36 protein-coding genes, 1 tRNA gene, 1 other RNA gene and 2 pseudogenes are annotated in these 42,946 nt (G+C 49.7%); 18 read left to right on the top strand and 22 right to left on the bottom strand.

The features are described from left to right. Positions 1-209: 209 nt before the first annotated feature. From tnpB to ACI0FR_RS01695, 3 genes are all read right to left on the bottom strand, one after another. On the bottom strand, positions 210-563 hold the full coding sequence (tnpB, locus tag ACI0FR_RS01705) for an IS66 family insertion sequence element accessory protein TnpB (RefSeq protein ID WP_184224906.1): 354 nt from the start codon (positions 561-563) through the stop codon (positions 210-212). Then, positions 560-991: an IS66-like element accessory protein TnpA gene (gene tnpA, locus ACI0FR_RS01700; RefSeq protein WP_184224905.1), complete on the bottom strand. Its 432-nt coding sequence runs from the start codon at positions 989-991 to the stop codon at positions 560-562. Before tnpA ends, tnpB begins: the two co-directional genes overlap by 4 nt. A 549-nt stretch (positions 992-1,540) precedes the next feature. Next, complete coding sequence (locus ACI0FR_RS01695; protein ID WP_184224529.1) at positions 1,541-2,626, bottom strand: tyrosine-type recombinase/integrase; 1,086 nt, start codon at positions 2,624-2,626, stop codon at positions 1,541-1,543. Positions 2,627-2,768: 142 nt separating this feature from the next. On the opposite strand from ACI0FR_RS01695, the gene ACI0FR_RS01690 reads away from it, so the two are divergent. Further along, a complete protein-coding gene (locus ACI0FR_RS01690) occupies positions 2,769-5,411 on the top strand; it encodes a DNA polymerase (RefSeq protein WP_404906700.1) in 2,643 nt (880 codons plus the stop codon). Between the two features lie 176 nt (positions 5,412-5,587). Here ACI0FR_RS01690 and ACI0FR_RS01685 read toward each other — a convergent pair whose 3' ends face one another. Together ACI0FR_RS01685 and ACI0FR_RS01680 are read right to left on the bottom strand one after the other, a co-directional pair. Next, positions 5,588-5,857, bottom strand: a complete 270-nt coding sequence (locus ACI0FR_RS01685; protein WP_184224533.1) for a hypothetical protein — start codon at positions 5,855-5,857, stop codon at positions 5,588-5,590. 105 nt (positions 5,858-5,962) lie between these two features. Further along, entirely contained in the window at positions 5,963-7,720 is a 1,758-nt protein-coding gene (locus tag ACI0FR_RS01680) for a recombinase family protein (RefSeq protein ID WP_404906702.1), read from the bottom strand. 29 nt (positions 7,721-7,749) lie between these two features. On the opposite strand from ACI0FR_RS01680, the pseudogene ACI0FR_RS01675 reads away from it, so the two are divergent. Then, a pseudogene (locus tag ACI0FR_RS01675) lies at positions 7,750-9,195 on the top strand (YifB family Mg chelatase-like AAA ATPase); the annotation flags it as partial. 7 nt (positions 9,196-9,202) lie between these two features. Here the strand turns inward: ACI0FR_RS01675 and ACI0FR_RS01670 are convergent. Next, on the bottom strand, positions 9,203-9,721 hold the full coding sequence (locus ACI0FR_RS01670; RefSeq protein ID WP_374830404.1) for a transglutaminase-like cysteine peptidase: 519 nt from the start codon (positions 9,719-9,721) through the stop codon (positions 9,203-9,205). Positions 9,722-10,241: 520 nt separating this feature from the next. Here ACI0FR_RS01670 and ACI0FR_RS01665 point away from each other — a divergent pair. Together ACI0FR_RS01665 and ACI0FR_RS01660 are read left to right on the top strand one after the other, a co-directional pair. Next, the gene (locus tag ACI0FR_RS01665) at positions 10,242-11,345 is read left to right on the top strand and encodes a branched-chain amino acid ABC transporter substrate-binding protein (protein WP_404906705.1); all 1,104 of its coding nucleotides are present in this window, start codon (positions 10,242-10,244) and stop codon (positions 11,343-11,345) included. Between the two features lie 292 nt (positions 11,346-11,637). After that, a complete protein-coding gene (locus ACI0FR_RS01660) occupies positions 11,638-11,838 on the top strand; it encodes a hypothetical protein (RefSeq protein ID WP_374828967.1) in 201 nt (66 codons plus the stop codon). Positions 11,839-12,038: 200 nt separating this feature from the next. Here the strand turns inward: ACI0FR_RS01660 and ACI0FR_RS01655 are convergent, their stop codons facing one another. Together ACI0FR_RS01655 and ACI0FR_RS01650 are read right to left on the bottom strand one after the other, a co-directional pair. After that, positions 12,039-13,088 (bottom strand): aldo/keto reductase, encoded by a 1,050-nt coding sequence (locus tag ACI0FR_RS01655; protein WP_404906706.1) that lies wholly within the window; start codon positions 13,086-13,088, stop codon positions 12,039-12,041. A gap of 131 nt (positions 13,089-13,219) precedes the next feature. Further along, the gene (locus ACI0FR_RS01650) at positions 13,220-14,317 is read right to left on the bottom strand and encodes a saccharopine dehydrogenase family protein (protein WP_404906707.1); all 1,098 of its coding nucleotides are present in this window, start codon (positions 14,315-14,317) and stop codon (positions 13,220-13,222) included. A gap of 122 nt (positions 14,318-14,439) precedes the next feature. On the opposite strand from ACI0FR_RS01650, the gene ACI0FR_RS01645 reads away from it, so the two are divergent. Continuing rightward, positions 14,440-14,868, top strand: coding sequence for an Lrp/AsnC family transcriptional regulator (locus ACI0FR_RS01645; protein ID WP_374828964.1), 429 nt, complete (start codon positions 14,440-14,442; stop codon positions 14,866-14,868). A 118-nt stretch (positions 14,869-14,986) separates the two neighbouring features. Here ACI0FR_RS01645 and ACI0FR_RS01640 read toward each other — a convergent pair. Together ACI0FR_RS01640 and ACI0FR_RS01635 are read right to left on the bottom strand one after the other, a co-directional pair. Further along, positions 14,987-15,062: transfer RNA gene (locus tag ACI0FR_RS01640), tRNA-Ala, on the bottom strand. 220 nt (positions 15,063-15,282) lie between these two features. Beyond that, positions 15,283-15,657 carry a TIGR02300 family protein gene (locus ACI0FR_RS01635; protein WP_374828957.1) on the bottom strand — a complete coding sequence of 125 codons (375 nt, stop codon included), beginning with the start codon at positions 15,655-15,657 and terminating at the stop codon, positions 15,283-15,285. A gap of 331 nt (positions 15,658-15,988) precedes the next feature. Between ACI0FR_RS01635 and aroA the strand changes: the two genes are divergently transcribed. The 3 genes from aroA to rpsA all read left to right on the top strand — a co-directional run bounded on the left by aroA (position 15,989) and on the right by rpsA (position 19,867). Next, positions 15,989-17,329 (top strand): 3-phosphoshikimate 1-carboxyvinyltransferase, encoded by a 1,341-nt coding sequence (aroA, locus tag ACI0FR_RS01630; protein WP_404906708.1) that lies wholly within the window; start codon positions 15,989-15,991, stop codon positions 17,327-17,329. After that, positions 17,322-17,963 carry a (d)CMP kinase gene (gene cmk, locus ACI0FR_RS01625; RefSeq protein WP_374828955.1) on the top strand — a complete coding sequence of 214 codons (642 nt, stop codon included), beginning with the start codon at positions 17,322-17,324 and terminating at the stop codon, positions 17,961-17,963. The genes aroA and cmk overlap by 8 nt, the downstream gene beginning before the upstream one ends. Before the next feature lie 203 nt (positions 17,964-18,166). Beyond that, the gene (gene rpsA / locus ACI0FR_RS01620; protein ID WP_374828954.1) at positions 18,167-19,867 is read left to right on the top strand and encodes a 30S ribosomal protein S1; all 1,701 of its coding nucleotides are present in this window, start codon (positions 18,167-18,169) and stop codon (positions 19,865-19,867) included. Positions 19,868-20,011: 144 nt separating this feature from the next. Here rpsA and ACI0FR_RS01615 read toward each other — a convergent pair whose 3' ends face one another. Further along, entirely contained in the window at positions 20,012-21,031 is a 1,020-nt protein-coding gene (locus ACI0FR_RS01615) for a YeiH family protein (protein ID WP_404906709.1), read from the bottom strand. A gap of 109 nt (positions 21,032-21,140) precedes the next feature. On the opposite strand from ACI0FR_RS01615, the gene ACI0FR_RS01610 reads away from it, so the two are divergent. Beyond that, a complete protein-coding gene (locus ACI0FR_RS01610; protein ID WP_404906710.1) occupies positions 21,141-22,022 on the top strand; it encodes a LysR family transcriptional regulator in 882 nt (293 codons plus the stop codon). Here the strand turns inward: ACI0FR_RS01610 and ACI0FR_RS01605 are convergent, their stop codons facing one another. The 5 genes from ACI0FR_RS01605 to ffs form a co-directional block, all read right to left on the bottom strand. Then, on the bottom strand, positions 22,023-23,291 hold the full coding sequence (locus ACI0FR_RS01605) for a lytic murein transglycosylase (protein ID WP_374828951.1): 1,269 nt from the start codon (positions 23,289-23,291) through the stop codon (positions 22,023-22,025). A 17-nt stretch (positions 23,292-23,308) separates the two neighbouring features. After that, positions 23,309-23,914, bottom strand: coding sequence for a recombination mediator RecR (recR, locus tag ACI0FR_RS01600; RefSeq protein WP_374828950.1), 606 nt, complete (start codon positions 23,912-23,914; stop codon positions 23,309-23,311). Positions 23,915-23,983: 69 nt separating this feature from the next. Beyond that, positions 23,984-24,307, bottom strand: coding sequence for a YbaB/EbfC family nucleoid-associated protein (locus ACI0FR_RS01595; protein WP_374828949.1), 324 nt, complete (start codon positions 24,305-24,307; stop codon positions 23,984-23,986). Positions 24,308-24,371: 64 nt separating this feature from the next. Then, positions 24,372-26,186 (bottom strand): DNA polymerase III subunit gamma/tau, encoded by a 1,815-nt coding sequence (locus ACI0FR_RS01590; protein ID WP_374828948.1) that lies wholly within the window; start codon positions 26,184-26,186, stop codon positions 24,372-24,374. A gap of 135 nt (positions 26,187-26,321) precedes the next feature. Next, positions 26,322-26,418, bottom strand: an RNA gene (gene ffs / locus ACI0FR_RS01585) — signal recognition particle sRNA small type. A gap of 70 nt (positions 26,419-26,488) precedes the next feature. Between ffs and ACI0FR_RS01580 the strand changes: the two genes are divergently transcribed. Next, a complete protein-coding gene (locus ACI0FR_RS01580) occupies positions 26,489-26,893 on the top strand; it encodes an HIT domain-containing protein (RefSeq protein ID WP_374828947.1) in 405 nt (134 codons plus the stop codon). A 28-nt stretch (positions 26,894-26,921) separates the two neighbouring features. Continuing rightward, on the top strand, positions 26,922-27,869 hold the full coding sequence (gene nudC, locus ACI0FR_RS01575; protein ID WP_404906711.1) for an NAD(+) diphosphatase: 948 nt from the start codon (positions 26,922-26,924) through the stop codon (positions 27,867-27,869). Between the two features lie 37 nt (positions 27,870-27,906). Here nudC and ACI0FR_RS01570 read toward each other — a convergent pair whose 3' ends face one another. Then, positions 27,907-28,785 (bottom strand): prephenate dehydratase, encoded by an 879-nt coding sequence (locus tag ACI0FR_RS01570; RefSeq protein WP_404906712.1) that lies wholly within the window; start codon positions 28,783-28,785, stop codon positions 27,907-27,909. A gap of 69 nt (positions 28,786-28,854) precedes the next feature. Continuing rightward, positions 28,855-29,613 (bottom strand): 3-deoxy-manno-octulosonate cytidylyltransferase, encoded by a 759-nt coding sequence (locus ACI0FR_RS01565; RefSeq protein ID WP_404906713.1) that lies wholly within the window; start codon positions 29,611-29,613, stop codon positions 28,855-28,857. A 228-nt stretch (positions 29,614-29,841) separates the two neighbouring features. Between ACI0FR_RS01565 and ACI0FR_RS01560 the strand changes: the two genes are divergently transcribed. The 6 genes from ACI0FR_RS01560 (at position 29,842) to ACI0FR_RS01535 (ending at position 37,525) form a co-directional block, all read left to right on the top strand. Then, positions 29,842-30,546 carry a c-type cytochrome gene (locus tag ACI0FR_RS01560; protein WP_374828943.1) on the top strand — a complete coding sequence of 235 codons (705 nt, stop codon included), beginning with the start codon at positions 29,842-29,844 and terminating at the stop codon, positions 30,544-30,546. 146 nt (positions 30,547-30,692) lie between these two features. Continuing rightward, positions 30,693-32,534, top strand: coding sequence for an extracellular solute-binding protein (locus tag ACI0FR_RS01555; RefSeq protein ID WP_404906714.1), 1,842 nt, complete (start codon positions 30,693-30,695; stop codon positions 32,532-32,534). 158 nt (positions 32,535-32,692) lie between these two features. Further along, the gene (locus ACI0FR_RS01550) at positions 32,693-33,790 is read left to right on the top strand and encodes a microcin C ABC transporter permease YejB (protein ID WP_374828941.1); all 1,098 of its coding nucleotides are present in this window, start codon (positions 32,693-32,695) and stop codon (positions 33,788-33,790) included. After that, positions 33,790-34,929, top strand: a complete 1,140-nt coding sequence (locus tag ACI0FR_RS01545; RefSeq protein WP_374828940.1) for an ABC transporter permease — start codon at positions 33,790-33,792, stop codon at positions 34,927-34,929. Before ACI0FR_RS01550 ends, ACI0FR_RS01545 begins: the two co-directional genes overlap by 1 nt. Further along, positions 34,926-36,560 carry an ABC transporter ATP-binding protein gene (locus ACI0FR_RS01540; RefSeq protein WP_404906716.1) on the top strand — a complete coding sequence of 545 codons (1,635 nt, stop codon included), beginning with the start codon at positions 34,926-34,928 and terminating at the stop codon, positions 36,558-36,560. The genes ACI0FR_RS01545 and ACI0FR_RS01540 overlap by 4 nt, the downstream gene beginning before the upstream one ends. After that, positions 36,557-37,525 carry a 2-hydroxyacid dehydrogenase gene (locus ACI0FR_RS01535; protein ID WP_404906717.1) on the top strand — a complete coding sequence of 323 codons (969 nt, stop codon included), beginning with the start codon at positions 36,557-36,559 and terminating at the stop codon, positions 37,523-37,525. Before ACI0FR_RS01540 ends, ACI0FR_RS01535 begins: the two co-directional genes overlap by 4 nt. Before the next feature lie 7 nt (positions 37,526-37,532). Here ACI0FR_RS01535 and ACI0FR_RS01530 read toward each other — a convergent pair whose 3' ends face one another. From ACI0FR_RS01530 to dnaA, 4 genes and pseudogenes are all read right to left on the bottom strand, one after another. Continuing rightward, on the bottom strand, positions 37,533-38,294 hold the full coding sequence (locus ACI0FR_RS01530) for a molybdopterin-synthase adenylyltransferase MoeB (protein ID WP_374830402.1): 762 nt from the start codon (positions 38,292-38,294) through the stop codon (positions 37,533-37,535). Positions 38,295-38,301: 7 nt separating this feature from the next. Continuing rightward, positions 38,302-39,468, bottom strand: coding sequence for a DNA replication/repair protein RecF (recF, locus tag ACI0FR_RS01525; RefSeq protein ID WP_374828937.1), 1,167 nt, complete (start codon positions 39,466-39,468; stop codon positions 38,302-38,304). Between the two features lie 8 nt (positions 39,469-39,476). Next, the gene (gene dnaN / locus ACI0FR_RS01520) at positions 39,477-40,595 is read right to left on the bottom strand and encodes a DNA polymerase III subunit beta (RefSeq protein WP_445482837.1); all 1,119 of its coding nucleotides are present in this window, start codon (positions 40,593-40,595) and stop codon (positions 39,477-39,479) included. 206 nt (positions 40,596-40,801) lie between these two features. Next, positions 40,802-42,265, bottom strand: a pseudogene (dnaA, locus tag ACI0FR_RS01515) (chromosomal replication initiator protein DnaA); the annotation flags it as partial. 51 nt (positions 42,266-42,316) lie between these two features. Between dnaA and ACI0FR_RS01510 the strand changes: the two are divergent. After that, a complete protein-coding gene (locus ACI0FR_RS01510) occupies positions 42,317-42,694 on the top strand; it encodes a hypothetical protein (protein WP_374828936.1) in 378 nt (125 codons plus the stop codon). Positions 42,695-42,946 lie beyond the last annotated feature (252 nt).

Raw genomic sequence — 42,946 nt, 5'->3', positions numbered from 1 at the left:
CGTTTGCCATACAAAGCATGGTTCAACTCGGCGATCAGATACTCTTGCCGCTTGGTGATTTGCGTAAGCGTTGCCACCTTTTCCATCAACATCAAAACCGCCGCGCGTTGCTCGGCAGGAATGGCAGAAAGGTCGATGGCAGGCGTATTTGACATGTGCCAAAACTATCATAAATCTCCGGTAAAAACATGCATAAACAAGCAGTTGATTCATTCTGCCGCAACTGGCGGGCGTATTTCCAACGCTTTGACTTTGCGCCAGTCGAGCCCAGCAAACAGCGCCTCAAACTGGGCATGGTTCAACGCTATTACCCCGTTCTTGATGGCAGGCCAGATAAAGGTTGTAGCCTCTAACCGCTTGTAAGCCATCACCAAGCCAGTACCGTCCCAATATAAAAGCTTCAATCTGTCCGCCCGACGCGAGCGGAAGACAAAGACCGTGCCCGTGAACGGATCCTTGCGCAGCACTGATGACACAATTGCAGTCAGGCCATCATGCCCTTTCCTGAAATCCACGGGCTGCGTCGAGACCAGAACCCGCACGCGGTTCGAAGGAATTATCATGAGCGCGTCCCGATCGCCCACACAATCTCGGCAATGCGCGCAGCCCCCGTACCGCCATCAAGCCGGATTATTATATTGCCTGTCACTATCTCCACCGGTACCGCCTTCGTAGCGTCACCTTTATTCGATTGTTCTGAAATGGCGGGCACAGCAGCATCGTGGCCGATATCCGACAGCACTACAGGTGCAAAACACAAATCGTCATCTTCAACCGCTGGCAAAACCAACTTGCCGTCACGCGCCCGGCTCCGCCATTCAGAAAGATGGTTCGCCCGAAGTCCGTAGCGCGCTGCAACTGCGTTCACTGTTGCACCGGGCTTCAAACTTTCAGCCACAATCCGCGCCTTTATATTATCAGGCCAGCGCCGCTGACCATTCCCGCGGATATCTATGCCATAGCCCTTGAGAAACTCCACCGTAGTTGCCATCGCGAAACTCCCGCCAAATCTACACAAACGGAAATCGCAGATATAAAAGGCAGACAGAAGGTGAGATCCAGAAAACGCTTACCGTTCGAATAATATTTCATCGTATGATCTGCTGTTCGGCTGCTTCCCATCTGAACGGCTCTACCGACTACGATGTCGTTACCGCAGAGGTACATTTTCAGAAATTCGCCCTCGACTACCAGTACGTCAGCCACTCTTGTCGAGAATCCATAATTCTGCGCGGTAACAACAAGAGGTATATACTCAAGCGCTGCAGCCTCTGTGCTGATATACCCAAGGACGCAGCGGCGACGCCAGGGCGGCTTTAAGGGCGTCAGCCTTCCTTTTGGCTTGTTTAGCAGCCGATTCCAACTTTCCACTGTACTGCACCCTCTCACTAGGCTCAGTAGGCATCAAAAAGAGTTTCACCTCTCCAACGAGAGGGTGCAGTTCAGTTAAATGAAAGGGAAGCCGTACCACTATAGCCAATCCCAAGCTTTCCAGCGAGATTCCCGGCATTTCACGCGCTAGGCAATAAGCTTGAGATGCTTACGCTCTAGCTTCACCAGACTGGTTAACAGCATTAACGGCGTTAACAACATCGCGTGCCTTGCGCGTAATAACAGCCTGTTCAAGATGGGCATATCTCATCGTTGTTCGAATATCAGAGTGACCAAGCACGACTTTGACTTCTTGGATCGACAATCCATTTTGAATAAGACGTGTAGCATGTGTATGGCGAAGCGTGTGAATAGTGCAATCGTCAAGGCCAGCACGACGGAACGCTTTGCGGATGGCAACAGCCGAATACCCTCTCTTCTCTCCCGCCTTGTTAACGAAAACGAATAACGCATTACTCTCCCGCAGACGACGGCAGAGGATCGTTTCCACGCGATCAGTCATGTAGATCACGCTTTCATTTTGAACTTTGGACCTCCACAGGCGTATTTCACCCCTGTTTATATCAATGTCCTTCCAGGCGAGATTAGCGATTTCGCTGTAACGTGCGCCAGTATCGATAAGCATGACGACAAGATCATAATTGTCTTGCATCCATTTCTGTCTACCCTGCCGACAAGACGGATCAGCAGATAGGCCCTTTGCGACACGTGTAGGGGAAAGTTCATAAAGCAGGCGACACTCTTCCTCGATACTCAGATATCGTATTTTAGAATTCGGTATTCTAATGCTGGGCACAGTAATTGACGGACTTTGATATCCGTCCTTCCGAGCAAGATGGATCGCTCCTATCAGACAGTTGATACCGTGCTTGATAGTCTGTGATGCGCATCCTTGGGATAACCGCTTTTGGCGAAAACTTTCAAGGGTATCGGAGCTGACCTTTATCAAAGGAATCGTACCACTTATTAATGACAAAATTACCCTGATCTGACTTTCCAGATTCCGATGGTTTGGTGTTCCGAGCTTTGAATTCGCAAAACGACGAAGAGCTGTTTCCAACGTAATCGACGCCTTCTTACCAAGCAGTAGTTCGGCGTGAGCGTCAGCCCGAATTTTTACAGCAACTTGTAGAGCTACCTTTCGGTCAGACGTCTTTGTTGACCGGACGATCGTTTGATGATCAATTTGAAACTGGGCATACCAGAACTTCGAATTACCACGTTTTACCAGCAACACAATCTCCCTTTTTGAATATCGAGATATCCTACCTATGCAAGGGAATGTTCAACGGCATAATGAGATCGAGTACTAGCAAGCCTAAGGGATCATGTACGATCCCCATACATCGATACGCTAAAACCTGGAAAGGGCGTAGATGCCTAAGCCCAAGCTTGAAAACAAATTTACTTTTAAGATCGAGCCTGACGATGAAGGTGGCAGAACTAAAACAGTATCTATTCAGAGCCACAATATCTCTGAACCGCCTGTTGACGGAAAAAAGCGAACGAAAAAGAAAGAGCCAAGTGCCCATCTTCTCGTAGGATTTGACACAGAGTATCAGTCCTTAAGCGCTAACGAGCAGGATAGCACCATTGAAGCAGGTGCAAAAAACGAACTTCTTTCCTACCAATTCTCAATCAAGCTTATTACCAAAGACGGACAGCCTCACCCACCTGAAACAGATGGAATTATCATCCCCGATGCAGATAAACGATTAACTCTTGCTGAGTTTATAGGTTTTGCGGTTGGATCGCTGATTGAGAAGTTTCCCGATGTGAAACTGCCGAATTCTATCTACCTTCTAGGACATTTCATCCGAGCGGATTTTCCGGCATTTAGCGACTTCAAAGACAACGCGCGACTGACTTCTAACGTCAGAAGCACATTCGTCAGCATTGACAGTGCTATTCCAGTGACGTTTGGCGAAGCGGATAAACCAATTGCCGAGTTTTCTGTCATCGTCCGCGACACTATCTTGCTAGCTCCGAGCAACGCCAAATCGCTTGCAGGTATCGGGGACCTCCTCGGTTTCCCCAAAATTCAGCTCGCTCAGACAGCGGAGGAAGAGCGAGAAATTAAGGAAAACATGGCCCATTTCAGAAGGGAACGGTGGAACGAGTTTCGTGAGTACGCGATCCGCGACGCCCAAGTGTGTGTCCGTTTTGCCGAACGGATAATTCAGCAGAGTACAACGCTCTTCGAATCTTTCAAAATGCCAGCGACGTTGACGTCTTTTGGAACCAAACTGCTGCTTCTCGGGTGGCAAAAAGATGGGGCGGATAGCAATCAAATTTTGGGTCGGGAGAGCATCAAGAATAAATTTTTTAGTAAGAAAGACGGCTATTTCAAAACCAAAACTGTAACGCCATTGAAAGAGGAAGCTTATTTCAACGAGGCTTTCATTACAGAGACCTACCATGGAGGCAGAAACGAGCAGTTCATATTCGGTATTGCAGATGAAAGTCAGTGGAGGGACCACGATCTAAGTTCTGCCTATACAACAGCGATGTCACTAATAGGCATGCCAGACTGGGACAATGTCACCAATCTAACAACACTAGATGATGTTGAACCGCTAGACCTAAGTTTCTTTACCGTGGACTTTGAGTTTCCTGAATCTGTTCGTTTCCCAACTCTACCAGTTCGCACTGCAAATGGAATAATTTTCCCGCGTAAAGGCAACTCGAAATGTGCGGCCCCTGAACTCTATGTTGCCAAGAAACTCGGTGCGCAATTAACCTTCCGCAAAGGCGTCCATGTTCCCTCGGATCCAGAGCAGCCAATTTTCAGGGATTTCATCAAGGAATGCATAGAAAAACGTACAGCGCATGAGAAGGGAACTTTTGACAACCTGTTTTGGAAAGAGGTCGGCAACAGCACCTATGGAAAAACGGCTCAAGGTCTTCGCGATAAGCGAGTATACAACCTTCAAGACGATGGAATGCAAACGCTTCCGCCGAGTAAGATAACCCAGCCGTATTTCGCATCTTTTATCACATCATACACGCGAGCAGTCCTTGGCGAGATTCTCAACGGTTTTCCTGAAGATGTACATGTCTTCAGTGTTACGACAGACGGCTTTCTCTCAAATTCGAGCGACCAAGGTATCGAATTGGCAACAAGCGGAGAGATGTTCGAATCATTTCGACATGCCCGTAGTCACCTCGACAATGCCAGTCCTTTGGAGATTAAGCACATAGTTCGCCAACCTGTCGGCTGGCGAACGCGAGGCGCGGCAACGCTAAAACCGGGTGAAGGTAACAACGGAATTGTCTTGCAAAAAGGAGGTATCAAAACAAATCCGCTCAATGATCTGTTTGAAGAGAATCGAGAGACGTTAAGTCTGTTCTTAAACCGCAGACCCGATCAAAAATTTCAATACAAATCGAGTGTCGGTATCAAAGATATGGTGCGCGGCGAAACAGATTTCGTATTTCGGTCAGTGACCAAACGGCTTTCAATGGAATTTGACTGGAAAAGGAAGCCTGTAAACGCACGCGATACCGTCTTTGTTTTTGAAGGTGATGAGTATACCCATCTTACATTCGAAACAGTGCCCGTGGATGACATTAAGGAGTTTAATCTTGTGCGAGAGAATTGGGAAAACTACGATAAGAAAGATCCACACGTTTTGAAATCACTAGAGGACTTCAACTCTTTTGTAACATACAGGACATCAAAAGATTCCCTCGGAGAAAGATCTAAAAAATATCTGTCGAAAACCAATGGAGATTTAAAGAGGCTGCGGGAAAGCTTGACGCGAGCTTATCAGCAGCACCAAGCAGGTTTCGACATAATCCGAAGTAATAGAAAAATGAAACACAAGGATTTCCTTAATGCCTTGGAGACTTGCGATATACCGTGCAAAATTAGCGATATTGACAACGGCAAAAAGAAAACTTTTGAACCACACTGCACCCCAGCGACACCTAGGGTCGTTGAAGCCTTGAAGAAATTGAAGGCAGAATTTTACCCTGAGCTTGAAATTGAGTTATTTTTCCCGGGGGAAGTCCTGTAAAAAACTCAAAAATCGCAGGAAAGTAGTATTCTATGGGGATAGAGGTTTCGCACGGATTTTTGAATTTTTCCCACGCCTTCCCCCGTATCGTTGACGATAATGGAAATCCGTAAATGTTACGCCCCCACCTCCCATATGTAACATTTACGGATTTTGAGAATTATCGGGAATAGGGGCTATCCTCGAAGCCCATTACGACGTTCTTTAGCTAGACGTCGCCGACAATTATACCAATATGTGAGGGCTCCTTTTTCTGTCAGCGTTGCCCCTTCGATAAATGCTTTCACAATCACGTCTTGCTCCATTCCTTCAAGCTTTTCGTAGATGGCAAGCGCGGTATCAATCTTGGACTTTCCAGCAACAATCAGTCTTTTTCCTTCCGAAATTGCGGCCTCAATGATCGCTTTGTCAGCGGGAATGGCAGCGACGTTTTTCGGTTTCGACATATCGTTTCTCCTTATTGTGAGAAACGAGAATCAGGTCAACTCCATGCCAAGACAACATCTTCTTCCGAATAGGCAGCGAAGCGAACTACTGCCGCTGAATGGTCGTCAGGTTTTCCATTCACTCAGACTTTCGTGAGCTGGTTCAGTTTCAGTAATAAGTCCATGCTTATCAACTGCTAACAGTTCTATAACTTTCAAGGGGTCTCTACGGCTTACGGTCACTCTTCGCATAATGCCGTCCAACAGCACGACGGAAAATGACATATATGTACCCGCCTCATCTGAGGATGTTCCTGTTTCGAAGAAATCAAACAGCGCTTCGGACGACCCAAATTGGGATAACACCATTTTTTCGGCATCTTTTCGCACCCCGTCGGGAGCAAGCGTAAGAGACTTAATCATCATTTGAAGTCTATTAGCAACGATACGACGTTTCCGCTCCAGGTCGACATCGTCAGCATCTTGAAGTTCTTTGATCAATATTTTTATCTGCTGGTCATCAACGGGAGGGAGGGAAGCGTCTTCCTTTAATTTGCCTTCTACAGCTTCCTTCTGATTTTCAAGATCCAAAATTTCAGATGAAATTTCCTCAATTTTCGATTGAACGAAAGCCTTCGCACTATTGCTTGTTTGGAGCATTTCAAAAGTTGTGTTTAGTAATTCCCTCTTGCCCCGTATATTCTCATTCATGGAAACCAGTTTTTGCTCCAATGTGTAACGCTCCGATTGTTCGTCAGCACGTTTTAAAGTTTCAACAAGATCTAGCTCATGAACAAATAAAAGAAATACGTTTTCAAAATGGTCGTAGCGCCAACTGGATGCGGAACATTCGAAATGACGTTCAGCATTGGTGCATCTTAGAAATTGTCTCCCTTTTGGTGGAGGTCCTTTGTGTACAAAGCGCATGGGTGTGCCACAGTAAGCACATTTGGCAATTCCCGAAAATAAATTCCTATACAGAGGACCTTTTCGGCCTGCCCCTTCAACCTGTCGTTTCCGGCGCGCATGTTTAATGCGCAAAAACAGTTCTTCATCAATTAACCGAGGAAAATAATCGTGGACTATATCACCGTCCGGCTCGGCAGTTCCATTTACAAACTTATGGGGTTGGAACTCTCCCAAGACCGATCTGTTGTTAATTATTCTAGTGATATATGACGCATGCCAACCCTTTGAATTTTCGCTAAAGGGTGGAATAGAGTCGTTGTTGAGAATGCGACCAATAGAATAAGAACCATAACCTGAATCTGCCAGATCAAATATACGTTTAACTACATCATCCCTTCCCGGAATAACCTCAAATGTATTTGAATCTGTATTTAACTTTAACCAAGCGGGGCATACTTTCGTAAGTTTACGCTCATTGATATTTTTTCTTTTGTTTGCCCAAGCTTTGCCAATTCGAAAGCTTTTGGCTACAGATTCTTCATGGGCACGACTAAGTACAACCATTGGATATAGTAGGTCTTTGAAATCAGCATTTTCGGCTCCATAGACGTTCTCATCAATAAGTGTAACAATTTTTATCCCAGATTTAAGTATTCTTATGAATAGCGGGATAGATTCAAATATATTTTCTCGACTGAGTCGATCTAATGATTCAATTAATAAGTAAGAATTAACCGGAATAGAATTGTTTTCGATAAGGGTAATAAATTGCCCAAGCATTCCATCTTTAACATTCTTTCCCTTGAATGCGGAAACACCTATATCTTCAAAATTTTCAACCAAATGAAGATTATTGCGAATAGCATATTCCCTAGATTTTTCTTTTTGCCGCTCTAAACTGTGTCCTTTAAGCTGCATATCCGTAGACATGCGAACATATGAATACGCCAGAGGCTGTGTGATATTGTTTTCCATTCTATGATAATAACATAAAATTAATTGACCTCAACATTTCTATTGTCGGCTTGCCCGATAAAGCTGTGGCAGAAAGCCGTGAGCGTGTGCAGGCAGCGCTTCATGCCTGCGGCCTGTCACTGCCTGCCAAACGCGTCACCATCAATCTGGCACCCGCTGACCTGCCCAAAGAAGGCTCGCATTACGATCTGCCGATCGCGATGGGCTTGATGGCTGCCATAGGCGCCATTCCTAATGATGTTTTGCAGGAATATGTGGTGCTTGGTGAATTGTCGCTTGATGGTTCCATTACCGCGGTTGCGGGTGTGCTACCCGCCGCAATCGGTGCCAACCGGCAAAATAAAGGGCTGATCTGCCCCTATGCTTGTGGAGCCGAAGCCGCATGGGCGGGAGCCGATATTGATATTCTGGCACCACGCAGTCTGATTGCGCTCGCCAATCATTTTAAAGGTACGCAAGTTCTATCCCGCCCTGAACCTGCCAAACACTTGCCCCTCACCTCCTCGCTTGATCTGGCCGATATCAAGGGACAAGAAACCGCCAAACGCGCACTGGAAGTGGCGGCTGCCGGCAGTCATAATTTGCTGATGGTGGGGCCTCCCGGTTCCGGCAAATCCATGCTGGCACAAAGATTGCCAACGATCCTGCCGCCACTTTCGCCGCGCGAGTTGCTTGACGTTTCGATGATATCTTCCATTGCAGGAGAGCTGACGGGCGGGCGTCTTTCCGATCATCGCCCGTTTCGTGCACCCCATCACTCTGCCTCGATGGCGGCCATGGTAGGCGGCGGACATCGCGCCAAACCGGGGGAAGTATCGCTTGCTCATAATGGCGTGTTGTTTTTGGACGAGTTGCCGGAATATAGCCCGCAAGTGCTCGATTCGCTACGCCAGCCATTGGAATCGGGCGAAGTGAGTATCGCCCGTGTGCAGCATCGCACCCAATATCCGGCGCGCTTTCAGCTGATTGCCGCTATGAACCCCTGCCGTTGTGGCATGGCAGGCGAACCGGGGCACACCTGCGCCAGAGGCCCGCGCTGCCAGAGTGATTATCAGGCGCGTGTTTCCGGCCCTTTGATTGACCGTATTGATTTACGTGTGGATGTTGCTGCCGTATCGGCGCTTGATCTGATCCAGCCCGCAAAAGGCGAAAGCAGCGCCGTGATTGCTGAACGGGTGGCCAAAGCGCGCAACATTCAACAACAGCGCTATCTCGAATTAGGTCTTGATAGCTTCATGACCAATGCCAGCTGCCCGACTGCTCTGGTGGAAAGAATTGCCGTGCCTGATCAAGCAGGCTTGCAGCTTTTGCATAGCGCCAGCAAAGCCATGCAATTTTCGGCGCGCGCCTATCATCGTATCTTGAAAGTTGCGCGCACCCTTGCGGATTTGGAAGCACAAGACAATATCAGTGCCAAACATCTGGCCGAGGCGATTTCTTATCGCATGGGCGCGGAGCGCTTATTATCTGCTTGAGAGCGTATTAGCGGCGAACCGAACCAACAACCAGATTGCTTGGTGTTTCAATCGAAACCCACTGGCCGGTATTTTTATCTGACTGACGCTTCAAATAGGTGTAATTTGTTGCCTGCCAGTTTAAAATTTCATCAGTCAAATTATCAAGAATAAAATCACCGCGATCTGTACGCAGCGTCAAAACCGCATGGCCTTCGCCATCTGGTTTGCGCACAACGGTGATCAACATATGTGAAAGCGAAATGCCAGCCTGTGACAACTCACGCTGCTTGAGCAGAACATAATCTTCACAATCGCCAACGGTGGTTGGATAAGCCCAATATTCTTCCTGACCGTAAATTTCCATGTCTGTCATCGGCTGGATACGATCATTGACGGAGAGGTTCACCTGTACGATCTTATTCCAGACCTGTTGGTTGAGCTTCAAAGGTGCCATGCTTTTATTGCGGATATTGCATTCGGCACTTTCACGTTTGCAGAATTCATAATGGCCGATTGGCTGTGATGTCAGACCGCCGGTGATCATAAATTCACCCGAAGCAGCGGCAGTTGATGCAAAGAGGCCGAAGGCGGCAACTGCACTTAAAACACCAACTGAAACTTTTTTAAACACGGGAAACATACTCAACGCCTTTGCCGCGGGTCCAAACATTAACAAAACGTTAATGTTAGAAGAGCGTAAGAGTCAATTCGAAGAGGCTTTACCGCGCCGAACTTCTTAAAAATTGGTTAACAGCCACAAGCTCCTTTTTTAAGCACTCAAACCGTTTTCCAGAATAAAACCAGCTGAAAATACAAAACATGGGCGACGATCTAAATAATTTTATTGCGTAACACCCCCTACAAACAGACTATTGCATTCAAATTAGAGAAGTGCTTTGTAATTAGATTAAGGGAACAGGTGTTCCTGCCGTTATACTCAGGCTTTTATAAAAGCTGCTATGACAGCATTTGGTAATTGCGGGGGAAAGCATCCGGTCGATGTTCGGACGGTTGACGGGTGCGTAAGAAAATCTACGGGATTAATCCCGATTAAGGAGAATGGAATGAAATTCAAGCTTTTGTCAGGTGTAGCATTTGCCGCCAGTCTGGGTTTAGCCAGCGCAGCTTATGCAGACATCACCATTGGTCTGATTGCACCACTGACAGGCCCTGTGGCTGCATTTGGTGATCAGGTTAAAAAAGGTGCCGAAACTGCCGTTGAAGAAATCAACAAAAACGGTGGTGTCCTTGGTGAAAAGCTCGTTTTGAAGATTGTTGATGATGCCGGTGAGCCAAAGCAGGGCGTTTCGGCTGCCAACCAGATCATCGCCGACGGGATCAAGTTTGTTGTGGGGCCGGTCACCACCGGCGTTACCATGCCTGTTTCTGATGCTCTGTCTGAAAACGGCGTTGTCATGGTCACGCCAACAGCAACCGGCCCTGACCTGACCAATCGCGGTCTCGATTACATTTTGCGTACCTGTGGCCGTGATGACCAGCAAGCCGACGTGATGGCTGACTATGTTCTGGCCAATCTGAAAGACAAAAAAGTTGCTATCGTTCACGATAAGGCAGCTTACGGTAAAGGCCTTGCAGATGCATTTAAAGCAGCCATCAACAAAGGCGGCATGACGGAAGTTCACTATGATTCTGTGACACCGGGCGAAAAAGATTATAGCGCCCTCGTCACCAAGCTGAAAGCAGCAGGTGCTGAGCTCGTTTATATCGGCGGCTATCACACTGAAAGCGGCCTGCTTTCCCGTCAGCTGAAAGATGCCGGTGTGAATGTCACCATCCTTGGCGGTGAAGGTCTTTCCAACACTGAATATTGGGCAATTGGCGGTAGCTATGCCGATAACACCATCTTCACCAATGCCGCAGATGCAATGAAGAATGAAGATTCCAAAGCTGCTGCTGCTGCACTGGGTGCCAAAAACATCCCGGCAGAAGCCTTCACCATGAATGCCTATGCGGCCGTGGAAGTTCTCGCAGCTGGCATTACCAAAGCAGGATCGGCAGACGATGCTGATACGGTCAATAAAGCAATCAAAAGCGGCGAGCCAATTGCAACAGCGATCGGCAAGCTCAGCTATGGTGAAACCGGTGATCTATCATCACCAAGTTTCTCACTTTACAAATGGGTGGATGGCAAGATCGCCGATCTTTGACAAGATATGATCCTGTCAATTGTGCCAAATTTTAAAACATAGGCGCAAAATTGCTCATATAAAAAATAATAAAAGGCGCTGTATGAAACCAGCGCCTTTTATTTTTTATCAAAGCATTGAAACTGTTTGACAAAAATTTCGAACACCTCAAAACTCAAACCATAAAGACTTTTATTCATATTCAATCAGACTGTTCTCAGCTCTTCTTTATTAATTTGATTTAACCAAACCTTAACCATCCTGCCATAATTTTGAAGACAAGATTTTAAGCGGACATATGAGGGCGAGCATCATGCAACGCTATAGATTTGATGACAAAAACATTTTGATTCAAGCTTTGGTCGAACTTCTCAATCAAGGCATCCAGCCAGATGAACTGGATACGGTATTAAGCCGTATCGGCCCTGTCGATCTTGATCTCATGCATGAATGCTTGTGCGATATTTACGCCTACAACAATATCAGCATGGAAGAAATCGATATGGCTGCCTGATCAGGCGCTGAATATTTATTTTGCGTTCTTGCCAGTTCTAGCAGTTTAAACCCTGTCATTTATCTGTAATGATAATGCTCTATAGATAATGACAAATCAGAGATTATTTCGCTCATGACCACGGAAGTACTGGCATTCGAGTGAAATAAGCAGCGGAAGGTCGGGGCAACCCCGACCTTTTTCGTATTTTAAAGCCTGTTTTAAAGCGGGCGCGGATGGTCACGATAAACACGTGCAATATCACTCAAAACTTCATCGCTTAATTGCAGTTCACCAGCTTCAATATTGCTCTTTAACTGCGCCATTGATGTAGCGCCAATAATGACCGATGTCATAAACGGGCGGCTCAAGGCAAAGGCTAATGCCATTTGCGCAATATCCAGCCCGTGCTTATCCGCTACAGCACAATATTCCCGCACGGCTTTGGAGGCATATTCATTATTGCGCCAGAAACCGTCCACCGCCACGGTACCGCGCGCACCTTCAGGCATCGCACCATTTAGATATTTACCGGTCAGCACACCAGCTGCCAGCGGCGAATAGGCCAGCAAGCCCACTTTCTCATGACGGGCAACTTCGGCCAGATCATAATCAAAATGCCGCTGCAACAGACCGTATTCGTTTTGAATGCTGACCATAGGGGCAAAACCGGCTTCACGCGCCAAACGCTGCCATTGCATCACACCCCATGCGGTTTCATTCGAAAGGCCGGTGTGGCGTATTTTGCCCTCTTTGACCATATCATTCAGGCCATCAAGCACATCGGCCATACGCTCCAGCACGCTTTCAGTTGAGTGCGCCGGATCATCCGAATAGGCCTCATATTTCCACGCTGCGCCAAAATGGAAATTGGGACGGCTTGGCCAATGAATTTGATAAAGATCAATATAATCCGTTTGCAAACGGCGCAGACTTGCCTCTACCGCTTCACGGATATTCCGGCGGTTTGGTGCCGCACCGTCGCGGATCCATTTTTGTCTGCCACCACCGGAAATTTTGGAGGCTAAAATAACTTTGTCACGCGCACCGGATTTTTTAAACCAAGTACCGATATAATTTTCTGTTTTACCAAAGCTTTCCGCCGACATCGGCACGGCATAGCCTTCGGCTGTATCAATAAAATTAATGCCTTGCGAGAGTGCATAATCTAGCTGAGCATGCGCATCTGCTTCACTATTCTGAACACCCCATGTCATGGTGCCCAGACAAATTTCGGTAACTTGCAGGTCTGTGCGACCCAGTTTCTTCATTTTCAACGTTACATTCCCTGGAAGGTTCAATTCTCCCCCAAGATGTAACCTGCAAAATTATCAGGCGCTACACCGAATATCATTTTTTGCAGCAGGCAGCGTTTGGAATTGCCGCTGCCTGCCAATTTCATCTAGCAACCATGATGGTGCTCGGCTTGCGCATAGGCTTTGCCAAAACGATTTTCGAGAAATTTGCCCAGAGCAATTTCTTCTTGTTTGACAAACCCTTTTTGCGGCAAATGCCCGTCGGCCAACATATCCAGCACTGCGCAAATAGCGGAAGCCGTCGTAATCTGGATACCGCTACGCACCACATCGCCAATAGCGCGGGCATAAACCTTGTTGGCGTAGGTTTCCTGCACCAGACGGCCATTTTTGCGACCGCTAACTGTCACAAAAATCACCACCACATCCTGCAAGGTCGATGGCAACGCATTTTCAAAAATATCTTTAAGCACATCACGGCTATCCCGCAGGCCCAGATCATTGAGCAGTGCCTTCATGATCGCAGCATGACCAGGATAGCGAATCGTGCGATAATTGAGTGTGCGCACTTTGCCTTTCAAGGTTTCGCATAAAGTGCCGAGCCCACCGGACGTATTGAAAGCTTCATAGGTCACACCATCAAGCGAGAACTCTTCACGCTCTTCCAATGCCGGAACTTCCGTCAATTCACCGTCGACAATCGCCTCGCACGGCTCGCAATATTCATTGATGACGCCGTCCGTGCTCCATGTCAGATTATAATTGAGCGCATTGGACGGATATTGCGGCAAAGCGCCTACACGCATGCGCACCGTATCCAGCGTATCAAAATGGCTGGCCAGATCATAAGCTACAATAGAGATAAAGCCCGGCGCCAGACCACATTGCGGGACAAAACAAGTTTTGGCAGTTTTAGCCAAATCTTTCACAAAACGGGTGCTTGCCACATCTTCAGTCAGATCAAGATAATGCACTTCCGCATCTGCGGCGGCCTGTGCAATGCGGGTGGTCAAATGAAAAGGTGCGGCACTCAAAACTGCAAATTTACCGGTCAGAACTTTTTTCAACTCAGCCGCATTTTCAATATCGATCATGCTGGTTTTGATGCCTTTTGATGCCTCCAAAGCATCAAGCTGCGCCTGTGAGCGGTCAATAACGGTGACGGCATAATCACCCGTCGCATTCAGAAGATCAGCAATGGTTGCCCCGATTTTACCTGCACCAACAACGACAACTTCTTTCATGACAATCTCCCTCGAATTCATAATAGACATTTAGAATCGCAGAGAGTACATGCAAATAGTAGCTGCACTTATATCAATATAACGTTGCCAATTTGAACGATTTGACGTAATAATTAATCATTATGCTGACAAAAGCTGATCATACCCTAATTGCACTGCTGCGTGAAAATGCGCGTGCCTCTACCACCGAACTGGCAAGACGGTTAGGGGTTTCGCGCACAACCGTACAAAGCCGCCTTGAAAGACTGGAAAAATCCGGTGCGATTGAAGGCTATACGGTGCGCCTTTCCTCAATTTACGAAAAAGATTTGGTACGCGCCCATGTGCTCTTAACCTGCCTGCCGAAATTATCACCACAGGTGGAAGCACGGCTGCGAACGATTCTCGCCGTGCGTTCCTTACATTCCGTCAGCGGTCATTATGATATGGCCGCAGTGGTGGAAGCTCCCTCCATCGGCGAGCTTGATCAGGTGCTGGATCAGATCGGCGCGTTGGAAGGGGTCGAGCGGACGATGTCCTCGATCATTCTATCTACGCGAATCGAACGTTAAAAATTTAATCTGCCGCTATCTCTGTAAAACCTTATTCATGTTGTGAATGTCACAGCATAACAATCACGAATAGGCTGATTGTGACGATCAAACATAAGTAAAAATGATGAGGAAAATTTGGTGGAGCCAAGCGGGATCGAACCGCTGACCTCTTGCATGCCATGCAAGCGCTCTCCCAGCTGAGCTATGGCCCCATCAATCTTTACTGCTTTTAAAGCGGGATGAACCGGGTGTTCATCTTAAAGATTCGCAAGTTTTAAACTTGCTATGGCGGCTACTTAAAACGAGCCGCAAAGAAGATCAAGAGGTATTTTTCAACTCTTGCAAAAGCTTTGCACTTTTGTACATAGCTTTTTGAATTCCGGCGGGTATTCGTTATTCGACACCCGCCGGTTTCTTAACTCCAAGACGAAATCAGGCCTCGTCGTCGTCGTCGCTGACGCCACCGCCGATAAGGCCGGTCATGTCATCTTCGTCATCTTCTTCTTCCAGGAATGTGTCGTCGCCGTCATCATCCAGCTCGACATCATCATCCAGATCAGGAAGATCATCGTCTTTTACATCGCCATCCGCATCTTCGAGCGAGATGAATTCAGGTGCGTCAACAGCAACATCAACACCTTCTGCTTCTTCCTCTTCTTCTTCACGGCTATCAACCGAAGTTTCGAAGTAAGAACGCGGATAAGATTGTCCTGTATAAGGAGAAACAATCGGATCGCGATTGAGATCATAAAATTTACGACCCGTTTCCGGATCAATACGTTTAGTACCAAGTTCAGGTTTTGCCACGTCAAGCCTCGTCATTTTACTGGCTACAGCAGTCCGCGCAGGCACCTCACGAAGCCAAGCATCAGGACACGCCTTTTACGGTGTTTTTCCGGTGCATAAACGTAATTGTACACCTTTGTCAAAGACAAAGACGATATTGCCTCATCTTCATCGCATGTTCTACATGTTTTTACCGTGTTTTTCCTCCTTCTCATTTCGGCCAAGGGTCTTTTAGCCACCGGTTTTTGTTTTGCAGGATGACCCCGTGGGCAAGCTGTGCTAGGAAAGCAGCGCTTTTATCAATCCTGGTCGTCAGACACGACCCATTAATGCGACAAGCGAACAAACGAACATGTCCCATTCTGCTTCCCCGAAACCTGCAACCGCCCGCCGCTCGACGGCGCTTAAAGGCGATATCCGCATTCCGGGTGACAAATCTATCTCCCACAGATCCTTCATGTTTGGCGGTCTCGCCTCCGGCGAAACCCGCATCACCGGCCTTTTGGAAGGTGAAGATATCATCAATACCGGCCGCGCCATGCAGGCCATGGGTGCCCAAATCCGCAAAGAAGGCAATGAGTGGATCATCAATGGTACCGGCAATGGCTGTCTGCTTGAACCAGTAGCACCGTTTGATTTCGGCAATGCCGGCACGGGTGCCCGCCTCACCATGGGGCTGGTGGGTGTTTATGATATGAAAACCACCTTTACCGGTGACGCATCCCTGACCTCGCGCCCAATGGCGCGTGTGCTTGAACCTCTGCGCCTGATGGGCGTGCAGGTAGAGGCGGCTAGCGGCGACCGTATGCCTTTGACCCTGCGCGGGCCAAAAGTTGCAGCACCGATTCGCTACCGCGTGCCGATGGCCTCGGCGCAGGTAAAATCAGCCGTACTGCTGGCAGGTCTGAATACACCGGGTATCACCACCGTCATTGAACCAGTGATGACCCGCGATCATACAGAGAAAATGCTGCAAGGTTTTGGCGCGGATTTGAGCGTTGAAACCGATAGTGATGGTGTGCGTCACATCCACATTGTTGGCCAAGGCAAACTCACCGGCCAGGCCATTGATGTGCCGGGGGATCCATCCTCGACCGCATTTCCGCTGGTGGCGGCGCTCCTCACGGAAGGCTCCGACATCACCATACGCAATGTGTTGATGAACCCGACCCGTACCGGTCTCATCACCACCTTGCAGGAAATGGGTGCCGACATTGAAATTCTTAATGCACGCCTTGCCGGTGGTGAAGATGTGGCTGATTTGCGGGTGCGCTCGTCTGAGCTGAAAGGCGTCATCGTTCCGCCGGAACGCGCACCTTCAATGATCGACGAATATCCGGTGCTGGCGATTGCTGCCAGTTTTGCTGAAGGCGAAACCATCATGGATGGTCTGGATGAATTGCGTGTCAAAGAATCAGATCGCCTTGCCGCCGTTGCCCGTGGGCTTGAAGCCAATGGCGTGGATTGCACTGAAGGTGAAATGTCACTGACTGTGCGCGGGCGACCAAATGGCAAGGGCATTGGCAGCGGCACTGTCGCCACCCACCTTGATCACCGTATTGCAATGAGCTTCCTCGTGATGGGTATGGCGGCAGAAAAACCGGTCACCGTTGATGACGGCAATATGATCGCCACATCCTTCCCTGAGTTTTTTGAAATGATGCGTGGTTTAGGGGCTCAGTTTGATGACTAAAGCTTTTACCATTGCCATTGATGGGCCTGCCGCTTCGGGCAAAGGTACCCTTGCCCGCAGACTGGCCGAGCATTACGGCTTCCATCATCTGGATACCGGCCTCACCTATCGTGCGGTTGCCAAAACCATGCTGGATCAGGCTTTACCGTTAGACGATGAGTCGGTCGCGGAAGCGATCGCCCTTTCCGTCAGCCTCAACCATCTTGATCGTAACGTGTTGGCTGCTCACGATGTGGGTGAGGCGGCTTCCAAAATTGCGGTGATGCCTGCCGTGCGTCGCGCACTTGTCAAAGCTCAGCAAAATTTTGCGCAAACACTGCCCGGCACTGTGCTGGACGGCCGCGATATCGGCACGGTTGTCTGCCCAGAGGCACCGGTCAAACTCTATGTCACCGCCTCGCCTGAAACGCGTGCGGAGCGTCGCTATCAAGAAATATTGTCCAAAGGCGGCCAAGCCGTGTATGATGATGTCTTGAGTGATCTGAAGCTTCGGGACGAGCGCGACATGGGACGCAGCGATTCTCCATTACGCCCGGCAAGCGATGCACACTTGCTAGATACGACAAAAATGGATATAGAAGCGGCGTTTCTGGCTGCTAAAAAGCTTATAGATGCGGCATTAGCCCATCAATAGTTTTATCTGTTTGCCCAGATCATGAATCTGCCAATCTTATTTTTAAGATTGGGACTCTTGGACTAAACCTGCTTTGCTCCGCGTTCACCGCGCCGGATAGTCTCTTGATTTTATTCAGGAAACAGAACCGGAGCCAAGCAATTTGAAACACGAACCACCGGCGCTCTGTATCCGACTATATGACGGATACTTCAGGAGTTTATATGTCACAAATGAATCCTACACGCGAAGACTTCGAAGCTCTTCTGGCCGAATCTTTTGCATCTAATGACCTTGCAGAAGGTTACGTTGTCAAAGGCCGTATCGTTGCCATCGAAAAAGACATGGCAATCATCGATGCAGGTCTGAAGGTCGAAGGCCGGGTACCGCTGAAGGAATTTGGCGCCAAGGGCAAAGACGGCTCGATGAAGCCGGGCGATGAAGTCGAAGTTTACGTCGAACGCATCGAAAACGCTCTCGGCGAAGCTGTATTGTCACGTGAAAAAGCACGTCGCGAAGAAAGCTGGGTCAAGCTTGAACAGAAGTTCAACGCCGGCGAACGCGTTGACGGTGTTATCTTCAATCAGGTTAAGGGTGGCTTCACCGTTGATCTGGACGGCGCAGTTGCATTCTTGCCGCGCTCACAGGTTGATATTCGTCCTATCCGCGATGTAACCCCGCTGATGCACAACCCGCAGCCGTTTGAGATTCTCAAAATGGATAAGCGTCGTGGCAACATCGTTGTTTCACGTCGTACAGTTCTTGAAGAATCACGTGCGGAACAGCGCTCTGAAATCGTTCAGAACCTTGAAGAAGGTCAGGTTGTTGAAGGCGTCGTCAAGAACATCACCGATTACGGTGCGTTCGTTGATCTGGGCGGCATTGACGGTCTGTTGCACGTTACCGACATGGCATGGCGCCGTGTTAACCATCCATCGGAAATCCTCACCATCGGCCAGACCGTCAAGGTGCAGATCATCCGCATCAACCAAGAAACACATCGTATCTCACTCGGCATGAAGCAGCTTGAGAGCGATCCTTGGGATGGTATCGGTGCTAAGTACCCGATCGGCAAGAAGATCACCGGTACTGTCACCAACATCACCGACTACGGTGCATTTGTTGAAATCGAAGCCGGTATTGAAGGCCTGATCCACGTTTCAGAAATGTCGTGGACCAAGAAGAACGTACACCCAGGCAAAATCCTGTCCACAACACAGGAAGTTGAAGTTGTCGTTCTCGAAGTTGATCCGGTCAAGCGCCGCATCTCGCTCGGCCTCAAGCAGACCCTCGACAACCCATGGACAACCTTCGCTCAGAAATATCCGAAGGACACCATCGTTGAAGGTGAAGTCAAGAACAAAACCGAATTCGGTCTGTTCATCGGTCTTGATGGCGATGTAGACGGTATGGTTCACTTGTCCGATCTCGACTGGAACCGTCCAGGCGAACAGGTTATCGAAGAATACAACAAGGGCGATGTCGTGAAGGCAGTTGTTCTTGATGTAGACGTCGAAAAAGAACGTATCTCGCTCGGCATCAAACAGCTGACCGGCGATAGCGTTGGTGAAGCAGCTTCTTCCGGCGACCTGCGCAAAAACGCAGTTGTTGCTTGTGAAGTAACCGCTGTAACCGACAACGGTCTGGAAGTACGTCTGGTTGACCACGATCTGGAAAGCTTCATCAAGCGTTCAGATCTGTCCCGTGACCGTGACGAACAGCGCACAGAGCGTTTCTCCGTTGGCCAGAAGCTTGACGCACGCGTCATCGCTTTCGACAAGAAAAGCCGCAAATTGCAGGTTTCTATCAAGGCTCTCGAAATCGCTGAAGAAAAAGAAGCAGTTGCACAGTACGGTTCATCTGATTCAGGCGCATCGCTCGGCGACATTCTTGCTGCAGCAATGAAGAAGTCAGAAACCAACTAATAACATATCCCGAAAACTGCCCAAATTATAAAGCGGTTTTCGGACACGATATGTTAGACAATAAGTTTTCTGATAAAGCTTAAGAAATGCCCGCCGATATCACTATCGGCGGGCATTTTTGTTTGTACCTAAAACCTGCACAAATCAGGCGATCTGCAACAACAGAATGAAGCCGTAGCTGATGGCTCCCAAGAACAGCAAAGACAGAACGGCTGTCAGTGTTACCCGCCCGCCAGCCTGTGCCACGGAGCGCACATCAACGCCCAAGCCGAGTGCTGCCATCGAAATAATCGTCAGCACTGTTGCAGTATGCTGGATAATTGGCAGCAGCGCTTCAGGAATGGCACCCAATGAGCGCAAAGCCATCATACCCAAAAAACCGATAATGAACCAAGGCACCAGTTTGCTCAAACCTGGTCGTGCATTGGCCTGACTATTGCCATAGATCAGCGCCAACACGAGAATAACCGGCCCCAGCATCAAAACACGCACCAGTTTGACCAATGTACCCAATTGAAGGCTCAACGCGCTCACAGGGGCTGTTGCGGCCAAAACCTGCGGCACTGCATAAACTGTCAAACCAGCCATCACACCATATTGGGTGAAAGACATGTCGAGAAGCGGCACCAGCAGGGGCAGAAGCAGAACGACCACCACGCCTAAAATAGCTGTAAACGCAATCGACGCTGCCACATCATCGCTTTTGGCTTCAATGACGGGCGCTGCGGCAGCAATAGCCGAGTTGCCACAAATCGAATTACCGCAAGCAACCAGCATCGCCATTTTTGATGGTAGACGCAGCAAACGCCCGATGCCGTAGCTCACTGCAATCGTCAGCATCACAATGGCGGCAATCCCGGTAATCAACCCAGCGCCTGCCGCGACAATCGCTGATGTACTGATGGATGCACCAAGCAGAACCACGGCAATTTCCAGCAGCATTTTGGCCGAAAAATTGATACCGCTCGTAAATCTTGCAGACGGGCGCAAGGTTGAACGAATGGAGGTTCCGAGCAAAATTGCCAGCACCAGCGCTTCCAACCATGCGCGGCCAAAAATTTCGGCTTCAACCATTTCCAGCCCAACTGCCACCAGTGCAACGCCACTGCTCAGCAGCACGCCCCGCCAATTTTTATCAACAAATGCGATTAATTTTTCTGTCATTGCCATACACTTCGAGAATTATTTTCTCATCTTATGCAATAAATCGTCTGTTCAATCCATTTCATTATATGGCATGATATATTAGACAAAATCGAATGATGGTGACGCAATGACACTGGAACAGCTGCGCATTTTTATTGCTGTCGCGGAAAAAGAACATCTGACACAAGCAGCCGGTGCGTTGCGCCTCACGCCTTCAGCCGTGAGTTCTGCCATCCGTACACTGGAAGATCGCTATAGTGCGACGCTCTTCAACCGGATTGGCCGCCGTATTGAACTGACCGATGACGGACGGATTTTTCTGGATGAAGCACGCGCCACCTTGGCACGTGCGCGAGCGGCCGAACTGACCTTGTCGGAACTTGGCGGCTTGAAACGCGGTAGCCTCACCATTTTTGCCAGCCAGACCATTGCCAGCTATTGGCTGCCGCCATTGCTTGCCCTTTTTAAAGCACAGTTTCCGGCCATCGTGGTGGATTTACATATCGGCAATACGCATAGCGTTGCTGAAGCCACCCGTGACGGCAGCGCTGATCTGGGCTTTGTGGAAGGCACTATTCATGAGCCAAGCCTGCAAATAAAACGCGTGGGTGAAGATCAACTCATTCTGGTGGTCGGCAAAACCCATCCGTGGATTGCTAAGCCACCAACTGGTTTTGCTGATCTTATTCAAGACGGGCAATGGATTTTACGCGAACAGGGTTCCGGCACCCGAGCCGTTTATGAAGATGCTTTGCGCGCACAAGGCTTTATGCCTGAGCAATTAAAAATCGCGTTGGAACTGCCTTCCAATGAAGCAGTTTGCTCAGCCGTTCAATCCGGTGTCTACACAACTGTCATCTCGGAACTAGCAGCGGCACCGCATCTTTTAACTCAAAATTTGATCAAAATAGAGCTTCCTTTGCCGCAGCGTCAATTTCTGTTGGTTTCGCATAAAGAGCGCTACCGCACCAAAGCCGCCCATGCCTTGATTGACCTACTACCTTCATAATCAGCGAATTTGTTTCAACAAAGCCTGATCTGGAAAACAGGTTGGTTGCAATCCGGCTTTAGTTTGCCAAAGGCCAATGGAACGGCGGGTTTTAAAACCGACCAATCCGTCCGGATTGCCGACATCAAGCCCATGCCCTTGCAGCTTTTTCTGCATCGCCGCCACATCGGAGCGGTACATATGACCAACTGCGCCCCAAGGCTGTTGGAAATTGCCAGCACCATAAGCGATACGGTCGCCAACATGCCCAATAAACAGAGCATAAAGATCGCTCATATTATAGGCTTTCAGCACATAAAAATTGGGTGTGACGATAAAGGCCGGACCATGCCGACCGGCTGGCATCAGCAAGAAGCCATCGCCCTTCAATTCATGCGCCGGAAAGGCTTTGCCGTTCACACGTTTGATACCAAGACGCGCCCATTCAGCAATGGTTTTGCCCTGATCGGGGCCTTCCAGCGAGCAGGAAAGGTTTTCTGGTACATTGACCTCAAAGCCCCAATCGCGCCCGCGCTGCCAGCCGGAATGATGCAGATAATTAGCAATTGAGCCGAGCGTATCCGGCACTGAATTCCAAATGTCGCGTTTGCCGTCGCCATCAAAATCCACCGCATGCTGCAAATAAGAGGTAGGCATGAATTGCGGCTGGCCTAATGCGCCAGCCCATGAACTTTTCATGGAGCCCACTTCAATGTAACCACGCTGGATAATTTGCAGGGCTGCGATCAGTTCTTTGCGAAACATATCTTTGCGTGTCGCCATAAAAGCTTTGGTGCCAAGCACCTCAAACGCATTATAGGGAATTTTCACCCCGCCAAAACCCGATTCACGCCCCCAGACAGCCAGCAACGTCTGTTTCGGCACGCCATATTGCTTTTCGATAGCACCAAGTACAGACGCATATTGTTTCAAACGTGCCTGCCCGCCTTGGGTCAGTTGTTGCATGGTTTTGGCATTAAAATAATTGGCTGGCGCGCCAAATTCTGCCTGTGTCTGTTTTTTAGGTGTTGTCGGTTTGGTGCCAGGAACCACCAGATCCGGCAGTTTCCAATTGATACTCACACCAGCAAAAGCTTTGTTGAAAGTGCCGCTCGAGACACCCGCCGCTTGAGCCTCAGGCCACAGGTCTTTGGCGAGCCAGTTCTGAAAAGCTTTTTCCGTGGCGGCTTGATTTACTTGCGCTTGTGCCAAACTCAAACTAGCAAAAAGGGCGATAAGACCAAACAAAAACCGCGACAGGATTTGGAAGAAATACTCACGGTTTTGCATGGATTAAAACCCTTTTATTAAAAACTGGTACGTGCCCGCAGTGCCGCCGACAAAGTGCCTTCGTCCAGATAATCCAGTTCGCCACCCACCGGCACACCATGCGCCAATCGAGTGACTTTCACTTCAAAACCGGTCAATTGATCGGTGATGTAATGGGCGGTGGTTTGCCCTTCAACAGTGGCATTCACCGCCAGAATGACTTCTTTAATCACGCCTTCGGACACCCGTTCCACCAGTGTGCGGATATTCAAATCATCAGGGCCAATACCATCAAGCGGCGACAAACGCCCGCCCAGCACATGGTAGCCGACATTCATAGTGCCAGCGCGCTCCAATGCCCAGAGATCAGACACATCTTCCACCACGATCAGCACGGAAGGATCACGGCGCGGATCGGTACAAATGGTGCAAGGCTGGGTGGTATCGACATTACCGCATGTATGGCAGATGCGAACTTTTTCGGCAGCCTCCTGCATGGCGCCACCAAGCGGCACCAGCAATGCTTCTTTTTTCTTAATCAGATGCAAAGCAGCACGACGTGCCGAACGCGGCCCCAACCCCGGCACCCGTGCCAAGAGCTGAATCAAGCGTTCGATTTCGGGGCCGGCAATACGTTTGGACATGTTTTATGCAATCAATGAGGAGTCATGAAAACGGCAGTGTTTTGCTACACTGCCGTATGTTTTATGCAATCAGAACGGTAGTTTGAAACCCGGAGGAATTGGCAGACCAGCGGTGAGAGCTTGTGTTTTTTCAGCCATTTGGGCTTCCAGCTTTGCCTTGGCATCATTGTGTGCTGCAATGATCAGGTCTTCCAAAATCTCGCCTTCGCCCTCTTTCATCATCGAGGGATCGATATTGAGCGCCGACAAAGTGCCTTTGCCGGAAAGAGTCACAGAAACCAAACCGCCACCAGATTGAGCTGTGGTTTCCAGATTGGCGATTTCTTCCTGCATGACTTTCATCTTAGCCTGCATTTCTTTCGCCTGTTTCATCATGCCAAGCATGTCACGCATAAGAATTTCTCCTGTTCAGAACGCATATTGCAAATAGCTACATGCGACGAATCAAACTGATCGATTATTCATCGTCGTCATGTGATATATCGATGAGGTCTGCGTCCATATCAATATCCAGATCAGAATTTTCCGGTGCTGAAATGCGCACGTCAGTAATTTTTGCGCCTGGAAAGGCCGCCAAAATAGCAGCGACATCCGGATCAGCGCGCGCATCCGTCACCAGATTTTCACGGCGCTCACTTTCAGCCTGTGCAACGGTTTTGCCTTCGACATTACGCGCAACCGTCACAACCCAGCGCACCCCAGTCCATTCAAGCAGCTTTTGCGAAATATCGCTGACCAAGCTTTTGGGTGCATCATCGGTCAGGCCAATTTCCAATCGGCCTGGTGCAATGCTGGACAATTTTACATAATTTTTAACGAGAATTTTGAATTGTACATCACGATGCTGATCGGCCAGTGCAACTATATCTTCCAGACTTTTAAGCGGAACCGCCGGAGCTTCCTGAACCGGCTCCGTCTGAACTCGTTGCTGAGCTGGTACGCTATCAGGTGTTGTTTCAACCAAGCGCATAGCTGTCGCAGCGCCACCATTGCCACTGGAAGATGCCATCATCATGCCCGACACAGCCTGTGCCTGATGACCAGCACCGCCGCCATTACCACCACCGGATGACGGAGCAGCAGAACCGGTCGTACGGGTACTATGTTCACCGCTTTGCAAGGTCTTTAAAGCTTCATCCAATGTCGGCAAGTCCGCGGCATGAGCCAAGCGAATCAGCAACATTTCGGCAGCTTGTACGGGGCGCGGCGCGGTTTCGACTTCCGCAATGCCCTTCAACAGCATCTGCCATGTACGTGACAGCACACGGATGGATAGGCGACTGGCAAAATCACGACCGCGACTGCGCTCATCTTCCGAGATCGAAGCATCATCGGCAATGTCCGGCGTAAAGCGCAGACGCGTGACCAAATGATTAAAATCAGCCAGATCAGTCAGCACAACCGCCGGATCAGCACCGACATCATATTGGGCGCGGAATTCTTTCAAAACACCGGCCACATCACCGCGCATCAGCATTTCAAACAGATCGATAATGCGTGCCCGATCGGCAAGCCCCAGCATGGCACGCACCGCATCGGGCTCCACCATGCCGCTGCCATGGGCAATGGCCTGATCGAAAATCGACAGACTATCGCGCACCGAGCCTTCACCAGCGCGCGCAATCATCGCAAGCGATATGTCATCGACATCAATTTGCTCAAGACCAGCAATTTTACGCAAATGTTTAGCCAAGGTGCCTGATTCGATGCGACGCAGATCAAAGCGCTGACAGCGCGACAGAACCGTGATCGGCACTTTGCGAATTTCTGTAGTCGCAAAAATAAATTTCACATGCGGCGGCGGCTCTTCCAGTGTTTTCAACAGGCCGTTGAAAGCCTGCGTGGAGAGCATATGCACCTCATCGATGATATAGACTTTGTAACGCGCCGAAACAGGCCGGTAACGCACCTGCTCGATAATCTCGCGAATATCATCAATACCTGTATGTGAGGCGGCGTCCATCTCGATCACGTCGACATGGCGGCCTTCCATGATCGCCTGACAATGTTCGCCCATAACCGACAGATTGATGGTTGGCTGATGAACGCTGTCAGATTCGTAATTGAGAGCGCGCGCCAAAATACGCGCAGTAGTGGTTTTCCCCACTCCGCGAACCCCTGTCAGCATCCATGCTTGTGCAATGCGTGAGGTTTCAAACGCATTGGAAAGGGTGCGTACCATTGGCTCCTGGCCAATGAGATCATCAAAGTTTTGCGGGCGGTATTTTCGAGCCAGAACGCGATAAGCGCCATCTGCGGATGTCGTGTCCATTCAAGACCCTTCCGTTATCTGTTCGCTCGTATCTTCATCAATTGTTCGGGCGAGTATTGAAAGCTTAACACAGTTTGAAGCTGCGATGCCAATACACAAGACGTGTCCCGCACAAGAAAAAGAGGAAGGAAAAAGGTGGGAGGCTGGCACGGCGACCCGTGCCTTGCTCGTTAGGGCTGCTTCCTTCCGGACCTGACCCGGTTGGCGAGTGGCTCGTCCACCACCAACCTCCCAAGGTTCATATCGTCAATTCGGCTACAAAAAGCAAGCCATGTTCAAAAAAAACTGTTATTGATTGCATTATGAAACAGTTCACTCTCGATGACAGGCTTAATGCCGACACTTTTCCAGTGCTGTCGCTTGGTCTTTGTGACTTGCGGCTGATGAATGATCAACGCTGGCCGTGGTTGATTCTGATCCCGCGTCGCCCTGATTTGAGCGAGCTTTTCGATTTAACTCCGCTCGATCAGACCATGCTGACATTCGAATCAGACATGGTGGCCAAAGCGTTGAAAAACGTCACCGGCTGCGACAAGATCAATATCGGCGCTTTGGGCAATATTGTGCGCCAGCTTCATTGCCATGTCATCGCACGCAATGAGGGTGACGCTGGTTGGCCGGGGCCTGTTTGGGGGCATGGTATCCGCGTGGCCTATAGTGAAAGTGAAGCCCAAAGCTTCATTGAAAAAATCCGTAACGCCCTATAATTTTCCAAAAATCAACAAAAGCATCCGCATGTCCCTTCCACTTTTTAGCTTACCCCATGACGAGCCAAGCAAACTGGTCGGCTTTGCCGGAAATCGTATTGATCGCCAGTCTGAAAAGCGTAGCGATACGGCAAGCCATGACGCATTGGGGCAAAGTAACACCCGCCTGATCGTGCTGGAAGGCGGCAAGCTGGTGCTGGATTATTCCGCCCCCTCCCATCCCCAGGTTCTTTTTAGCCTTGAGCAAGTGCAGCGCTTTCAGCCTGATCTGGACAATGCCATTTTACTCGGTGTGCTGGATGGTTATTCGGTGTTGGCCGTGAATGCGCAAATCAACACTGAAACCTTGGCCGAGCCTTACAAAGCCGTTCCCTATCGCGCCATCTATGTCGAGAATATTTTGCCCGATGATATGACCGGCGCAATGGCCGAAGCGATTGCCCTCGACACCTGGCATAAAAATCACCAGTTTTGTGGGCGTTGCGGACAAAAAACTTCCATGCGCGCCGGTGGTTTCAAACGTATTTGCGATGCTTGTGACACGGAAATGTTCCCGCGCACCGATCCGGTGGCGATCATGCTGCCGGTGCGTGGCGACAAATGTATTTTGGCACGCAGCCCGCATTTTGCTCCCTTAACCTATTCATCACTGGCTGGTTTTATCGAGCCTGGCGAAACGATTGAGGCAGCCGTGCGCCGTGAAAGCGCCGAAGAAATGGGGCTCGATATCGGGCGGGTGGGCTATTATGCCAGCCAGCCCTGGCCGTTTCCTTATTCGCTGATGATCGGTTGCCACGCGGAAGTTTTATCCGATGATTTCACCGTTGATTTTAGCGAATTAGAAGACGGACGCTGGTTTTCACGCGATGAAGTTCGCCTGATGCTTGCAGGTACTCATCCGGACGGGCTGATAACACCGCAGAAAAATGCCATTGCCAGCCATCTGATTGCCGCTTGGGCCAATCTGGACACATAAATAAAAAAGAGCCGGATAAACCGGCTCTTTTTTATTATTATTCTGCCGGAAGGGCAACTGTATCGCGGAAATCAGAGCCGCGATAAACGCCCAATATCCGTATCTCCGTTGTGAAAAAGCCCAGTTCTTCCAGCGCCAGACGCACGGAACGATCTTCAGGATGGCCTTCAATATCCGCATAAAACTGTGTCGCCGTAAAAGCGCCGCCAATCTGGTAGCTTTCCAGCTTGGTCATATTGACGCCATTGGTGGCAAAACCGCCAAGCGCCTTATAGAGAGCGGCTGGCACGTTGCGCACACGGAACACAAAAGTGGTCATGATGCGGCTGCCGTCGGTCGGGCGCGGTTCCCATTTTTTGGTTTTGGATAAAACAACAAAACGGGTGACGTTATCTTCAGCGTCCTCGACATTCTCTTCCAAAATATCAAGCCCATAAAGATCGGCTGCCAAACGTGGTGCAAGTGCAGCCATCGACTTGTCGCCGGCTTCTGAAACAATACGCGCAGCACCGGCCGTGTCACCGGCAATTACCGGTTTCCAGCCATTTTCGCGGATCACTTTGCGGCATTGTCCCAGCGCATGCACATGGCTGTGCACGCTTTTGATGTCTTTGCGCTTGGTGCCCAGCAAAACCATCAGTTGAAAATGGATTGGCAGGAAATATTCGCCGACAATATGCATATCGGACAATGGCAGCAGATAATGAATATCCGCCACGCGGCCAGCCAGGGTGTTTTCTATTGGAATCATCGCCAGATCTGCGGAACCACTTTCCACTGCATTAAAAGCATCCTCAAATGTCGGGCACGGCAGCGGCTCCATAGATTCAAACATATTACGGCAGGCGGTATCAGAATTAGCGCCTGCTTCCCCCTGAAATGAAATACGATTCGTTTTCACAGCCGTCTGTGTCATTTGGAATGCTTTCTACAATTGAAATTAAATGCCCCTAAGCAATCAATTTGTGAATGTTTTAAAGTTGTACTAAGCTTTTGATTGCTTTGAAAACTGATCATGTGCGATGATTTCGCGGGCGCGGTCGAGGTCTGCCGGAGTATCAACGCCTAAAGGTTGGCCGCTGACCAGTTCGACATCAATGCGCATACCATTTTCCAGTGCACGCAATTGTTCAAGGCTTTCCCTTTGTTCTAAATAGGAACGCCCCAAAGAGACAAAGCGCTCCAAAGCGGCGCGCTTGTAAGCATAAAGTCCGATGTGGTGATAAAGCGGGCCTTCACCCCACGGTGCTGTCGCACGGGTGAAATATAATGCGCGCAAACGATTCTCTTGTGCCAGCGGAGAGCCGACAATCTTCACGACATTCGGATTGGTTTTTTCTGATTCTTCAGTAATTTCAACGCCCAAAGTGGCGATATCGACAGCAGCATCATGCAGTGGTGCCAAAGCCTTGATAATCAGCTCAGCTTCAATGGTTGGCAAATCACCCTGCACATTGATGACCGCCTCCACCAAACCATCAGGATCAAGCGTTTGAAGCGCTTCATAAATACGGTCAGAACCCGATTCGTGATCGCTGCGTGTCATCACAGCTTCCAGTCCATGCGCCTGAACGGCCTGTAAAACCTCCGGACTATCGGTTGCAACAACAGTGCGCCCAAGCTTTGCCGCATGGGCCCGCTCGGCCACATGCACGATCATCGGCTTGCCGCAAATATCGGCCAAAGGCTTGCCGGGCAAACGGGTGGAACCCATTCTTGCAGGAATTATCGTCAAGGTTTTCATGGTCTTCAACTTACGTTAGAAATTGAACAGAACAGACAGGATTGCCGGACATTACTGATAAAGTGTCAAAACGTCACGGGTGTTGCACCCCTTATAAGTGTTGCAAGAAAGAAGTAAAAGCCCTAGTTTCCCGCCCAATGCGGGGATTTTATAACGATGTTTGCCTTCCAAATGAGGTCTATCAAACCGGCTTTGGAAAGCGTCATGGTAGAGGAGCGCTGACCACCGATGCAATCTAGCCGAGCTAATATGTTTTTCATGGCCCTGTTGGGCACTGTCTTTATCGTCATGACAATAAGCCTTCTGTCTGATTCGCTGTTTCATTCGCCAGTACCTGAAAAAGAAGGTTTCGTGATTGAAGTTGCTGAAGGAGATGCGCCGGCTGCCGGTGGTGGAGCGCCTGCCAAAGAAGAAGTTTCGATCGCAACACTCTTGCAATCAGCTGATCCAGCACGCGGCCAGAATGTCTTTAAACGTTGCGCAGCCTGTCACACCAACGAAAAAGGCGGTGCCAACAAGGTTGGTCCTAACCTTTATGATATCGTAGACCGTCCGGCCGCTTCTGTTGATGGCTTCGGCTATTCGGCTGCGATGAAAGAATTTGGGGCAGGTGGCAACAAATGGGATTTTGATCACCTCAATCAGTTCCTGACCTCACCAAAAGGCTTCATCAAAGGCACAAGCATGGGCTTTGCCGGCGACAAGAAAGACAATGAACGCGCTGATCTGATCGCTTTCCTTGCCACTCTTGCCGACAATCCGGTGCCGATGCCAAGTGTTGATGCTGCACCTGCGGAAGCTCCGGCAGAAGACAAACCAGCTGAAGCTGCGCCAACAGAAGCACCGGCACAGGAAACGCCAGCCGCAGAAGAACCGGCTAAGGAAGAAACTGCACCAGCTGAAGAAGCGCCCGCACCGGCTCCGGCCAACTAAAATCTGTACATTCGACTTAAAAGCCGGATCATTTGATCCGGCTTTTTTATTTACTCATAGTTTTTGCAACCAACACCTTTATTCCTCCACAAAATTCAATAAGTTGTTCCCTAGTGATAGGGTACAATATTGATGGAGGCGTTTTAATGCGGCTATTGGGGATCGGTGCTACCATTATATCGGTATTGGCAGGAACAATCGCACTCTCATATGCAGATGAGCCGCAGTGGCGCACGGCAACCAGCCTGACCGGTGATGCCTCTCATGATGAGAATTTCACCCGCTATGATTATGTCAATCCCGATGCGCCCAAAGGCGGCACGCTCAATCAAGTGGGCGTCGGCAGTTATGACAGTCTCAACCCTTATGTGGTGCAAGGAGTTCCTGCTGCCGGTCTTGTCGAATTTGGCGGCGGTTTATTATATGATACATTGATGAGTGATGCCCTTGATCAGGGGTCAACAATGTATCCGCTGATTGCCGAAGCCACCCAATACCCCGATGATTTTTCATGGGTAAAATTCAAACTCAATGAAAAAGCCCGCTGGCACGATGGCGAACCGATCACCGTCGAGGACGTGATCTGGTCTTTTGACGTTTTGAAAAAACAATCGCCTATGTATAATAAATATTATGCAGATGTGACGAGCGCTGAAAAAACCGGCGACCATGAGGTGAAGTTCACCTTTTCACAGAAAAACAATCGCGAACTACCGCAAATTTTAGGTCAATTGGCCGTCTTGCCCAAACATTGGTGGAAGGGCAAAGATTCAACAGGCAAACAGCGTGACATTACCCGCCCGACATTGGAAAAACCATTAGGTTCAAGTGCTTATAAAATAGAAACTACGGTTCCGGGTAAAACCATTATCTGGTCGCGTGTTGATGATTATTGGGGCAAAGATTTGCCCGTCAATGTTGGTCGCAATAATTTTGACCATATCAAATACGAATATTTCCTCAGCGAAGATGCCACTTGGGAAGCTTTCAAAAAAGGCGGCATTTATGATTACCGCCTTGAAAACAGAGCGCAGCGCTGGGCAGAGCAGTATAATTTTCCGGCCTTTGAACGCGGCGATGTGGTAAAAAAAAGCTTCGAAATTCACTCTTTCGGTCGCATGCAGGGCTATTTCCTCAACAACCGCAAAGAGAAATTCAGCAATATCAAAGTGCGCGAAGCACTGACATTGCTGTTTGATTTTGAATCTGCCAACCGCATGCTGTTTTATAACCAATATAAGCGGATCAACAGCTATTTTGCCGGTATAGATTTGGCCTCATCTGGCCTGCCGGATGGTCGGGAGAAAAAAATTCTGGAAACCGTGCGTGAAGAAATTCCGGCAGAAGTTTTCACAGAAGAATTCAAGCTACCTGTTTTTGATACGCCACAAGCAACCCGTAATAATTTGCGTGAAGCGATGCGCCTCTTTGCAGAAGCCGGTTGGACGCCTAAAGACGGCAAGTTGAAAAATGCTGCCGGTCAAACCTTCAGCATTGAGTTTTTAGGTAAAGATCAGACCGATGAGCGCATCTTCAATCCATATATCAGCAATCTGCGCCGCGTCGGTATTGATGCCTCAATCCGTATTGTTGATGCCGCCCAATATCAGGCACGCGTCAATGATTTTGACTATGATGTGATGTCCACCATCATTGCGCAATCTTATTCACCAGGCAATGAACAACGCGACTTCTGGGGTTCAAAAGCCGCTGATTTTAAAGGCAGCCGCAATTATGCCGGTATAAAAAATCCGGCAATCGACAAACTCATTGATTTTGTCATTTATGCCAAAGACCGTGACGAGCTGGTGGCCGCAACCCATGCGCTCGACCGTGTTTTGTTGTGGAACTATTATGTTATTCCGCAATGGTATTCCGAAACCATCAATATCGCCCATTGGAACAAATTCGGCATGCCCGATAAACAACCTGACTATGCAGGTATTGATCCCTTCTCATGGTGGATTTTGCCACAAAAAAACAATTAAAGACCTTAACAACCAAAAGGAAACGAATAAGGCTTAAGATAAGCCAATGAGTTGATTTCCTTTTGGCCATAAGCGCATAAAAGAAAAATGAAGACGAGATACGATGCGCGGTGAAAGTTTTTTTCACCGCGACGTCAACTAACAGTTAAGGCGAATAAATGGGTGCCTATATTTTACGCCGCTTATTGCTGATGATCCCGACCATGCTGGGGATTATGGCAATTTCCTTCGCCGTGGTGCAATTTGCGCCGGGCGGACCGGTGGAGCGGGTGATTGCACAATTATCCGGACAAGGTGGCGATGCATTAGACCGTCTTTCCGGCGGTGGCGGCGACATGAACCAAGGCAATAGTTTTGAAAGCCCGTCCGGCTCCAAATATCGCGGTGCCCAAGGCCTTGATCCGGAATTTATTGCAAGTCTCGAAAAGCAGTTCGGCTTTGACAAACCGCCATTGGAACGCTTTGGCCAGATGCTGTGGAACTATATGCGCTTTGATTTCGGCACCAGCTATTTCCGCGATATCAGCGTGCTGGATCTGATCAAAGAGAAAATGCCGGTTTCCATCTCATTGGGGCTGTGGCTAACTTTTTTGTCTTATTCCATTTCCATTCCGCTCGGCATCCGCAAAGCGCTGAAAGACGGCTCCCGTTTTGACACCTGGACGAGTGCTGTGGTGATTGTCGCTTATGCGGTTCCAAGTTTTCTGTTTGCGATTTTACTGGTGGTGCTTTTTGCCGGTGGCTCGTTCTTCGACCTCTTTCCGCTGCGTGGCATCACTTCCGATAATTTTGACCAGCTCAGTCTTTTCGGCAAAATCGCTGATTATCTCTGGCATATGGCTTTGCCGGTAACAGCGCTTGTACTCTCGGCTTTTGCCACCACGACTTTGCTGACCAAAAACTCCTTTCTCGAAGAAATCCGCAAGCAATATGTAACAACAGCACGCGCAAAAGGCTTGAATGAGCGTCAGGTGCTTTACGGCCATGTTTTCCGCAATGCGATGCTGATTGTCATCGCCGGTTTTCCGGGCGCCTTTATCTCGGCTTTTTTCACGGGCTCCTTGCTGATCGAAACGATCTTCTCGCTCGACGGGCTTGGTCTGCTTGGTTACCAGTCCATTCTCAACCGTGATTATCCTGTGGTTTTTGCAACGCTTTTCATTTTCTCGCTCGTCGGCCTGTTTGTCAGCCTTCTCTCCGATCTGACCTATACGTGGATTGATCCGCGTATTGATTTCGAGCGGAGGGACGTGTGATGAGCGACGCAATATCCGTGAATACGCAACCGAAAGTCAAACGCCCTTTTTTGTCGCCGCTCAACCAAAGACGCTGGCGCAATTTTAAGGCACATCGCCGTGGCTGGTATTCCTTATGGATTTTTTCCTTCCTATTGATTGCAGCCCTTTGCTCGGAACTCATCGCCAATGACCGCCCTATTCTGGTGTCATACAAAGGTGAGTTGTTAGTTCCTGTCCTGATCAACTATCCGGAAGAAAAATTCGGCGGTTTTTATGCAGTCACCGATTATCGTGATCCAGTCATTCAGGACGAAATCAACAGCAATGGCTGGGCTTTATGGCCGCCGGTTCGCTATTCATACCGCACGGTCAATGACGCCATTCCACAGGCTGCTCCTTCCAAACCCTTTTGGCTTTACAGCAAGCAAGAACGTTGCCAGCATTATCCGCTCGGCGTTGATGACCCGAACTGTATCTTCGGCAATATGAACCTGCTGGGCACCGACGATCAGGCACGTGACGTGTTTGCCCGTGCCCTTTACGGCTTCCGCATTTCAGTGCTCTTCGGCCTTGTGCTCACAGCTGCATCCGCCGTTATCGGCGTGGCGGCTGGCGCTGTGCAGGGTTATTTTGGTGGCTGGGTGGATTTGCTGTTCCAGCGTTTCATCGAAATCTGGTCATCCATTCCGGTGCTTTACCTGCTGTTGATTATTGCCGCGATCCTGCCGCCCGGATTCTGGGTGCTGCTTGGAATCATGCTTTTATTCTCATGGGTGGCCTTTGTCGGCGTGGTGCGTGCCGAATTCTTGCGCGCGCGTAATTTTGAATATGTCAATGCGGCCCGCGCATTGGGTGTTTCCAACCTCACCATTATGTGGCGGCACTTACTTCCCAATGCGATGGTGGCAACACTCACCTTCCTGCCATTTATTTTAAACGGCTCGATCACCACCCTCACCTCGCTCGATTTCTTAGGCTTCGGCCTGCCACCGGGTTCTGCCTCGTTGGGTGAATTGCTGGCCCAGGGTAAAAACAATCTGCAAGCCCCGTGGCTTGGTATCACCGGCTTTGCCGTCATCTCTGTCATGCTGTCGCTGCTGATCTTTATTGGTGAAGCCACACGCGATGCTTTTGACCCGCGAAAGTCGTTTCAATGAGCCATCAACAACCATTACTCTCCGTTGAAGACCTCTCGGTTGCCTTTCATCAGGATGGCCGTACCAGCACTGCTGTCGATCATATTTCATTCAAGATCGACAAAGGCGAAACCGTTGCACTGGTTGGTGAATCGGGTTCCGGTAAATCCGTATCCGCTTTATCCGTGCTGAAGCTCCTGCCCTATCCGCCGGCCAGCCACCCAAGTGGTAAAATTCTGTTTGAAGGCAAAGACCTTTTAAGCTTACCGGAAGCGGAATTGCGAAAAGTGCGTGGTAACGACATTACCATGATTTTTCAGGAACCGATGACCTCACTCAATCCGTTGCATGTGATTGAAAAACAGATCAGCGAAATCCTGAAAATGCATCAGGGCATGAGCGATAAGGCAGCACGTGCCCGCACGCTGGAACTCTTGCATGAAGTGGGTATCCGCGAACCGGAAAAACGTCTGCAATCTTATCCGCATCAGCTCTCCGGTGGTCAGCGTCAGCGCATCATGATTGCCATGGCGCTTGCCAATAAGCCAAAGCTGCTGATTGCCGATGAACCAACCACGGCGCTGGATGTCACCGTTCAGGCGCAGATTTTGCAATTGCTGGCCGATTTGAAAAAATCACAAGGCATGTCGCTGTTGTTCATCACCCATGATTTGGGCATTGTGCGCAAAATTGCCGATCGTGTCTGTGTGATGACCAAGGGCAAGATTGTCGAAAGCGGGCCAACCGCTGAAATTTTTGCCAATCCGCAGCATGAATATACCAAACATCTGCTGGCTGCCGAACCAAAAGGCATGCCGCCACGCTCTAACAAAACCGCACCTGTTGTCATGCAAGGACATGACATCAAGGTTTGGTTCCCGATCAAAAAAGGCTTCATGCGCAAGACGGTTGGCCATGTCAAAGCGGTCAACGGCATCAATATGGAGTTGCGCGCTGGTCAAACGCTGGGCGTAGTTGGAGAATCAGGCTCAGGTAAAACCACTTTGGGGCTGGCGCTTTCCCGTATGATTTCATCCCAAGGCGATATCCGTTTTGATGGTCGTGAAATCAACAAATACAGCTTTGCCGATATGCGGCCATTGCGTCGTGAAATGCAGATTGTGTTTCAAGATCCGTTTGGATCACTCAGCCCGCGTATGCCGGTGGGTGAAATCATCTCTGAAGGTTTGCTGGTACATGAACCGAAACTTGACCATGATCAGCGCGATGAGCGGGTGGTGGAAGCCTTGCGCGAAGTGAAACTCGATGCAGAAGTGCGCTTCCGTTATCCGCATGAATTTTCCGGCGGTCAGCGCCAGCGCATCGCCATAGCACGCGCGATGGTTCTCAATCCTAAATTCGTCATGCTGGATGAGCCGACCTCAGCGCTCGACATGAGCGTTCAGGCGCAGGTGGTGGATTTGCTGCGCGATTTGCAAGCCAAGCATAATCTGGCTTATCTTTTCATCAGTCATGATCTTAAAGTCGTGCGGGCACTGGCCAATGATGTGCTGGTGATGCGCAATGGTCAGGCAGTCGAATACGGCCCGTCAGAGAAAGTCTTCTCTGAACCGGAAACGGATTATACCAAAGCACTGATGGCTGCTGCTTTCCATATGGAAACAGCTGATAAGGGGGGAATAAATCAATGAGCAAGAAAGACGCAAAATCGGGTAAAATCCTGTTGGCAACCTCTGGCTGGGATCCGGCCATCTGGATAGAAAACTTTGCTGCCAAAGCAAAGGGACGGGAAACCGTTTTGCCGGATGGTGATTTCAACCGCGAGGATGTGCATTATGCAGCCGTTTGGAAACAACAGCCCGGTTCATTGAAAAACCTGCCCAATCTGAAGCTGATCATCTCGCTTGGTGCCGGTGTCGATCATGTTTTCCATGATCCGTTTATACCGGATGTGCCGATTGTGCGTGTCATCTCGCCTGATCTAACCATGCGTATGACCGAATATGTGGTGTGGCAGGTGCTTGACCATCATCGTTTGGGCGGACGTTATCGCCAGCAGCAGAAAGAAAAACTCTGGCATGAAGACCGCCGCCAGCCAGCAGCCAATGAAGTGACGGTCGGTATTTTGGGGCTTGGTGTTTTGGGAAGCGATGCTGCAGAAAAACTGATGAATATCGGTTTCAACGTCACCGGCTGGAGCCGCCGCGAGCGCAAGCTTGACGGCGTCACTACCTATCACGGGGCAGACGGCTTTAAAGCGTTTTTAAAAACCGCTGATATTTTCGTGTCTCTTTTGCCGCTGACACCGGACACTAAAGGGCTTTTGTCGATGTCGATGTTTGCGCAAATGAAAGAGGAAGGGCCGCTCGGCGCCCCCATCCTCATCAATGCCGGACGCGGTGGCTCACAAAATGAAGCTGATATTCTGGCAGCCCTTGATCGCGGCATGTTGTCCGCTGTGACCCTCGATGTCTTCCAGCAAGAACCATTGCCTGCTGACAGTCCGCTTTGGACGCATCCGAAGGTGACCATCACCCCGCATGCGGCAGCAGCCTCTTCGGCAAGTGCATTGGTGCCGGCAATCATCCAGCAGATTGAAGCTTTTGAGCGCGGAGAGCCTTTGCAAAACCTCGTTGACCGCACTAATCAATATTAGGGCAATATTAAAGCTTGCGCTTATAGCGAATGGTTTCAAAACGGCAGGTTAAAGCATCATAAAGCAACAGCCTGCCGACAAGCGGCTCGCCGATACCGGTAATGAGTTTAATCACTTCCATTGCCTGCAATGAGCCGATAATGCCAGGCAAAACACCCAACACGCCAGCCTCCGCACAAGCTGGCACAGAGCCAGCCGCAGGCGGCACCGGAAACAAATCCCGATAGCGCGGATTGAGCCTGTCTGACTCATCTTTTTCATATGGTTTCAGCACGGTGACATTGCCGTCAAAACGCCCGATCGCACCGGATACAAGCGGGCGCTTTACGGCTTCGCATGTATCCGCCAGCATATAGCGCGTTTCGGCATTATCGCAGCCATCAACGACAATGTCGTAATTTTCGATCAATGCGCGCGCATTGTCATGAGTTAAACGCAGACAATGGGCTTCAATGCCGACATGCGGATTTTGCCGAGCAATCGCTTGTTCAGCGCTTTGCACCTTCGGCTGACCAATAGCGGCTGTGTCATGAATGATCTGGCGCTGCAAATTGGAAAGCGACACATGGTCATCATCAACAATCCCAAGCGTACCGACACCTGCAGCTGCCAGATATTGTAAGATCGGCGATCCAAGCCCGCCTGCGCCCACCACCAAAACACGGGCTTTTTTGAGCTTTTGCTGCCCTGCGCCGCCAATTTCCCGCATGATGATATGGCGCGCATAACGCTCCAGTTCCAATTCGGAAAAAGGGGAAGTGCTCAAAATGCTTGCCTCAGCTATAAGAAGGGGTCAATACTCCGGACGATACCTGAAAGAATTGCGCATCGCCATGCAGACTTTCAAATAAAGCTCTGTCAGTACCCGTCATAAATGCCTGACAACCCAGATCGTCCAGAATATCAAACAGCGCTGCACGGCGCCCTGTATCAAGATGCGCGGCTATTTCATCCAAAAGCAAGATCGGCGCCATCCGTGATAGTTCACCGGTCAAACGTGCGTGAGCTAAAACCAACCCGATCAGCAATGCTTTCTGCTCGCCTGTCGAGCACAAAGCGGCCGGCATTTGTTTCGGCCGATGATGCACGATCAGTTCGGTGCGATGCGGCCCGTCAAGTGTGCGCCCGCTGGCTCTGTCACGCATACGCCCGTCATGCAGATTACGGCGAAAATCTTCTTCCAGATCAAGTGCGGCCTCAAGTCCGATGCGCTGCTCCAGTGTACCATCCAGAAAGCAATCGGCTTTCGGAAACGGACTGTCATCCGGCATATGCTCGATCATGGTTTTAATCAGCCGCATCATTTCGGCGCGTGCCGCAGCAATGGCAATGGCAAGTTCCGCCATCTGGTTCTCAATCGCATCCAGCCATTGCGGATCACTGACGCCGTCACTCAGCAAACGATTGCGGCTGCGCATGGATTTTTCATAATCCACCACACGCTTGCCGTGGCCGGTATCAATGGCCAGCACCATGCGATCAAGAAAACGGCGGCGATCACCCGAGCCACCGGTAAAGAGCCCGTCTTGCGACGGTGTCAGCCAGAGGATACGGGCATAATTCAACAATTCATCGGCGGCAGTAGTGGAACCGTTGATGCGCACCCGCCGCCCTGCTTCACCGGCATTATTGCCGGCAGTGCCGGTGCCGATTTCAGCCTCGCCATAAAAATCATTTTCCAATGTCGCATGAATGGCAAAACCATCGGCAGCATCATGGCGCGCCACATCACCATAAGCGGCACGGCGCAAGCCCCGACCAGGCGAAAGAAAAGAAACAGCTTCGAGTAGATTGGTTTTGCCCGAGCCGTTATCGCCCGTCAGCACCACATGACCTGCCCCTAAAGGCAGGTGCAGCACATCGTAATTGCGAAAATTATTAAGTTTAAGCCGCCGGACCGAAACCCGATCCAGACGGCTTTTATGATCACCCGACGTGCTCACATCATCAACTATACGCGCATCGGCATCAGCACATACAAGACATCTTCGTCACCGGTATCAAGTACCACTGTCGGAGAGCCTGCATCAGCCAGCATGAAGACCGCTTCAGAGCCGGAAAGCTGGCTGGTAATGTCGAGCAGATACTTCGAGTTGAAACCGATATCAATCGGATCCGCATCATAATCGGCGGCCAATTCGTCTGTTGCGCTGCCGGAATCAGGATTATTGACTGTCAGTGTCAGCTGACCATCACTGATCGACAGTTTAACGGCACGACCGCGTTCACTCGAAATCGTCGAAACACGATCAACTGATGACGCGAAATTCTGACGGTCGATCACCAGTTTCTTGTCGTTGCCAGATGGAATCACACGCTGATAATCAGGGAAAGTACCGTCAATGAGCTTGGAGGTGAGGACGATCGACCCAATGGTAAAGCGGATTTTTGCATCCGACAATTCAATGGTGACATCCGCATCAGGCACATCCACCAGTTTCTGCAATTCAGCAACGGTTTTGCGCGGGATAATTATGCCGGGCATACCTTCTGCACCGCTTGGTGCTTCCAGTTCAGCCCGTGCCAGACGGTGACCGTCGGTGGCAACCGCACGCAATTTCAGCTGACCTTCGCTTTCAATCGCATGCAGGTAAATACCATTGAGGTAATAACGGGTTTCTTCCGTCGAAATCGCAAACTGGGTGCGATCAATCAAGCGTTTGAAATCCAAAGCCTTCATGACAAAGCTATGGGTAAAGCTTCCCGCTGTCAGTTCCGGAAAATCGGACTGCGGCAGGCATTGCAAACGGAAAGACGATCGGCCTGAAATAACCGAAACGGAATTACCGTCAGGATTGGTTGCAAGCTGAACCTCGGCACCATCAGGCAATTTACGCACAATGTCGTAAAGCAGATGGGCAGGGACAGTCGTAGCACCGGCTTCTTCAGCCATTGCTGCGGTTGCTTCATTAATCTCAAGATCCAGATCAGTTGCTTTCATCGCAAGGCTTCCGCCTTCGGCCTGTAGCAACACGTTGGACAAAATAGGAATCGTGTTACGGCGCTCCACAACACGATGAACATGGTTGAGAGATTTCAGAAGATTGGAACGTTCCAGAGTAACACGCATGATAAACGAACTCGCTGACTTCTGGTCACACAAGACGCCGCCCATCGTTTGATACGAAGCGCAAGCCTTGCGCGACTGGCTGGGCGAATGACCGCCCCAAGGGATAGTAAAGTGGCAGAAAACTAACCAAAAAAGCAAGCCCACACAACCACATCAACCGTGGATATGCGGGCTTTATGTTGATAACTTGTGCTTTTTAAGCTGCGTTATGCAGCCTGATCGTTGATCAGGCGCTTCAACAGCTCCAGTTCCTGCGCCAATTTGGTATCGGCACCGGCCAGATCTTCGATCTTGCGTACCGCATGCAAAACGGTTGTGTGGTCACGTCCGCCAAATCGACGGCCTATTTCCGGCAGGGAACGCGGGGTGAGCATTTTCGCCAGATACATCGCAACCTGACGTGGCTTGACGATGATGCGGGTACGACGGCTGGAAAGCAAATCCTGCTTCGAGACATTATAGTGACGCGCGACGATGCGCTGAATTTCTTCAATGCGGATACGCTTTGGCTCACCGGCGCGTGTCAGATGGCCGAGAAGCTCGTCAACCCGGTCGATGGACAAATCTGGCTCGAAAGACTGACGGAACAACAGCTGGTTGAACGCGCCTTCAAGCTCACGGCCTGAACCGGTCACAGTGCGGGCCACATGGCTCAAAATTTCTTCCGAAATATTGAGTGTGTAATCTTCAACCTGTGCGGCAACCAGACGGCGCTTGAGCATCTCAAAGCGCATTTCATAATCCGGTGCTGCCACTTCCAATGCCACACCGCCCTGCAAACGGGAGCGAACGCGCACATCAAGCGATTCCAGTTCTGACGGAGGGCGGTCAGCGGCAACCACAACCTGTTTGGCGCTATCAAGCAAAGTGTTGAGCAGATGGCAGAACTCGTGCTGGATCGACTTACCTTGCAGGAACTGCATATCGTCGATGACGAGCAGATCGATATCGCGCAACTGTTCTTTGAAGGAAAGCGCGTTATTGTCACGGATTGCGGTTGCAAAACGCCACATGAAATATTCTGCGGTCAGGTAAACCACGCGCGGCTTTTCAGGGCGCTGAAAAGCCGCCGCAGCAATTGCCTGCAAAAGGTGTGTTTTACCAAGACCTACAGACGCATGGATAAACAAAGGATTGAAACGAACAGCACTGGAGCCGGCCTCCGCGATAGTGCGGGCGGCTGCCAAAGCCACACGGTTGGAAGCGCCATCGACAAAGCTGTCGAATGTGTAACGTGGATCAAGCGGAGAACCGAGAACCGCGCCCTGTGAGCCGCTCGAATGGGTTTCCATCGCAAGAGCGGCACCACGTTTTTCATTACTTGGCTGGCCAACAGGAAAAGCAATTTTTTCACGCATTGGGGATCGGGTTTCCACCGGTTGCGGCTCAACAGCCACTTCAGCGACCGGTGCCGGACGGACGACACGGCTCATGCCACGTACCACGATCTCAACCTTGAGGATCTGCGGGTTTTCTTCCTGCCACAACTGCGTCAGAAGCTCGGTGTAATGGTTATTGATCCAGGAACGCAAAAAAGCGGTCGGTACCGATAAACGCACAATGCTCTTGGATAAATCGTCCAGTTGCAGGCGGCCAAACCAGCTGGAATAAATTTCGCTGCCGACGCGGGCTTTAAGCTTGGAGGTCAGACGCTCAAACGCGGCTTCGCTATCATTAATTGTTGCAATCATCTGTTGATTATTATTCTGAGAAGTCGATGTTTGAGTGCCACAATCCGCATGCGTATTATTATTCTTCGCTGCCGTCACTTTGTCGCCCGTCACTATCATCGCTTCATCTACCTTCACATTACGGCGCGCCGTTTCCGGCGCTTGTCATTATTTTTTAAAAGAAACAGCCTGTTGTCAGGTCTGGTTAGAAATCCGCAATTGTTACATCACCGACTCACATTTCCTTCTTCAACCATGCTGATTGCCCGAATTAAGATTTTCAACAACCGCTCTTTGCCGGTGGAGACCGGCGAAGAGTGTTCACGGTTAATGAACGGTAAACCGTATAATCCCAACTCAAATGAAGGTCACAAAAAGCCACCGACAGATTGTGAACCTGAAGCATTCATTTCATATTTATTTGCTTAAACCTGGGTCAGAAGCCCGCCCCGTTGATGCCTAAACATTAGCGAAGATTTTGCCAAAAGAGCAAGCCCAGAATTTGCATTTTCGAGAGAGCTGAAGATGCCCCAAAAGAGCATCTTGACAGGGAGAATCGGATAAAAACCGCGTAAGACCATTGGATTCAAAGCGTTTTATTTTTTTGAAATTCACGACTCTGACCTCCAAAATTGCAGCAAAAAAAATATTAATTATTCGCTTGACTCTCAAGCCCTTCCG

The organism is Paenochrobactrum sp. BZR 201-1, assembly GCF_044987585.2.
Classification (GTDB): domain Bacteria; phylum Pseudomonadota; class Alphaproteobacteria; order Rhizobiales; family Rhizobiaceae; genus Paenochrobactrum; species Paenochrobactrum pullorum.
This window is presented reverse-complemented; position numbering and strand designations above follow the sequence as displayed.

What these genes read in the sequence shown, in the direction of transcription:
- ACI0FR_RS01660 (WP_374828967.1), top strand. Translation starts at nt 11,638, where the DNA reads ATGCAACGCTATAGATTTGATGACAAAAACATTTTGATTCAAGCTTTG.
- ACI0FR_RS01645 (WP_374828964.1), top strand. Translation starts at nt 14,440, where the DNA reads ATGCTGACAAAAGCTGATCATACCCTAATTGCACTGCTGCGTGAAAAT.
- tnpB (WP_184224906.1), bottom strand. Translation starts at nt 563, where the DNA reads ATGATAATTCCTTCGAACCGCGTGCGGGTTCTGGTCTCGACGCAGCCC.
- ACI0FR_RS01545 (WP_374828940.1), top strand. Translation starts at nt 33,790, where the DNA reads ATGAGCGACGCAATATCCGTGAATACGCAACCGAAAGTCAAACGCCCT.
- ACI0FR_RS01570 (WP_404906712.1), bottom strand. Translation starts at nt 28,785, where the DNA reads ATGACACAGACGGCTGTGAAAACGAATCGTATTTCATTTCAGGGGGAA.
- ACI0FR_RS01680 (WP_404906702.1), bottom strand. Translation starts at nt 7,720, where the DNA reads ATGGAAAACAATATCACACAGCCTCTGGCGTATTCATATGTTCGCATG.
- ACI0FR_RS01535 (WP_404906717.1), top strand. Translation starts at nt 36,557, where the DNA reads ATGAGCAAGAAAGACGCAAAATCGGGTAAAATCCTGTTGGCAACCTCT.
- nudC (WP_404906711.1), top strand. Translation starts at nt 26,922, where the DNA reads ATGTCCCTTCCACTTTTTAGCTTACCCCATGACGAGCCAAGCAAACTG.
- recR (WP_374828950.1), bottom strand. Translation starts at nt 23,914, where the DNA reads ATGTCCAAACGTATTGCCGGCCCCGAAATCGAACGCTTGATTCAGCTC.
- rpsA (WP_374828954.1), top strand. Translation starts at nt 18,167, where the DNA reads ATGTCACAAATGAATCCTACACGCGAAGACTTCGAAGCTCTTCTGGCC.
- ACI0FR_RS01540 (WP_404906716.1), top strand. Translation starts at nt 34,926, where the DNA reads ATGAGCCATCAACAACCATTACTCTCCGTTGAAGACCTCTCGGTTGCC.
- ACI0FR_RS01615 (WP_404906709.1), bottom strand. Translation starts at nt 21,031, where the DNA reads ATGACAGAAAAATTAATCGCATTTGTTGATAAAAATTGGCGGGGCGTG.
- ACI0FR_RS01590 (WP_374828948.1), bottom strand. Translation starts at nt 26,186, where the DNA reads ATGGACACGACATCCGCAGATGGCGCTTATCGCGTTCTGGCTCGAAAA.
- ACI0FR_RS01685 (WP_184224533.1), bottom strand. Translation starts at nt 5,857, where the DNA reads ATGTCGAAACCGAAAAACGTCGCTGCCATTCCCGCTGACAAAGCGATC.
- ACI0FR_RS01555 (WP_404906714.1), top strand. Translation starts at nt 30,693, where the DNA reads ATGCGGCTATTGGGGATCGGTGCTACCATTATATCGGTATTGGCAGGA.
- cmk (WP_374828955.1), top strand. Translation starts at nt 17,322, where the DNA reads ATGACTAAAGCTTTTACCATTGCCATTGATGGGCCTGCCGCTTCGGGC.
- ACI0FR_RS01610 (WP_404906710.1), top strand. Translation starts at nt 21,141, where the DNA reads ATGACACTGGAACAGCTGCGCATTTTTATTGCTGTCGCGGAAAAAGAA.
- ACI0FR_RS01605 (WP_374828951.1), bottom strand. Translation starts at nt 23,291, where the DNA reads ATGCAAAACCGTGAGTATTTCTTCCAAATCCTGTCGCGGTTTTTGTTT.
- ACI0FR_RS01690 (WP_404906700.1), top strand. Translation starts at nt 2,769, where the DNA reads ATGCCTAAGCCCAAGCTTGAAAACAAATTTACTTTTAAGATCGAGCCT.
- ACI0FR_RS01550 (WP_374828941.1), top strand. Translation starts at nt 32,693, where the DNA reads ATGGGTGCCTATATTTTACGCCGCTTATTGCTGATGATCCCGACCATG.
- aroA (WP_404906708.1), top strand. Translation starts at nt 15,989, where the DNA reads ATGTCCCATTCTGCTTCCCCGAAACCTGCAACCGCCCGCCGCTCGACG.
- ACI0FR_RS01595 (WP_374828949.1), bottom strand. Translation starts at nt 24,307, where the DNA reads ATGCGTGACATGCTTGGCATGATGAAACAGGCGAAAGAAATGCAGGCT.
- ACI0FR_RS01665 (WP_404906705.1), top strand. Translation starts at nt 10,242, where the DNA reads ATGAAATTCAAGCTTTTGTCAGGTGTAGCATTTGCCGCCAGTCTGGGT.
- ACI0FR_RS01560 (WP_374828943.1), top strand. Translation starts at nt 29,842, where the DNA reads ATGCAATCTAGCCGAGCTAATATGTTTTTCATGGCCCTGTTGGGCACT.
- dnaN (WP_445482837.1), bottom strand. Translation starts at nt 40,595, where the DNA reads ATGCGTGTTACTCTGGAACGTTCCAATCTTCTGAAATCTCTCAACCAT.
- tnpA (WP_184224905.1), bottom strand. Translation starts at nt 991, where the DNA reads ATGGCAACTACGGTGGAGTTTCTCAAGGGCTATGGCATAGATATCCGC.
- ACI0FR_RS01565 (WP_404906713.1), bottom strand. Translation starts at nt 29,613, where the DNA reads ATGAAAACCTTGACGATAATTCCTGCAAGAATGGGTTCCACCCGTTTG.
- ACI0FR_RS01670 (WP_374830404.1), bottom strand. Translation starts at nt 9,721, where the DNA reads ATGATCACCGGCGGTCTGACATCACAGCCAATCGGCCATTATGAATTC.
- ACI0FR_RS01650 (WP_404906707.1), bottom strand. Translation starts at nt 14,317, where the DNA reads ATGAAAGAAGTTGTCGTTGTTGGTGCAGGTAAAATCGGGGCAACCATT.
- ACI0FR_RS01580 (WP_374828947.1), top strand. Translation starts at nt 26,489, where the DNA reads ATGAAACAGTTCACTCTCGATGACAGGCTTAATGCCGACACTTTTCCA.
- ACI0FR_RS01655 (WP_404906706.1), bottom strand. Translation starts at nt 13,088, where the DNA reads ATGAAGAAACTGGGTCGCACAGACCTGCAAGTTACCGAAATTTGTCTG.